This is a genomic window from Flavobacterium sp., assembly GCF_049240005.1.
In the GTDB taxonomy this organism is placed as follows: domain Bacteria; phylum Bacteroidota; class Bacteroidia; order Flavobacteriales; family Flavobacteriaceae; genus Flavobacterium.
Map to the genome: position 1 here is coordinate 1 of NZ_JBMLTK010000103.1, position 57,671 is coordinate 57,671.

Genomic DNA, 57,671 nt, shown 5'->3' on the forward strand with positions numbered 1-57,671 from the left:
AAGATTAAAAGATTAAAAGATTAAAAGATTAAAAGATTAAAAGATTAAAAGATTTTGAGATTTAAAGATTTAAAAAAGCGAAAAAACCGAAAAAATTGAAATAAATGTAAATAGAGAAAATCAGTGCTTTTTTGACATCGTGTAAAACTTTGTGAACTCTGTGCCTATGTGGTCAACCGAAGTGATGTAGTAAAAATTGAAAAGATTTAAAAAACCGAAAAAATTGAGATGCATGTAAATAGAGAAAATCAGTCCTTTTTTGACATCGTGTAAAACTTTGTGAACTCTGTGCCTATGTGGTCAACCGAAGTGATTAAAAGATTAAAAGATTAAAAGATTAAAAGATTGAAAGATTGAAAGTTAAAAGATTAAAAGATTAAAAGATTAAAAAAGCGAAAAAATTGAAATGCAAGTAATTAGAGAAAAACAGTGCTTTTTTGACATCGTGTAAAAACTTTGTGAACTCTGTGCTTATGTGGTCAACCGAAGTGATTTAGTAAAAATTGAAAAGATTAGCCTTCGACAAGCTCAGGCACCGACGAATCGTGGGTTAAGTTACCAAAACGAAACCTTAAGTGGTGAACGTCACGAAGTCTAGTTTCTCGTGTCTAGCTTCTAGCTTCTCAAAAAACGAAACCTTAAGTGATGAACGTCACGAAGTCTAGTTTCTCGTGTCTAGCTTCTAGCCTCTCAAAAAACGAAACTTTAAGTGGTGAATTCATCGAAGTCTTAATACTTAATACTTCAACCTTAATACTTTAATCTTAATACTCCAATCTTAATACTTATTACTTCAATCTACTACTCATTGTCTAAAAACCAACTTATCGTCGAAACAGTCGAGTAGGAGGGCTTGATCTGCTTTAATGTTGCCTGAAAGCAGCTCTTTACTCAAGGCGTTTAGAACTTCTTTCTGGATGACGCGCTTTACCGGACGTGCGCCAAACTGCGGATCGTAACCGCGTTTCACCAAATACGCCTTGGCCTCATTCGTGGCATCTAAGCTTATATGCTGATTAGCCAACATTTTCGATACCTGACGCAGTTGAATTCCTACAATCTCTCCAATTTCTTCGCGCGTTAACGGCTTAAAGAGCACCACTTCGTCAATCCGATTTAAAAACTCGGGTCGTACCGTACGTTTTAGTAACTGCATTACTTCTTCCTCTGCTAAAACCGCGGCTGCCTCTGCTGTGAGTGTCGGTTCTTCAAAGGTCCGCTGTATGGCTTCGCTTCCCAAATTGGAGGTCATAATGATAATCGCATTTTTGAAATCGGCTAATCGACCTTTGCTGTCGGTTAAGCGCCCTTCGTCGAGCATTTGCAATAAAATATTGAAGGTGTCGGGATGCGCTTTCTCGATCTCGTCGAGCAATATAACCGAATAGGGTTTTCTGCGTACCGCTTCCGTTAACTGTCCGCCTTCTTCGTAGCCCACGTAACCTGGAGGCGCACCAACTAAGCGACTCACCGCGTGCTTTTCTTGGTACTCCGACATGTCGATTCGCGTTAAGGCATTTTCGTCGTCGAACAAATATCCGGCAAGCGATTTAGCCAATTCGGTTTTTCCAACGCCCGTACTTCCTAGAAATAGAAACGTTCCCACAGGTTTGCGTGCGTCTTGTAAACCCGATCTACTTCGGCGAATCGCATCGGCAACCGCTGCTACAGCTTCTTCCTGACCCACAACTGTTTTGTGTAATTCGGTTTCAATATGCAGCAATTTTTCGCGGTCGCTTTGCATCATTTTTGCTACTGGAATGCCGGTCCATTTCGCAACCACTTCGGCAATGTCTTCTCGGGTAACTTCTTCTTTTATAAGAGCTTGGCTTCCTTGCTTTTGTTGTAATTCGGCAGTGTACTCTTCTAACTTTGTTTGTGCATCCTTAATTTTCCCGTAGCGAATTTCGGCTACCAAACCGTAATTACCATCGCGTTCAGCACGTTCGGCTTCGAGCTTTAACGACTCAATGTGCGCCTTTATTTGCTGCATGTTATCTACAATGTCGCGCTCCGATTTCCAACGCGAGTAAATTTCCTGGCGTTCTTCTTTTAGATTTGATAAATCTAATCCCAAGACTTTTAGCTTTACGTCGTCGTTTTCGCGTTTAATCGCTTCGATTTCAATTTCCAACTGCATGATTTTTCGATCCAAGACGTCGAGCTCTTCCGGTTTGGAATTGATTTCCATACGCAGTTTCGAAGCTGCTTCGTCCATTAAATCGATAGCTTTATCAGGCAAGAAGCGTGAGGTAATGTAGCGTTGAGAAAGTTCGACAGCGGCTATAATGGCATCGTCCTTAATTTGTACTTGGTGATGCGTTTCGTATTTGTCTTTGATCCCGCGAAGTATCGAAATGGCACTTTCGGTATCGGGTTCTTCGACCAGTACTTTTTGAAATCGGCGTTCCAGTGCTTTGTCTTTTTCGAAATATTTTTGGTATTCGTCGAGTGTTGTTGCTCCAATAGCGCGAAGTTCCCCACGAGCCAAAGCAGGTTTAAGGATGTTTGCTGCATCCATCGCTCCTTCGCCAGCACCAGCGCCAACCAGAGTATGAATTTCGTCGATAAACAAAACAATATCGCCATCGGTTGCCGTAACTTCTTTCACTACTGCTTTTAAGCGTTCTTCGAATTCGCCTTTGTATTTGGCGCCGGCAATCAGCGCACCCATGTCGAGTGAAAAAACGATTTTATCTTTAAGGTTTTCGGGAACGTCGCCAGCTACAATTCGGTGCGCTAAACCTTCTGCAATTGCGGTTTTACCCACTCCGGGTTCGCCCACTAACATCGGATTGTTTTTGGTGCGGCGTGTTAGAATTTGCAACACACGTCTGATTTCCTCATCGCGACCAATAACCGGATCGAGTTTCCCGCTTTTGGCTAAGTCGTTTAAGTTTTTAGCGAATTTAGAGAGTGCATTAAAAGTTTCCTCGGCACTTTGCGACGTCACTTTTTCGCCTTTTCGCAATTCGGAAATCGCCGCTACGAGTTCTTTTTCGGTAACGCCTTGATCGCGCAGAATTTGTCCGGCTTGCGATTTGGACTTAACGATAGCTAGCAATACATGATCGGTGGCCACAAACTCGTCGCCCATGGCGGTTGCCGTTTTTTCAGCTTCGTTTAAGGTCGCAATTGCGGTGCGTCCAAGCGTAATATCGGTTCCTCTAACCTTCGGATAGGTGTTTAGCTGACTGTCGATGAGTCGCGTAAGCAAGTCAACATTTACGCTCATTTTCTTTAATAGAAAACCAATTACGTTTTGATCGACATCCAATAAACTTCTCAGTAAATGTTCGTTTTCAATGAATTGCTGCCCTTTATTGAATACCAACTGCTGTGCATTTTGTAGCACTTCGGTTGCTTTTGTAGTTAATTTATTCAGGTTCATAATAATTGCAAAATTTTAATCATCTTTGAACAACTAATGCGCCAAGTTAGAATTGCTGCCAAAATGGCGTTAATTTAACTTTGTAAAGCGACAAAACGTCTTAAAATCAGTCAAAAATGGGATTTTTTTCTAATTCAGTTTCGGAAGATACGACTTCTTGGGTGGCTTTAACCGATGCTTCGCAGCTTGACGACCACGGTCTTTTGGTGGTTATAAAACACAGCACGCGGTGTATCGTGAGTAAAACGGTTTTGAAAGAATTGAATCGTTCGCTAGAGTTCAACAACGCCACATTTTTGTATTTGGATTTGTTGCAGTATCGCAGCATCAGTAATTATATTGCCGAGAAATACGGTATTCAGCACGAGAGTCCGCAGTTATTAGTTATTTCGGAAGGAAAAGTTCTCTATGCCGCTTCGCACTCGTCGATTGATTCGGAGGTCGTTAACCGAATCCTGAATCAATAAGGCGCTGTCGGAAATCGGTTGTTTAAGATCACCGCTCGTAGTTTCTGTTTGATGTCTGCCGAGCAATTCAAAACCATCTGTTCGTTTGTTGGGAACGGTAGTACACGGCGGTCGAAAAACGGCCAATAATCGTTTTCCACTGCGCGTCGGTCGCCGTTGTAGGTAGCATAGCCGTTTTCAAAAATCCATTCGCTTCCAAGCGGAAAGCTATTTATCAATTGGTTGGTTGTGAAATTGATGAAATCTACTTTCGCGACAACTTGAACGTTTTTAAATTGTACGAACTCGTACACGGAGCAGGTCACTTTTCGGATATCGTCAACGGTAATGTTCTTTCCAAGCGAGTCTTTTACCGCTCTTCCGCGGTCGTCGTACACATTTTTCTTACCGAAATTCACATCTTTTTCTTTCACAAATTGGCGTTCACGTACTTGTTCTGGCGAAATATTTATTTCTCTAAACGTGAGTACTATGCCGTAATCGTAGTTCACTTTCGGCTGTCTAATCGAATGATATACCGTAAACTTATCGTTTAATCCGCCGGTGCTAAAATCTAAAATATCAGCTTCCAAACGCTGTGGAATGATTTTCCCACTTTCATTTTTGGTGTAAATACTCACATAATCGGTTCCGAGCAAAATGGCGTCGGCGAGTAGTTTTTCGGCATCTTTATAAGCAGGCGATAACTGTAAAAGGTATTCCAAATCTTCTGCCGCACGTCGGCCACCAACTTTTGATTTACTGGCAAGTAACGCTTTGGCATTCGTGTACAGATATTTAACCAAAGCATTTTTGCTGTTTACAATTTCTTCGCTGTAATCGTCGAACGGAAAAATAGCATCACGCTTTTCTTTAAGGAGCGGCAAGGGTAGGAGCGGACGAATTTTTTCTTGCCGCGCGTTAAGACGTTGATACGTAGCAAAAATGCGTTCTAAATTCGCAGGACTGTTGTCTTTCACCAACAAATCAACATCTCGTAAATCGCGTTCTTTCGCTTTAGCAAAGGCTTCTTCCAGCATATAAATGTAGTCTTGCTTCCCTTTCCGAGTCTTATTGTTTGAAAGTCGGTCGATTGCTACATCAATTGCTACATCGTAATCGCCAGAACTCAGGTAATTTCGGGTTTCGGTTTTTCCGCAAGAAGCTAAAAATAAAACAGTTAGAAGAAGAGTAAATGAAGAACGCATACAAACAAATTAGGATTCAAATATATCATTTTGGAAATTGCTGAAGCCCGCTCGCTTATTTTTTTGGCGGTTGTTGTGATTTTCGCTTTCGCGGAAGGAAAAAATACGTTCTCAAATGAATAAAAATCGGCAGCAAAAAACTATTTTAGCGACATGATCTCTTCGCAAATGTCCGATTCTTCAAATAAACTCAAAATATTCAACGATCCGATTTACGGATTTATTTCCATACCAAATCCACTTATTTTCGACGTTATTGCGCACAAGTATTTTCAGCGTTTACGGCGTATTTCACAAATGGGACTCTCGTATTTGGTGTATCCAGGCGCTCATCATACGCGCTTTCATCACGCGTTGGGTGCCATGCATTTAATGCAAAAGGCGGTTCGAGTATTGCGTTTTAAAGGTGTTGAGATCAGTCCGGAAGAAGAACAAGCCTTGTATTTAGCGATTTTATTGCACGACATTGGTCACGGGCCGTTTTCTCACGCCATGGAACAAAGCATCGTTAAAGGCGTACATCACGAAAGTTTGTCGCTTAAATTCATGCATGCACTAAACGGTGTTTTTGATGGGAAGCTTGATTTAGCTATTCGCATTTTTACGGGAAATTACGAACGCAAATTTATGTCTCAACTCATTTCGGGTCAGTTAGATATGGATCGAATGGATTATTTGCGACGCGACAGTTTTTATACCGGTGTAGCCGAAGGAAGTATCAATGCCGATCGTTTGATTCAAATGATGGATGTGGTCGACGATCGTTTGGTTGTGGAAGAAAAGGGAATTTATTCTGTTGAAAAGTTTTTAGTTGCCCGACGTTTGATGTACTGGCAAGCGTATTTACACAAAACAAGTTATGTGGCCGAGTTGATGTTGCAGCAAATATTTAAACGTGCTGTGCAGCTAATTGGCGAAGGTTTTAGCTTACAGGCTTCAGATCCTTTATTGCATTTTCTAAAAAATGGCGCAGCAGTCGCATTTGATGAAGCCGATTTAGAATTGTTTTCCAAACTCGATGACACTGATGTATTGATGGCATTAAAACAGTGGCAAAGTTGTGGCGATTTTGTTTTGGAACAGCTTTGCGAGCGCATTTTGAACAGGAATTTACTTAAGATTAGTTTGGGCGATGAGAAGTTTACAGCTGCAGATAAGGAGCAAGCTATTGCAGAAGTTGCTGAGAAATACCAAATCAGCAAAGCTGAGGCTTCGTATTTTGTGTACAAAGGAAAAATCAAGAATCAGGCGTATTCGATGGATAAAGAGCCTATATGTATCTTGAAGAAAGACAAGACAATAGCCGATGTTGTTTTTGTATCCGATCAGCTCAATTTGAAGGCCTTGTCGAAGCCAGTAGTAAAATACTACTTGTGTAAACCGAAGCTCTTGTAGAAATTTAACAATAGACACCAAAATTTTCTATTTTTGTCGCAATGAAATTTACAGCAGCTCAAATAGCAGGAATACTCGAAGGAGAGGTCGTTGGCAACCCGTTAGCCGAGGTTTCGCGACTTTCTAAGATCGAGGAAGGTACCGAAGGTTCGCTTACGTTTTTGTCGAATCCTAAATATGTAAATTACATTTACTCCACACAAGCGTCGATTTGCATTGTGAATTCGACCTTTGTTCCCGAAAATCCGATCACAACTACTTTAATAAAAGTGGATGATGCCTACGGTGCGTTTACCAAAATTTTGTCGTTTTACGATCAGGTGAAACACAACAAATCTGGAATTGAAAATCCGAGTTTTATCGCCGCTTCAGCGAAGTATGGTGCTCATTTTTATCTTGGTGCCTTTGCATACGTAGGTGAAAATGTAGTAATTGGCGAAAATGTAAAGATTTATCCAGGAGTTTTTATTGGAGATAATGTTCGAATTGGCGACAATACGCTTATTTTCAGTGGTTCTAGAATATGTTCAGAAACCGTGATTGGTAATTTTTGTACGATTCATGCCAATGTAGTTATTGGTGCCGACGGGTTTGGCTTTGCTCCGCAAGAAGACGGTAGTTACAAGAAAATCCCACAAATTGGTAACGTGGTTTTAGAGGATTACGTTGATGTGGGAGCGGCAACAACTATTGATCGCGCCACTATGGGAAGCACGATTATCCGAAAAGGAGTGAAGCTCGATAACCAAATTCAGATTGCACACAATGTTGAAATTGGTGAAAATACAGTAATCGCTGCGCAAACCGGAATTGCAGGTTCTACAAAAATTGGAAAGAACAGCATGATTGGCGGACAGGTAGGTATTGCGGGCCACTTAATGGTAGGCAATAACGTGCGCGTTCAGGCACAATCGGGTATTGGCAGAAATCTTAAAGACGGCGAAACAGTTCAAGGAAGTCCAGCACTTCCGTATACCGATTACAGCAAATCATATATTCATTTTAAAAACCTTCCTAAAATTCTTCAAGAAATAGAAGACTTGAAAAAGCAAATACTTCATGCAAACAGCTCACAATTGTCCGGCGATGGTCAAGCAGAAAACAATTAAAGAAGAAATATCTCTTACGGGTGTTGGATTACACACCGGTAAGGAAGTCAAAATGACATTTAAACCTGCGCCAATCAACAACGGCTTCACTTTCGTTCGCGTTGATTTGGAGGGAAGTCCGATTATTGAAGCCGACGCTAACTACGTAGTGAATACGCAGCGCGGAACCAATTTGGAGAAATTAGGTGTAAAAATTCAAACCTCAGAACACGTACTTGCCGCCTGTGTAGGTTGTGATTTGGATAACGTAATTATCGAATTAAATGCTTCAGAACCACCTATTATGGACGGTTCATCGAAATATTTTGTTGAAGCTATTGAGAAAGTAGGAACCGTTGAACAAGACGCTGAACGCAAATACTATGTGGTAAAAGAAGTAATTTCTTTCAGCGACGAAGCAACAGGTAGTGAAATTTTGGTGATGCCAGGCGATGATTATCAAGTTACCGCAATGGTCGATTTCGGAACCAAGGTTTTAGGTACACAGAATGCGACCTTAAAATCGATGAGCGATTTCAAAAAAGAAATTGCTGATGCCCGAACTTTTAGCTTCCTTCACGAATTGGAGTCGCTTTTAGAACACGGATTGATAAAAGGAGGCGACTTAAACAATGCAATCGTTTATGTGGATAAGGAAATCTCGCCTGCCACGATGGAAAGTTTGAAAGTAGCTTTTGGAAAAGATAGCATTTCGGTTAAACCAAACGGAATACTAGATAATCTTACACTTCATTATCCAAACGAAGCCGCAAGACACAAGCTTCTAGACGTAATTGGAGATTTAGCTTTGGTAGGCGTTCGTTTGAAAGGAAAGGTAATTGCAAACAAACCGGGTCATTACATCAATACACAATTTGCTAAGAAATTGGCAAAAATGATCAAGATTGAGCAACGTAACCAAGTGCCAACGGTCGATGTTAATCAGGAACCGCTCATGGATGTGAATAAAATCATGAGTATGTTGCCGCACCGTCCGCCGTTTTTATTGGTCGATAAAATTTTCGAGTTGTCGGAGCAGCACGTTTTAGGATTGAAGAATGTAACGATGAACGAGCCGTTTTTCGTAGGTCATTTTCCGGATGCTCCCGTCATGCCAGGTGTTCTGATTGTAGAAGCGATGGCACAGTGCGGTGGAATTTTGGTTTTAAGTACCGTTCCAGATCCAGAAAATTATCTGACGTTCTTCATGAAAATCGATAATGTAAAGTTCAAACAAAAAGTATTGCCTGGCGATACATTAATCTTTAAATGCGACTTATTGGCGCCGATTCGTCGCGGTATTTGTCACATGCAAGCCAATGCATACGCCAACGGACGTTTAGTTGCCGAAGCCGAATTAATGGCACAAATTGCACGTAAAGACAAGGCGTAACATCCAAAACAAACAGCATGAATCAACCTTTAGCATACGTACATCCCGGAGCCAAAATCGCTAAAAACGTAGTGATTGAGCCTTTTACGACCATTCATAATAATGTAGTTATTGGCGATGGTACTTGGATTGGTTCGAACGTAACCATTATGGAAGGCGCTCGAATCGGTAAGAATTGTAATATTTTCCCCGGAGCCGTTATTGCCGCAGTTCCACAAGATTTGAAATTTGGCGGCGAAGATTCGTTGGCGATAATTGGTGATAACTGTACTATACGCGAATGTGTAACCATAAACCGCGGAACGGTAGCATCTGGACAAACTGTCTTGGGAAATAATTGTTTAGTAATGGCCACAGCGCATATTGCACACGATTGCCATATTGGCGACAATGCAATTATCGTTAATGGCGTTGCATTAGCCGGACACGTAGTGGTTGGTAATTATGCGATTATTGGTGGTTTAGCAGCCGTGCATCAGTTCATACACATTGGCGATCATGCGATGATTTCTGGTGGTTCGTTGGTTAGAAAAGATGTTCCACCGTTCACCAAAGCCGCAAAAGAACCTTTGTCGTATGTGGGAATAAATTCGGTAGGTTTACGCCGTCGCGGTTTTTCAACAGATAAAATTCGCGAAATTCAAAATATTTACAGAATTCTTTATCAAAAAAACTACAATACCTCTCAGGCAGTCAGTATTATAGAAGCGGAAATGGAGGCAACTCCGGAACGCGACGAGATTCTGGATTTTATTAAAAATTCATCTCGCGGAATCATGAAAGGTTACAGCGGAAATTATTAAAAACTCTTATAAATCAACTAATGGCATCTACATCAGATATCAAAAACGGATTGTGTATTAAATACAACCACGACATTTACAAAATTATCGAGTTCTTACACGTAAAACCTGGGAAAGGTCCGGCTTTCGTGAGAACAAAATTAAAGAGCTTAACCACTGGAAAAGTAATTGATAACACCTTTTCTGCAGGACATAAAATTGAAGATATTCGTGTGGAAACGCATAAGTTTCAGTTTTTGTATGCCGAAGGCGATTCGTTTCACTTCATGAATGCTGAAAGCTTCGAACAAATAACGCTCGACAAGAAAATTCTCGATGCACCTGATTTATTGAAAGAAGGTGAGAATGTTATGGTAGCCATAAATACAGAAACCGATTTGCCTTTATCTGTTGATATGCCTGCTTCGGTTGTTTTAGAAGTTACCTATTCTGAACCTGGAGTTAAAGGAAATACATCTACAAATGCTACAAAACCAGCAACTTTAGAAACTGGAGCCGTGGTAAACGTGCCGTTGTTCATCAACGAAGGAGATAAAATAAAAGTAGATACCGCATCAGGTTCATACATCGAACGCGTAAAAGAATAACATGAAATTTCCAAAAGTACATACCCTTGAAGAGATTGCTCAGATCATCGGAACTACGTTTGTAGGTCGGCCGGATTTTCCGGTTTTGGGTATGAACGAAATTCATGTTGTTGAACCGGGCGACATCGTTTTTGTGGATCATCCGAAATATTACGACAAAGCGCTACAATCGGCTGCAACGATCGTTTTAATTAACAAAGAAGTTGAATGTCCGGAAGGTAAAGCACTTTTAATCAGTGACGATCCGTTTCGCGACTTCAATAAGCTAACCAATTATTTCCGACCGTTTCAGGCATTGCATGCATCGATTTCGGAAACGGCTCAAATAGGTTCGGGTACGGTTATACAACCGCAAGCAGTGATTGGAAATCATGTGACAATCGGTAAAAATTGTATTATTTACTCGAATGTGGTGATTTACGATCATTGTGTTATTGGCGATAACGTAGTCATTAACGCGGGAACGATTATCGGAGCTGATGCCTTTTATTACAAAAAGCGACCTGAAGGTTTCGATCAGCTTAAAAGCGGCGGACGCGTAGTTATTGAAGACGATGTGCATATTGGTGCGCTTTGCACAATAGATCGTGGCGTTACCGGCGATACAACTATTGGTGCGGGCTCAAAGTTAGATAATCACATACAGATTGGTCACGATACCGTTGTGGGTAAAAAGTGCTTATTTGCTTCGCAAGTTGGAATTGCAGGTTGCGTGGTTATCGAAGATGAAGTAACGATTTGGGGACAAGTTGGAACTACGAGCGGTATCACCATCGGTAAGAAAGCAGTAATTATGGGGCAGACTGGTGTTACGAAATCCATCGCAGGTGGAAAGAGTTACTTCGGAACTCCGATCGAAGAGAGCAGAGAAAAGCTTAAACAACTTGCTTATTTAAAGAGACTTCCTGAAATTGTCGAAAAATTGAAATAGTTATGTCGGTCAAAAAATTCATAAAGGATTTCTATAAATCGGATGCGTTGATTAACGGTCAGTTATTAGCGACCTATTTACACGACGATATTGAGTTTGTTTGGACAAGTTCTACAGGTAAAAAAACATATACCAAAAGCGACCTGGTTGCTCTGGCGACTGAGATGAGTAGGGCGTATGTGCGATCAAAAGTTCGCATTAAAAGTCTGGTTAAAGAAAAGAACCACGTTGCTGTTTTTTATGCTCATTATGTGAAAACTATTGAGAATCCGCGTGAGGATATTCTTTTGGCTGATTTTGCTGTGGTTTGGGAAGTGAAAGATGCGAAATTGGTAAGTGGTACTCAAATTAGCCAACTCGTCTAATATGTCATTTTTTCAAAATCAAGATAAAGTAGTAGCGTTAATCTTTCGGTTAACGCTATTTTTTTGGCTGGTAACCAAGTTAATGAGTTACTCGCTGTGGTTGGGAACGCATGTGTTTCCAATGGCGCCTTACTTTAGTTTTATACCTGCCTTTCCCGCGTTTTTGCACTACGTGTTATTTGGTGGTTCGTTGTTGGGTTTGCTTTTTTTAATGCTAAAGCCCACAAATCGAATTGTGCTTATTTCTTTGATAATCATAGAAATAATTCAATTAATTCCTGATCAAAACCGCTGGCAGCCGTATATTTTACAATTTATTTTTACAGGAATTTTATTTGATTTATACAGAAAGAAGCCAGCGCTTTTTACAGCGAACATGGCGTTTTACTCGGCTTGTTTGTATCTGCATTCGGGTTTGCATAAATTGAACGGAGGCTTTTTATTCCACGTGTGGGAACGAATGATTTTGCATCAATTTTTAGGTTTCGATTTATCGATAGCCGAACAACCCATTGTGCATTACAGCGGTTTGGCTCTAGGTGTGTTCGAAGTAATTGGCGCTATAGGAGTTTTATTTGCTCGAAACAAGTTCTTTTATGCCTGGATTTTAGTAGGTATGCATATTTTCATTTTGCTGTTTATTTCACCTTCCGGAATAGATTACAACAGTATTGTTTGGCCTTGGAATATATTAATGATGGCTATTTTGCCTGTCATATTTTATCATAAAACAGAACGAGCAGCACTGCATTTCAATTTAAAACACCCGAAAACACTGCTGTTAGGCCTATTTTTACTAATACTCCCTTTTTTAAGTTTCTTTGATTACTACGATAACTTTTTAGCGTTTAATCTCTACTCTGGCAGGTTAAAGCAATTTGATATTTGTGTGGGGAAACCTGATGAAGCGCCCGACTTGCAGGTTTTTGAAACGAAAAAGCGCACGTACTGCGATACGAAAACGGTTCTTCAAACTAATGTGTGGCACATCCGCGAAACCAATACCGTGGTATATCCAGAGATTCGTGTTTATAGACAAATAGCCGATTCGCTCAAAATGCGTTATCCAAAAGCCGAACTGAGTTTTTGCATTTATCAGTATCCATACAAAGCAGCGAACATCATTTATTTTGACTAATTTTTAAAAACAAGCTGTAATAATTTAACCAATAGTTACAGCATTTACCTTATTTTTGCGCTACAATTTTATAAACTAAATAATTCAACCATAATGAGCGTCTTAGTAAATAAAGATTCAAAAATTATTGTACAAGGTTTTACAGGAAGCGAAGGTACTTTCCACGCTTCGCAAATGATTGAATACGGAACAAACGTCGTAGGCGGTGTAACTCCAGGAAAAGGCGGAACAACGCATTTAGATCGTCCGGTTTTCAATACCGTAAAAGACGCTGTTGAACAAGCTGGCGCAGATACCAGTATCATTTTTGTACCGCCTGCATTTGCCGCTGATGCTATTATGGAAGCTGCCGATGCCGGAATCAAAGTTATTATCGCCATCACGGAAGGTATTCCAGTTGCTGATATGATTAAAGCATACGATTATATCAAAGGAAAGAATTGCCGTTTAATCGGCCCAAACTGTCCAGGTGTAATAACACCAGAAGAAGCAAAAGTAGGAATCATGCCTGGTTTCGTTTTCAAAAAAGGAACTGTGGGAATTGTTTCAAAGTCGGGAACATTAACGTACGAAGCTGCCGATCAAGTAGTGAAGCAAGGTTTGGGAATTACAACGGCTATTGGAATTGGTGGCGACCCAATCATTGGAACTACAACTAAAGAAGCTGTTGAGTTGTTGATGAACGACCCGGAAACAAAATGTATTGTTATGATTGGCGAAATTGGAGGTCAGCTTGAAGCTGATGCTGCAAAATGGATTCAAGCCGATGGTAACCGCAAGCCAGTTGTTGGTTTTATTGCTGGTGAAACTGCACCAAAAGGTAGAACGATGGGGCACGCTGGAGCAATTGTTGGCGGTGCCGACGATACAGCTGCTGCTAAAAAAGCAATTATGCGCGCCTGCGGAATCCACGTGGTAGATTCTCCTGCTGAAATAGGTAAAAAAGTTAAAGAAGTTCTTGGTTAACCGTAAGAACTCCATTTTTAAAGCCGTTTGATTTTTCGAACGGCTTTTTTTATTGGAATTAAGGTTAATACTTCGCGGCTTTTTTTCGACTGGAAATGATAAGATTGCTATTTTCTTGCGCCCAATCTATTAGCGGAACGAGTTTGTTAAGCAATTCCATACCCAAGCTTGTTAACTGGTATTCAACTCGTGGCGGTACTTCGGGATAAATCGTACGTTTTACCAGTCCGTCTTGTTCTAGTTTACGAACCGTAACGGTAAGCATGCGCTGCGAAACATCGCCGATTTTTGATTTTAGTTCGTTAAAGCGAAGGGTGCCGTCGCCTGCTAATGCATATACCACCAAAAGCGACCATTTATCGCTCACGTGCGCAACAACATCGCGTACCGGACAAGAGAAGTTCCGACTGCTGTTTGCCAAATTGAAATATTCTTTAAATTTTTTTTCGGACTTAAGGTCTTGATTTTCCATATTAGTTACTGCTGTGTGCGTGAGTTATAGCGCTGTACCTTCTTGTTTGACGCAAAGTTACTATTTACTTTTGAGTTATTAAAAGTAACTATTGTATCATTTTTCAAACAAGTATTATGTCGAAAATTCTTATTACAGGAGCAAGTGGGACCAACGGAAAAGCCTTAGCAGAAGTGCTCACCAATCGCCGTGTTGCAGTAAAGTTAGCAAGTAGAAATCCGTTACCTACAAACGAGTATTCAGAGTATGTGCCTTTTGATTTTGCAGACGTGTCAACTTTTGAAGCTGCTGTGGCCGATGTGGATCGGGTGTTTTTATTGGGACCGCCTTTGCAATTTGGTATTGAAGCCTTGCTTACGCCTTTCATTGATTTTTTAAAGGAAAAGGGAATTAATCGTGTAGTTTACTTTTCGGCTTTTGCCTCGGAAAAGATGGGCGACAATTTCGAGTTTCATTTGAATTTGGAAAAGAAGTTAGCTGCCGACGGATTTGCATATACCATTTTACGGCCTTCGTTTTTTGCGCAGAATTTTAAAAATTACGAATTCGAGAACATTACCCAACGCAACATCATTTTTATGCCGGCAGGTTTGGGCAAAGCAGCTTTTGTGGATGTTTACGACATTGCTGAAGTTGCCGCAAAAGCACTAACTGAAGATGGGCACGAACATAAAACATACGAACTCACCGGTCCTGAGTTGCTAACGTATGAAGATCTTGCTGCCTATTTAACTGAAATTTTGGGTAAGAAAATTACATATCCGAATCCGACGCCGGAGGTTTTCAGACAGGTTTTAGTGGATAGTGGTGCGCCTGAATTTGTTGCTAATTACCTGATTTCGGTGTACGGCGTTATTGCTAAGAAAGAAGCGGAGGTTATTGCCGATGGTGTGGAGCTCGTTTTGGGAAGAAAAGCCACAGATGTGAAAACGGTTTTAAAACGCGATTTTAAAGGGTAACGTATTTCCGCAACAGGGAATGTAGCGAAAAGCTTTGCAAAACTGCGGGCCTATAAAACGAAAAGCACAGTGCGACTAACAGAAGCGTCTGTGCTTTTTTAGTTTTATAGCCCGCAGTGCGCAAACTTGCAGCGAAATGCCCGACGGCGGCGCGACTTTTAGTTGAAGAACGGTTGCCGCCGGGTTGCCCTGAAAAAATACAATACTATTTTATCTTAACTAGTTAATTTAGTAACTTTGAAGAATGCCTACGGTTTTTTACAGTAACGGATTTCGGTTCTTCTTTTACAGTAATGAGAACGATGAACCTGTTCATGTGCATGTTGAAAAAGGCGACGGTTATGGGAAAATATGGTTGGATCCGATTGAATCAGATTATTTTAATGGATTTAATGCACAGGAACAGAGGCTAATAAAAAAGATAGTTTCAGAAAACGCAGATTTGCTTAAACGAAAATGGTATGAATACTTTAGATAAAAAATACGATCCCATTCTAGAATTTATTGCCGCAAAGCAGTTGAAAATCACTGCTGTAGCTTTTGAGAACGATTTAATTAATATCACGCTAAATACCAATCAGTTACTAATTGATTCGTTACTTAAATATCCTCGTTTGTCAACTGCGAAGTCGGTTGATCGCGATAATTTCTTACTCATCGCACAAGGAACCGGTATTCATTGGCCCACTTTAGACGAAGATTTAAGTCTTTACGGTTTTATGAAAGACTATTTACATACATCGTTTGCTAATAATACGACCATCAAAATTCTTTGATTTAAACAAGGAACAACTCGGCTGCTGTCCTCGAAATGTAAGTGTTTCGCCGCCGGGTTGCCCAAATATTAAGCAAAACTCTTTTCGAGCACGCCCACTTCCTCCATACATTTCTTCATTTCGCAGTAGGTACGCGCAATGTCGTTGTCTAAACCAATCGAGAAACGAATAAGTCCGTCGGATAATCCCATTTCTTGCTGTTCTTCTAACGGAATTTCACTCGAAGTCGAGGTTCCTGGAGCCGAAAACAACGTTTTGTAAAAGCCTAAACTCACAGCCAAATACCCCAAATTGCGGAGCTGCATCAGTTCCATCAACTCATTGGCTTTATCGAGTGAACCCGCATCAATAGTCATCATACCGCCAAAACCGTATTCCGGATTGATCATCGAAGCGTACAATTTATGACTCGGATGACTCGCCAAACCGGGGTACACCACCTTGAGTCCGTCGGCTTCAAACTTTGTAGCTAAATATAAAGCGTTATGACTGTGTTGTTTCATTCGAATATGTAACGTTCTTAAATTTTTCATTACACTAGCCGATCGCAAACTGTCCATAGTCGGGCCAAGTAACATCGAAGCTCCTGTATTTACACTTTTCATGCTGTCGATAAAAGCGCGAGATGCACAGGTAACTCCGCCAACGGTATCCGAACTTCCGTTGATGTATTTGGTTAAACTGTGGCAAACGATATCGGCTCCCAAAACAGCAGGAGCAACAGATAATGGCGAAAACGTGTTATCAACAACCAATAAAAGTCCGTGTTTTTTTGCGATTTTTGATAAGCCAGCAATGTTGGCTACTTCCAACAGCGGATTGCTCACCGTTTCACAGTAAAGTACCTTGGTTTGAGGCGTTATGGCAGCTTCCACTAAATCGAGTTTTGTAATGTCCACAAAACTAGTTGTGATGCCCATTTTTGGAGCGAAGTTTTTCAGAAAAGCGTAAGTGCCTCCGTATATGGTTCGGCTCGAAACAATATGATCGTTTTGTCCGCAAATTTGCAGTAAGGTGCACGTGATGGCGCCCATTCCCGAAGCCGCAACATTCGCAGCCTCAGTGCCTTCCATCGCTGCCAATGCCTGATCGAGATACAAATTGCTAGGCGAGGAGTGACGCGAATACAGATAACAGCCTTCAGCATTACCTTCAAAAGTGTCGAACATCGTTTTAGCCGACAAAAAAGTGTAGGTCGACGAGTCGCTTATCGACGGGTTTACGCCGCCAAATTCACCGAAATATTGCAAGTCTTGTATGCGATCGGCAGGTTTAAAATTCTCCATAATTTGTTGTTTTTGGGCAGCTATCCGGCTTTTCGCGTCAAGCTTCGTTACATCAGCTGCGTTTGGCTACACTGCGGCAGTAGCTTCTTGGGTCGCTCTGCCGCAGTAAGCCGCACTGCAACTGCTGTAGCAAAGGCTTTTGCTGCAATCCGGGCTGCGCGTGAACGTCAAATTAAAATCGTTTCCAAATAAAAAACTACATTTACATCATAAATTAGAATGCAATAGTGTTTTTTATAATTTTTATAGAATAATTTTCTGTAAATTCGTTTAGTATCACACTTACATAGAATGGAAACAGTAAAACTCGACATCCTCGATCAAAAATTGCTTACGGCTTTGCAAACCGATTGTCGGCAAACCACCAAAATGCTGAGCTTGAAACTTAATCTAAGCACAACGGCCGTTCACGAACGCATCAAAAAGCTAGAAAAGTCGGGCGTAATTGCAGGCTATGTTGCTATAGTCGACCAAGTGCGTGTCGATAAGAATTTTGTCGTTTTTTGCCACATCAAATTACAGCAGCATAAACAAGCGTTGTTAACCGGTTTTGAGCAAGCCGTTTCGTTGCTGCCCGAGGTTTTAGAATGTTATCACGTGAGCGGCGACTACGATTATATTCTTAAAATTGCCGTTCGGGATATGGAAGCCTATCGGAAATTCTTGGTCGAGAAGCTCACAACTATTGATTATATCGCGAGTACGCACAGTATTTTTAAAATCAACGAAGTGAAGCGCTCGCATGTTTTGGCGTTTTAATGTGAAAGTAAATCCGGCTCCTGAATTTCGCAAACATTGCTCTACGTGAAATTCACGTTTTTTTAGCACCTAAAAACGACTTGTGTTCAAAAACAAATCGTTCAAAACCCTAAATTTGCAACGCTTAATCTAAAAAAACACTTATGAACACTTTCGACGTCGTAGTCATTGGATCGGGTCCGGGCGGATACGTTTCTGCAATCAGATGCGCACAATTGGGTTACTCAACTGCTATCATTGAGAAATACAGCACTTTAGGCGGAACTTGCTTAAACGTAGGATGTATTCCTTCGAAAGCTTTGCTCGACTCGTCGCACCATTATTACGATGCGATTCACCATCTGGAAGACCACGGTATTTCGGTAGGCGGACAAGTTTCTTTCGATCTTGCAAAAATGATTTCGCGCAAAGCATCGGTTGTAGACCAAAACGTAAGTGGAATTAAGTATTTGATGGACAAAAACAAAATCACTGTTTTTGAAGGCGTAGGTTCGTTTGTAGATGCACACCAAGTTTCGGTTACCAAAGCCGACGGTTCTTCGGAGGTTTTATCCGCAAAAAACATCATTATTGCTACCGGAAGTAAACCTGCAAGTTTACCATTCATAAGTATTGATAAAGAACGTATTATAACATCTACCGAAGCCTTGAAACTGAAAGAAGTTCCCAAACATCTGGTGATTATCGGAGGTGGCGTTATCGGTTTAGAATTAGGTCAGGTTTATCGTCGTTTAGGCGCTGAAGTTTCGGTTGTTGAATTCATGGATCGAATTATTCCAACCATGGATGCGGCGCTTTCAAAAGAGCTTACCAAAGTTTTCAAGAAGCAAGGCATGAAATTCTACACGTCGCATAAAGTGCAAGAAGTTTCGCGCAATGGTAACGAAGTAAAAGTAGTGGCTCTCGACGCCAAAGGACAAACAGTAGAGCTTGTGGGCGATTACGCTCTGGTTTCTGTGGGTCGCCGTGCCTACACCGACGGTTTGAATCTAGAAAAAGTAGGAATTACTGTAAACGCAAGAGGACAAGTAGAAACCAACGATAAATTGCAAACGGCACAACCACACATTTACGCAATTGGCGATGTAGTAGCTGGAGCTATGTTGGCGCACAAAGCGGAAGAAGAAGGCGTTTTTGTAGCTGAAACGATTGCCGGACAGCATCCGCACATCAATTATAATTTGATTCCTGGCGTAGTTTACACTTGGCCAGAAGTAGCTGCAGTAGGTTACACCGAAGAGCAATTAAAAGAAAAGGGTGTGGCGTATAAATCGGGTTCGTTCCCGTTTAAAGCATTAGGACGCTCACGTGCTAGCGGCGACACCGACGGATTTGTAAAAATTCTTTCCGACGAAAAAACCGACGAAGTTTTGGGTGTACACATGATAGGTGCTCGTGTAGCCGATTTAATTGCCGAAGCCGTTACTGCGATGGAATTCCGTGCATCGGCCGAGGATATTGCGCGAATGAGTCATGCGCATCCAACCTACGCCGAAGCGGTAAAAGAAGCGGCTTTAGCAAGTTCGGCAAACCGACCGATTCACATGTAAAATAATAGCACATTTGCAGGAAAGTCTCTCGTTTCGGGAGACTTTTTTTGTTGGCAATAACTACATAAAAATGTGCGAGAAACTTGTTTAGTATTTCGAAATTAATTGTAGTTTAGGCACGTATAATCTTATTTGTAGCGACATAGTTCGTCGTTGTAAAATAGTAAACGACGGTACTATGATGGTTTGTTTTTTCAAAAAGCATTTTCGAAGTTTTCTTTTGATGTTCCTTTTCATTTTTGCTGCTAATGCGGTTTCGGCGCAAATCAATAAAGCTGATTCGACAGTACAGGTGGTTGCCTACTGGAGTAAAGGAGAAAAGCAAATTTATGATCTCGAAAAGATAAAGTATAAAATAAAGGGAACAGATACTACAAAAACGAATGTGATAAACTGTCGTGTAGCTGTTACAGTACTAGATTCTACTGCAAATAGTTATACGATAGAATGGAAGTATTTGTACTGTAAATCAAGTGAGAACAATGAACTGTATCAAAAACTTAACGATTTATCTAAAGATGTAAAGTTCATATATAAAATCTCAGAACTAGGTGATTTCGCTGAGTTGCTCAACTGGGAAGAAATAAGCGCATTTTACCGTGAAGTTTTTAAAAAGATTTCTAAAGATATTTCGACGGAAAAGCCGGAGGTAAAGCAGTTAATAAAAAATCTCGAAAATTCATTTTGTTCACGCGAGTATATCGAATCAGCTGCGATAAAAGATATACAGCAATTTCACTTTTTTCATGGTATAAAAGTCAAATTGGGAGAAGAGATAACCAACAAAATTCCAATCCCTTTTCCTTTGACAGGCTCAGAAATTGAGACAGATTTGACGCTATTTTTAGATGAAATTATTGAAGAGGACGACAATTATATTATTCGATGCAGGCAAATTTTTGATAGTGAAGCATTGAAAAAAGTGATGGGTGATTATATTGACTCGCTAACAAAATCGATGGGTGCCAAAAAGGATTTTGAATTTTCTAAGGACATGAAAGTATCAGGAGATATTTACACCTCGGCCTTGATTCACGATTCGGGTTGGTTGGTTTACGGTATTCACACAACAACAATGGATTTTGAATCGTCAGTAACCATTGAAGAAAATACTATTGAAATTGTTGCTAATGAGTAAGTTATAACTAAATTCTGCGATGAAAAAGAGTCATTATTGGTATTTTTTAGGCGCTGCATTTTTTGGAATAATTTTGATCGCTTGCTCGGATCGAAAACAAGAATCAAAAACTCAGAATCGCCCGGTTTTCGGCTGGTTAATAGGTAATTGGGAACGCACGAACGAGCAAGCCGGTCGGCGAACTTTTGAAGAGTGGCACAAAATAAACGATTCGCTTTTTCATGGTATGGGGTACACCTTACAAGGAACCGACACGGTTTTTAAAGAGTTGCTGCAGCTGGTAAAAGACAAAAACAACTGGGAGTACGTTGTTCGAATGCCTAGCGAGAAAAAAGAAACACGTTTTGCCTTTACGCAACAAACCGACACCTCATTTACGTGCCGAAATAATAAGAATGAATTCCCAAAACAAATCCGATATTTTAAAACAGGTAACGACATCAAAGCCGATATTTCCGACGACTCGACAACGATTGCATTTCAATTCAAGCGAATCGGAAACTAGCTAAAAAGAGCAATCTTTAAGTACAGATTTGCCTCATAAAAAAAGGCCACAATTTCTTGCAGCCTCGGGGATATTTGAAATTTAAAACGAGCTATTCAGCTTCTTCCATTGTGTGATATACGTTTTGTACATCATCGTCTTCTTCAATTTTTTCCAATAGTTTTTCTACATCGGCAACTTGTTCCGGCGTTAATGCTTTGGTAACCTGAGGAATGCGTTCGAAACCAGAACTTAAAATTTCTAAATTGCGATTTTCAAGTTCTTTCTGAATGGCACCAAAACTGCCAAAAGGCGCATAGATTAAAATCCCGTCTTCGTCTTCGAAAACTTCTTCTGCACCAAAATCGATCAGTTCTAATTCAAGTTCCTCTGGATCAATGTTGTTTTTAGGAATACGGAAGTTACAGGTATGATCGAACATGAATTCTACCGAACCTTGTGTACCTAATGTTCCATTACATTTATTGAAATAGCTGCGAATATTCGCTACCGTACGATTATTGTTGTCGGTTGCTGTTTCAATTAAAATAGCAATTCCGTGCGGTGCGTAGCCTTCAAAAAGTACCTCTTTGTAATTGGCAGTATCTTTTTCAGTTGCTTTTTTGATCGCGCGCTCTACGTTTTCCTTCGGCATATTCGCCGCTTTCGCGTTCTGAATTACCGCACGTAAACGCGAATTGGCGTCGGGATTAGGTCCGCCTTCCTTTACAGCCATAACGATATCCTTACCGATACGTGTAAATGCTTTGGCCATCGCCGACCATCTTTTCATTTTTCTTCCCTTGCGAAACTCAAATGCTCTTCCCATAGTTGTATTTTCAAAAAACGGTCAAAAATAAGATTTGCTAGATTATGCTGCAAATACCATTGCCGTCAATTCTTTATTTTCCGATATAATCTTTCAGAATTCGATATACCTCCGCTAATCTAAAATTTCGACTTACTTCATCTAAAGCCATTTTATTCAATTCTATACTAAACGGATCGGATTCAATCTTCTGATTATCAATACTTAAATTTTTAAATTTTACGTCGGTTTCCAGCTTGTCCAATGCAACAACTTCCGCGTAAAGCTGATCGATGCTGTGAACTTGCTCGTAAATAGCCTGAAACTTTAATGGAATTTCTTTGTTTTCACCATTCGCTAATTTTTCAATAAGCGGATTCACTCGTTGCACTTCATTAAAATAGGGTGAAGCGGCAATACGTGCTAAACTTTTCTTTCTGAGCGACTTTAGTTTTCGAAACTTACGCAAACCATCGGGTTTTGGCACTTGTATTTTTGGAATACTCAAAGCCGTTTCAAAGTTTGCTTCTCTGCTGATTACATTGTTATAGAGCGCAGGCAACTCGATATCGGGAACGATTCCTTTCTTTTGAATCGTTTCGCCGGTTGGTCTAAAAAAACTTCTAGCAGTTACCTTGCACAAATCGCTGTTGCTTCGTTTGTCTATTGGCGTTATAAATTGCATCGTTGCTTTTCCGCAGGAAGCGGTTCCACAAACAATTGCCTTCCCGTAATCTTGCATGGCAGAGGCAAAGAATTCACTAGCAGATGCCGAAGTTCCGTCGGTGATGATCGCAATGGGATAGTCTGGTTTATAGAACGGTATTAAGTCTTGATAATAGTTAATTTGGCTGTTTTTGTCGGAACTATACGCCACCGGACCTTCAATAAAAAGCGATGATAGTCGATGCGCTTCGTCGACACTACCGCCGCCGTTGCCCGATAAATCAATGATTAATCCTTTTATTTTTTCGTTTTCACATTTTAAAAGCGCTTCGAGAAAATCGGCTGTGAGTCCACGATTGCTGCCGTCAAAATCGCTGTAAAAACTCGACACTTTAATATAAGCTACTTTCGGTGAAGTTTCAGAAACAAAAACAGTAAGTGTGTTTTCTACCGACGGAACCAAATTCTTAGTCAACGTAACTTTTTCACGTCGCTGATCTTGTTTTTCAATTTCAAAAGTAACTTCTTCTTCTTCCTCTCCATAGATGATAATTGCCAACTGTTCCATATTGCTACAAGCAGTATCGTATTCGAAACCCGTTTTCGGCAAACGAACTTTCCGAATGATATCGCCTGGCTGAATTCCCGGAACTTTAGCTGCCGAACTGCCCGGCAAAATTCCAACAACAATTAGTTGTTCTTTTTCATCGAGCTCAAGCATGAGTCCGAAACTCTTGTTTGCAGTGGCCAATCCCGACATAAAACTCTTAGCCTCGCTGGCATTGAAGTAATTGGTGTGCGGATCAAAATACGAACCGATTAAATTGAGGAGCGTTTCGGCAATTTCCTCATTCAATTCTCCTTGTTTATTGAGGATGTTCTCTATACGACAAACTTCGCGCGCTACAATTTCTGAACGTTTTGCTGCCGCTAGTTCTTCTACAAAAGGAGTAAGCGAATCTTTATTTTTGCTCAAGCGGGCAACTTCATCTAGGGCAATGTATTTAATACGTTTGTTCCACAGCTTTGGAAGATCTTCTACCGTGACATCAAATTCAAAAGGCTCGGTCGAAAATCGAAGCGTTTCGCTGCCTTCGGTTCGCAATAATGATGCATCAATATTTTTAAAATACAGCAACTTCCTGTTCAAAGCAGAAACGTAAATGTTCCAAACCAATTCGGTAAAGTAGCAATCTTTTTTTAAGAGCGAAGTATGTAATTGCGTTCGGTATCCAGCGAGCTCTTCGTAATCGGTTTTCGAAAGCAAGCTCCGGTTGGGATCTAAGTTGTTTAATAAACCGTCGAACAGGTATTTACTTAGGTTTTCATCAATGGGTTTTGGTTGCAAGTGATTGACTTTTAAAAAGTTAACCATGGCTTCAAAACGCTCGCAATAAACCAATTGCTGCGACCACGCGAAGTTTACAAGCACACATAGCGCGACAACCCAGAAATTTCTCCCCATCTTATTTGCTGTAGAAAGGCAATTTTACGACCTGTGCTGCTACATCATTTTTACGAATGCGAATGCGAATTTCGGTACCTACTTTTGCGTAGGCAGTTTCTACATAACCAAGACCAATTCCTTTGTTTAATGAAGGCGACATTGTTCCGGAAGTTACTTTACCAATTACGGCACCGGTTTCATTCACAATTTCGTAGTCTTGTCTCGGAACACCGCGTTCGGTTAATTCAAAACCAACTAATTTTCTCGTAACTCCCGCCGATTTCTGTGCTTCTAAGCGCTCTTTATCGATGAAATCTTTAGAAAACTTCGTGATCCAACCCAAACCAGCTTCGATGGGAGAGGTGCTGTCGTTGATGTCATTTCCGTATAAACAATACCCCATTTCCAAACGCAGGGTGTCGCGTGCGGCAAGTCCTATTGGTTTGATACCGTATGCTGCACCAGCTTCAAACACTCGGTTCCAAAGTTGTTCGACTTCTTCGTTCTTGCAGTAAATCTCAAAACCTCCCGATCCGGTGTAACCAGTAGCCGAAATAATAACGTGTTCGATACCCGCAAACGGACCGACAACAAAATGGTAATACGGAATTTCAGCTAGGTTTACCGATGTTAATGCTTGCATCGCTTCAACCGCTTTAGGTCCTTGGATCGCCAGTAGCGAATAGTTATCGGATAAGTTTTTAAGCTCGGCACCAAAAGTATTGTGCTGGTTGATCCACGCCCAATCTTTATCGATGTTCGAGGCATTAACAACAAGTAAATATTGTTCTTCTTTGATGCGATAAACAATCAAATCGTCGACAATACCGCCGTTACCGTTAGGGAAGCAAGAATATTGCGCACGACCAATTTCCAGAGTTGCCGCATCGTTGCTACAAACGTATTGTATTAAAGGTAAGGCACCTGGACCCGATACGAGAAATTCGCCCATATGCGAAACATCAAACACGCCGACGCCATTTCGAACGGTTTCGTGTTCAGCATTTACGCCTTCGTAAGTTATGGGCATATTATATCCGGCAAAAGGCAAAATTTTGGCGCCTAATTGCTCGTGTAGCGCGTGCAAAGCAACGTTTTTCATGGGTGTTAGTTTCTTGCAAAAGTAGCTGATTTCCGCTTTGTAAACCCACTTCCGACAAAAACTGACACATGTTTTTTCAGTCGATTTTTCAACAATTTTCAACGTAACGATGGGCGCAAAACGAGTGCACTAATACAGTTTGAGTTTTTATTTTTTAGGTGTAATTAACTGTAATCACCGCAAAATAGCTGATTATCACTTTCTATTTTAACAACTGTTTGCAAAGTGTAAACACCATAGTGCGAATTGTTTGGTTCGAAAAAATTATCGTTAAATAATTGAAAAAAAGCACATTAAATGTTTTTTCGAACTAATTAATGCGTACCTTAGAAAAAGATTTCGACCTAGTTAAAGACTTTTAACCCATAACGTACTGTCAACGTAGAATTTGGAACGAAATCTTACAAAGCGCTCTTCCGGGCGCTTTTTTATTGCATTTTATTTGGGCGCGCCGGCAAACGTGTCGTCGCTGCGCAAAAGAAGTTCACGCCGTCACGTGTTCCGCTTTATCTTTTTTGCCAAAATAGTAATGGAAGTACCGAAGCGCAAAAAAGGATATCGCTGCACCCGTTCGCGCGGAAAAGCTGCGCAGGGAAAAAATAGAAAAAATAGAAAAAATAGAAAGAATAGAAAAAGCTAAAAAAGCGAAAAAGAAACAACGGTAAGAAATAAAATCTGCCTATTGGATATCTTGTCAATCATTTGTGAACTCTGTGCCTATGTGGTCCACCCGAATAACAACGAAGAAACGCGGAAAGCTAAAAAAGTGAATTCCCAAAGCTATCGGAATCGAAAAATTTCCTCTTTGCGAACTTTGCGTAAGTCTTTGCGTTCTTTGCGGTTAAGCCTTCAACAAGCTTTGGAGCCGATGGAGCACAATGTTTCACAAAGTTTATCACAATGAACACCAAGTTTGCCATCGACCTGCTCACGTACCAGAATTTTAAGCGCACAGAAAACACTGAACCTCACAGAATATTGCGCAATAGGGTTACCGTTGAGGAAAACACAGAACGTGTCAAGCCACCAAAAAAGCGTACCATCCTTCGACAAGCTCAGGCTGCGACGATACGCGGATAATGTTGGAAAGATGATACGTAAATTGGTCAACGTCGCGAAGTCTTAATACTCAAATCTTAATACTTGATACTTATCTTAAAAAATGCGGAAAACCCGTAATCGTATGTCGATTTTTTTTCAAAACTTCGCTTCGATGGGGGCGGGAGGGATGGGGAGCGATTCCCACGTACGAAAATCCCGGAAATAAATTTTACGGAAAAACCACATTTTTGATAGAATTTTGAGATTTCGAAATTTCGAGATGAAAAGATTTTAGGAGCACAATGTTCCACGAAGTTTTTCACAATGTACACCAAGTTTGCCATCGACCTGCTCACGTACCAGAATTTTAAGCGCACAGAAAACACTGAACCTCACAGAATATTGCGCAATAGGGTTACCGTTGAGGAAAACACAGAACGTGTCAAGCCACCAAAAAATCGCACCAGCCTTCGACAAGCTCAGGCTGCGACGATACGCGGGTTCGGGAGGTAAAATGAAACGTAAAGTGGTGAATTCATCAATTCCGATAGCTATCGGAACTAGCTTCTATCCCGATTGCCATCGGGACTATTTTCTATCTTCTAAAAATCAGCCTTCGACAGGCTCAAGCTCCGACGATACGCGGGTTCGGGCGGGCAAAATAATACGTCAAGTGGTGAATGTCGCAATCCCGATAGCTATCGGGACTTCCTTCCCAAAAAAGATACGTGAAGTGGCGATCTAGTCAAAATCGGTATTGCAGTTGAAGGTAACGATTTTCGCAGCCCGGATAGAGGTGGCATCCTTTTGATGGAGCGAAGCGGAATTAAAAGATACAGCCGAAAGCCGGAAATGCTGCCCAAATAAAAAGTACCAGAACACACATTTTAATACAATCGTACACCCACCGATAAAGCGCTGCAAGCAATGGTAATATTTTTACTTCCGATCGTACAAAAAACTTGCTTTCCAGGAAAAAATACTACTTATTTAAAATCAGAGAAAAAGTGGTTCCTTCGCCTAAGGTGCTCGATACTTCGATGCTGCCATTTAGGCGCTCCGCCAGTTGTTTTACGATCGCTAGACCTAAACCTGTCGACGCTTCGCCGTTGGTTGGGCGGGCAGTTAGTTTCTGAAATTTGCGAAATAACTTCGTTTGATCGGTATCACTAATTCCCGGTCCTTCATCGCGAACTGAGAAAATCCATGCATCGTCGCTTTCTGAAAAGCGAATCCAGACGCGCTTTTCCTTTGGTGAGAACTTTAAAGCATTGGAAATCAGATTATCTAAAATGCGTTGTAGCTTGTCGGTGTCTGTATAAAAAGTGGTTTCAATCGCTTCGCAAAGCAATGTGATTCCCTTTTCCTGCGCCGACATTTGATAAGTTTTGGCTAAATTTTCCAAAAATGGTCGAGCAGAAACTTCAGTTTTTTCCACAACGAAATCGGTCGATTCGGCCTTACTCAGACATAACAGATCGTCGATAAGACGGCGTCCTTGGTCGGTTACAACAGTAATTAAATCCAAGCACTGTTGCTGTGTTTCCGGATCGGTGTCTGCATCTCGCAGCAAATCGCTCAATCCTTTTACCTTATCGAGAGGCGCTCGCAAATCGTGCGCAACGATATTCATCAGATTATTTTTCTCGAAAACAGCTTCTTCCAGCAACGAATTTTTAGTTTCGATCTCCTTTTTCTGTTGTACGAGTAAGGCATTCAGTTTCCCTTTTTTGCGCGATTGGAGATACACCGACAAAAGGACGACCAGCACCAAGGCAATAACTAGGGAAAATGTTACGATGGTTAGATTTTTTTTGTGGAGCGTAGCCGTGGCTAAGGCGGCTTTTTGCTTCAGTAATTTGTTTTCTTGGGCTTTGTTTTCCGACTCGTACTTTTCAATCATTTCGGTGCGCTTTTCAAGCTTTTCTTCATTGTACAAATCGTCCATTAAATCCGGAACTTGTTTTTCGTACGAAAGTGCTTTTTTGTAATCGCCCACAGCTTCGTACGCTTCGGAAAGTGCCATTAACGAACTGATTTCCAAATCGGCCGATTCAGCTTTTCGTGCCATGACAAGCGATTCTTCTGCGTAGGCGACTGCTTTGGTGTAATCTCCGGTTTGCCGGCATGAAACGCTTAACTTTGCTAAGGTTGATGCTAAATCAAACGGATCGTTAAACAAGCGTTTTAATTCGAGTGATTTCAAAAAATAGAAGGTGGCTTCTTTATGGCGACGCTCGGATTTATACGTGTTGGCCACATTGAAGTAAATCCGTGAATACTCGCGTTTGTTCTTTTCTTTATCAATGAAGGCCGCTCCTTTCCAATAGTATTTTCGCGATTCTTCGTATTGTCCTTTTCGGTCGAGCACGATAGCAATATTGCTGTAGTTCCAAGCTTCGCCCTTTTTGTACTTGGCTTTTATGCTGCTGGCGAGCGACTTTTTAAACCAATTGTACGCTTCGTCGATTTCATCCTGACTCAAGTACACAAATCCGATGTTAAGTTGCGCATTTGCTGCTCCGATTAAATCGTTTTGCTTTTCGCTGAGTCGTAAGGCTTTTAGGTATAAATCGAGTGCTTCGGTGTACTGACTCCGATTTTCGAGCATGATGCCGTAATCGTTTAGTACGGCAATTTCTTGAGGAACATCTTTGGCTATTTTCGCCTGCTCGATGGCGCGTTTGAAGTAGTTCTCTGAGCTAGTATAATCGGCAGAAATACGCTTTATGCTTGCCAATAGTTGGTAAATCTTACTGCGCTTTTTGGGATTTTTCCCCGCCAATTTTTCAGCCAGAAGTGCGTAATGTGTTGCACTATCGGCGTTTATGTAACGGTAGTCTTCGGCCAAAATATACGCGAGCCGGTCGTTTTTGGAATTCTTTGCTTGTCGCAACACCGCTTTTAAACTGTCGATTTTCTTTAAAGACGGTGTACTGCTTTCAATTTCTTGAGAAAAGCTTATTTGTGTTAGCGCAATTAACGTGAGATAGAGAAGACGCATGACTATGTACTTCAATTTGAAGCAATAGTAAACAATTTTAAGAAGAAATTTCTTAGAAAATACAATAAACCGACTTCTCGCTCACAACCTGAAATGAAATTATAGATCTGACTGATCCATCAATTCGAAATACATGTCGTTTGGATCGTAGTCGAAGTCGAAATCAAATAAATTATCATCGTAATCGTCGCTGTTGTTTATGGCGATGATGTTTTCTAAATCAGAATTTACTTCGGCGTAAGACAATGGATTCATAGCAGCTAATCTTTTTAGTAAAGTTCGGCAGCTCTTATGAAATGTGCTTTACGCGAATGTTATTCTATTGCGAATAAATTCAATGTGAGTTTTAGTACTTACCGGAAAGAAGTTCGCCTCCTAAAGTTGATTTTCGTTCAATACCGAGTGCTTTCATCATTTCATAGGTAGTTGAAACCGCTGCGCTGGTAACGGGCAATCCGATTTTTTGCTGTAGCGGATCGATAGCAGCTAGAGAAGGCATTTGCACACAGGCAGATGCTACCACCACATCGGCTCCAGCGATATTTAAACGTTCGGATATTTCCAATAAATTCATGGGATTTTGCGCGGCAACTTCCAAATTATCGGGAATCTCCAAAGCAATGGAATCGATTACGGTAAATCCTTGATGTTCTAAATAACCAACTACTAAATCGGTTAACGGACGCATGTACGGCGTGATGATACTGATTTTTTTTGCTTTCAAGGTTTGTAAGCCGCTAACTAATGCGCCTGCGCTCGTAATTATTGGCGTTGGCGCACCGTTGGCCACAGTTTCGGCATGAAGATTTTTCTCGGAAACGCAATGATACCCATTTCCCATACTCATAATGGCCACTAAACAGGCATAGCCCATTACGTCTACTCGTGCATCTGACAATTCGACCGCGCATTTCAAGCTCATGGCATCCATGGCTTCTAGTTCCTCTTTGGTAACTTTTTTCATACGCATTCTACTCGAATGAAACGTAAAGCGTTCGGGTAAAATGCTTTCTCTAGCTCTGAAGATAGCTGGGATTTCGGTTTCCATCGTCACATTCGACGAAGGTACGATCTGGCCAATACGGTATGTTTTTTTTGAACTCATTAAATTTCTTTTACGTGATTTACAAGCGTTCCCAATCGTTCCACGCTGGCTTCAATAAGGTCGCCGTCTTTCAGCCATTCCTGCGGATTTCGTCCGGCACCAACGCCAGCAGGAGTTCCTGTTGCAATAATGTCGCCAGGCTCCAAAGTAAAAACGGTACTTAAATCTGAAATTAAATCGGCAATACTGAAAAGCATAAACTTGGTATTGCTATTCTGTTTTTCAATGCCGTTTACGGTAAGTCGTAAGTCTAAATCCTGCGGATCTGAAATTTCATCGGCAGTAAGTAGAGCAGGCCCCATAGGCGCAAAAGTGTCTTGACCTTTTGAAACAATCCATTGTCCGGCACGTCGACAATCGCGTGCTGAGATATCGTTAATAATAGTGTAACCAAAAATGTGATTATGTGCAGTTTCTTTAGGGATATTCTTTCCGCCAGTTCCAATTACAACCGCTAATTCGACTTCCCAATCCAGCTGATTCGTAATTTTTCGATTTAATAGAACCTCGGTTTGATGTGCGGTAACTGTAGTTGGTGGCTTAGAAAAAATGACGGGCTGTTGCGGCAATTCGTTTGAAGTATCGAGTGTTCGCGCACTTTCGGCTACGTGTTCGGTGTAATTTAATCCGATACCAAAAATATTCTTCCTTGGTTTTGGAATCGGAGCCAGCAACTGGATTTCAGAAAGCTTATGACTTACTTGAACAAATTCTCCTTCTTTCAAACGATTAATACGCAATTGTAGCTGATCTTTCGCTGCTTGTCCGCGATTGATTAGTTCAAGCATCGTTACAGGAATTTCTGGATAATGTGCGTTCAACAGGCGTGTATTAACCACAAAATCGCCCAAAACAACGCCCAAGGTTTCACGTTCGTGAAAAAGGAAACTATTTAATTTCATAATGTAATTTTTAATCGGCTTGTTCTTGGTACAAACCTAGTGATTCGATAACTGGTAAATCGTTGAAGGAGAATAAACAGGCATCTTCAGTATCCGATGCATTGTGATGTTCGTGCCACGCCCAAGACGGCACGCAAAATATATCGCGGGTTTTCCAATCAAAACGCTTTCCCGCGATAATCGAATATCCGGAGCCTTTCGCCACTTGATAAACAAACGAACCCGTGTGTCGGTGACGCTTGCCAGAAAATCCAGCAGGAAGTAATTGCATGGAAGCTCCCATGGTTTGCATAACGTGTCCACCTGTAATCGGGTTGCTGTAACGCATTTTTACACCGTCGTACGCATCAATCGGATTAACTTTTGCTGCCTCTACTAAAGCCGGATAAACTTTTTTCCATTCAAATTTAAACAACGGCGAATACGGCTTATTCCAATTTTCATGAGTAGGGTAAAATCCTGAATTTCCGTAATTTAAAACGGAATAATTAACAGGATACTTTAATTCTTGTTTTCCGTCGTAAACCGCATAATCATTCGCTTCCAAAGCATTTACTAGCGGAATATCTAAGCCGTCTTGCCAAACACAGGTTTCACCATCTTCGGCAACGCCGTGTTCGTGCCAGGTGCTGTTTGGAGTGATTACAAAATCGTTTACTTCAAAGGTTATTTTATGTCCGTCGACAACCGTGTAGCCGCCTTTTCCTTCCATAATAAAACGCAGTGCCGAAGCTTTGTGACGGTGTGCCGAAGTACTTTCGCCGGGTTTTGTAACTTGAATACCTGTGTACAACCAACCAACAGCTGCACTTACCGCTTTTCGATTGTCGTTAACGAGATAAACTACGCGTCGACCTGCTTGTTCGGGTGTAACCAATTCGGCACTTTTTAAAGCTAGATCGCGCAGTTCTTCGTACTTCCATAACATAGGAACGGAGTAGGAGCGGGGTTCCCAAGGTTCAATGTCGTTGGCAACGGTCCATAAAGCACCAGCACCCAAGCCTTCTAGTTCTTTGTAATAGGCTTCGAGTTCAGGCGAAGATTTAACTCGCGCTCTTCCTAGTTGGTCGTCTGAGTGATTATTATTCATTTGGTGGTATTCAAAAGTATTAAATTATTAAACTCAAAGTAGCTCGAAAATTATTCTAAAATTGATTCGTTTATGGCATTCCAATTTTGCTGTTGCATGTGATACACAAGAAAATGTTCTTTTCCACTGAATAGCACCATCATTTAGCTATTTGTAATTGAAAGTAAAGGTGTGGTAGAATTGTCAATCATACGAGCTTCTTTTAAACTAATTAAAAGTCGGCCGAACTATCAGGTTAAAGAAACGTTATTCTCTTAGTTTTCGCTGTATTCACACGGAGTTCAAAAATATCGAAACGATTGTAATGTCCTAAAATATCGTGCATTTGCTTGGGTTGGATACATTTACTTAAGTCGATATCTCCGTAAACAATTCCTTCCTGGTCGATTAACGGTTCGGAAATCGGAACTCCCGTCGGACCGATAATTCCAGAAAAAGCAGCGTGCTCGCGACTTAACAATTCGGCAGCATTCGGACAATCGGCTTCCAACATCTTAACTGCGTCGGCACCGATGGTTGAACACGAAACTAACGTAAATAGCTTCCCTTCAAACGAATGTGCAGCCGCTCGAATCTTAATAGCATCGGCCATATCATAATCAGGAGGCGCCACAGGCAAAGAAATGTAATTAGCAATGTGTACGTTTTCGTCTTGTGCCAACAAAGTAAATCGCGCCAAAGTATTGGTATTTTCTCCACAAGCTAAAGTTCCAATATTTCCCGTTTTTGTTGGATATACGCGCAATGAAGAACCATCGCCAGAAGTCCATGTAAGTTTTTCCGCCCAGGTGGGAACTAACTTTCGGTGCTTTCCAACGATCTCGCCGGTGTTGTCGATTATCAAATTCGTATTGTACAGTTCGCCAAAGCTTGTTCCGCGTTCGTTCATGCCAATAACAACCGTCAAATCAAGTTCCTTTGCTGTTTTTTGGATTTTCTGTATAAGAACATCATCAGCCGTTAATGACGATTTATACAAGAGTTCAAACCATTTGCTTCCTTGAACGGGTGTGAGTATCCAATTCCAATACGGATATGCACAGATAAAAACTTCGGGGAATGCCACCAGTTGAGCACCGTTCCGCGCCACTTCACGCATGATGTCGAGCACTTTATCAACCGTTTTTTCGGCATTTAGGAAAACAGGCGATGCTTGTACAACTGCTGCTTTAAATTTCGGAAGTTCTAAACTCATATGTATTGATTTAAAAGTTCAATGGTTTTTGTATCAAAGGGTTCCGATTTCATAGCTTCGGTTGCTGTTGCTAAACGCACATTCACTAGTGTTGCTTCGCCGGACAAAATTTCTTGATCATGCGCTCCTGTAAAGGAAAATTTAAATACAACCGAAGAAGAACCTATTTTTTGTACGTTCAGTTTTTTGGTTATCCTATCGCCAATACGCGCGGGCGCCGAAAAACGCGTTTGCAGTTGTACTGTTGGAATACCGTTGGTTTCGTGTATTTTGGAAAACGGACGTTCTAAAACTTCGGCAAAGAAATCTTCTACTAAATCATTGAGCATTTCAAAATAGCGTGGATAGAACACAATTCCGGCGTAATCGCAATGCCTGAAACGAATTTCCTCTGTTTTTATAAAAGATTTCATGACGTTCGAAGTTTAAATCGTTGAATTTTTCCTGTTTCCGTTTTTGGAAGTGTCGCTACAAATTCAATATATCTCGGATATTTGTACGGAGCAGCATGTTCTTTAAACCAATTTTGTATTTGTATTTTGAGTTCGTCGTTTCCAGAAACCGATTCGTGCAAAACAACATAAGCAGCAACGAGCATACCTCTGTTTTCGTCGGGTTTTCCTACCACAGCACATTCTTTAACTAACTCGTGTTCCAAAAGTACTTGTTCTACCTCGATTGCTGCGATGTTATAGCCCGATGAAATGATCATATCGTCGCCACGTGCCACAAATTGAAAGAAGCCATCAGCGTCTTTTTGGTAAATATCGCCTGTAAAATTCCAGCCGTTTTGTACGTAGGCGTCTTGTTTTTCGGCGTTAAAAAGATATTTGCAACCCGTAATTCCACGAACGGCTAGTCGACCTGCTTTATTAATCTCCTGTATTTCATTGCCAAAGTCGTCGAATAATGTCGCTTCGTAACCCGGTACCGGTACTCCCGTGAAACCGATTTTCCGTTTTTCATGTGAAGATCCGATGAAAATATGCAGCATTTCCGTAGCGCCAATACCATCCAAAATCGGAATTCCCGTAGCTTCTTCCCAATCTTTTGCCACTTTAGCGGGCAATGCTTCACCTGCCGAAACGCAATATTTTAAGGTGTCGATGTTGTAATCGGCTGCCTTTTCACACATGACACGCCAAGCGGTGGGCGCAGTAAAACAAGTTGTAATACCTTGTTTTTCAATAGCTTGTAGCAAAACTTCTGGAGCAGGTTTTGGAATGAGTAGGGAAGTAGCTCCATAATACAAAGGAAACAGCAACAAGCCGCCTAATCCGAAGGTAAAACCTAGCGGCGGACTCCCAGCGAAAATCTCTCCTTTCTTTGGTTTCAACGAATATTTCGGAAACCCTTCGCAAATAGCAGCTACATCACTGTGATAATGGGCAGTCATTTTTGGTTTTCCCGTAGTTCCTGAAGTAAAACCTATCAAGACCAGCAGTTCCTCATGGGCAATAAAAGTCTGGAAATCGGTGCTGAAATTGTTTTTCTTTAAAGAAAGATGGAAGTCAGTACGATTAAATAAAAGGAGTTTTGTCTTTTCAATTTTTGAAATCGAATCGAGTTCTGAGGCTAACTCATCTTCGCAAATCATTAAGTTCACAGCTGCCATTTCTGCGATCACTTCTAATTCCTTCTTCCGCAAAAGTGGCATAGTTGCAACAGCTATAGCGCCAATTCGCGCAATCGCTAACCAATACACAGCAAAAGCTGCGCTGTTGTATCCGCGAAGCAATACGCGATTTCCGGCTTGAATTCCGTATCGTTTAGTTAATTCGTGAGCTGCCTGATTAACTAATTCAAGTAATTCAAAATAAGTAATTGAATGATTTTCAGAAATTAAAGCAATGTTATCTCCATAACCTGTTTCAATATTCTTTTCCAAAAACAAAGTTGTGCAATTTCCTTTAAAACGGGGAAATTCCACAAACGGATTATTTGCTAAGCGATTCGCTTCCGGTAATCCATCGTATGCAAAACGGTCGGCAATCATCATTGTGGTTTATGTGATTTTGGTTTTAAAGCTTGTTTCATACGTTCGAGTTGCATGCGTTCAAACTGCGTTGTTTTGAGTAGAGAATCCCACGATCTTTGATAAGCTTTTGGAATCTTATTCAAAGTAACACCTTCATAGGCAGCAGCTTTCATTACAAATCCGGGATTCAATAAAAGTGGCTTTCCTAAGGCAATCAAATCGGCTTTCTCGGCAAGTAAAATGGTATTAATCTGATCGATATCCGTTATTTCACCTGCTGTTATTGTCTTTACATTAGAAGCATTTCGAATTTCATCGCTGTAAGGAACTTGCCACATGGGCGTAACTTTTACTTGCTGTTGCGCATGCGTATTGCCTGTCGAAACATTGATGATATCCGCACCATTTTCTTTCAAAGTTGAAACAAAAGTTTGAATATCAGATTTTGAAACGCCTTTGGAATGCCAATCGGTTGCCGAAATTCGCACAGAAATAGGAAAGTCTCTTGCCACAACTGTTCGAATTGCTTTCAAAACATGAATCGGAAATCGCATACGGTTTTCTATGTTTCCTCCGTAATCGTCGTTTCGAAGATTTGTCAAAGGTGAAATAAAACTGCCGAGCAAAAATCCGTGATGCATCTGAATTTCGATACCGTCAAAACCAGCGGAAACAGCTCGTTCTGCGGCAGCAACAAAATCGTTTGTGATGCGTTCTAGATCGCTTTCATATAAAATTTCCGGTGTTTTTCCATTTTCATGGAAGGGAATCGCGGAAGGTCCAACGGGTTCAATGACCGATTTCCGACCCGCATGCGCCAACTGAATCCAGATTTTAGTGTCCGAATTTTCGTGTATGAAACTATTGATTTTTTGCCACGATTCTTGCTGTTCGGAATTGTAAATACCCGTGCAAGTCTCAGCAATTCTCGAACCTGCACTGACCGCAGTTGCCTCGGTAATGATTAAACCAAGTCCTTGAAGTGCGCGCGAGGTATAGTGCTGAAAATGCCAATCGTTTGGTAATCCGTTTTCTGAGCAATATTGCCCCATAGCGCTCATGGCAATACGATTTGACAACGTACAGCCGTTTATTTTCAAGGGTTGAAAAGCCGGACTGTCAATCGACGCGACATTTTTCTCCGCAAACGCCTGCGCTACAAAATCAGTGAATTTACGATCGCGAATGCGCAAGTTTTCGTAGGTTACTTTTTTAGCACGTGTCATTACCGCCATAGCAAATGCTTCAAACGGCTTTTTCACTTGTAAATCCATCGATTCAAACCACTTCAATGAAACTACTGCTGCATGTTGAATAGCTTCTACACGCTTACGCCGATTTTGTTCGTATTGTGCGTAAACTTCAGGCAAATTTGTTTGATGTGTCTGAACCGCTTCTGCCAAAGCAATAGCCGATTCCATGGCTAATTTGGTACCCGAACCAATGGAAAAATGTGCGGTAGCTTTCGAATCGCCGAGCAAAACGATGTTGTTGTGATGCCAATTTTGATTGTGAACTTCGGGAAACTGACGCCAAATAGATTTATTTGTGAGTAAGCCGTGTCCGTCGAGTTCTTCAGAAAATAAATCCTGTAAAACCGCTACCGTTTGCGCTTCGTCGAGATTTTCGAATCCGGCGTTTTTCCATGTTGTTTCCGAACATTCGAAAATCCACGTACTTTTTCCGGCTTCGTACTGGTAAGCGTGTGCTACTATAGCACCGTGTACGGTAGTTCTAAAAAAATAGGCAAATGCATCTAAAGGTTTTGTAGAACCCATCCAAACAAATCGGTTCGAATGCAAAGTAACCTCAGTTTTGAATGTCTCGGAGAATTGCGTTCTAAACTTACTGCCAATTCCGTCGGCTGCAACAATCAAATCGTATGCTAAAACGGCGGTGTCGGGTTCTATACTAGTTTCGAAATGTAACGTAACACCTTCTTCTAAAGCTCGTTGTTGTAAAAGTTTCAGTAGAGTTTTTCGCGAACAGCCGCAAAATCCGTTTCCAGAAATTCGAACCGATTTCCCGTTGAGAACCACGTCGAGATCGTCCCAATAAGCAAACGAATTCTTTATTAAATCGTATGATTTTTGATCTTTTTGAAGAAATTCACTTAGTGTTTCATCTGAAAAAACAACACCAAAACCAAAGCTATCATCGGCTTTATTTTGTTCAAAAACCGAAATTTCGAACGTAGGTTGTTGTTTTTTGAGTAAAATCGAGAAGTATAATCCGCCTGGACCACCGCCAATTACTGCTATTTTCATTGTGCGCGTTTTAAAACAAATTGATCGCCTAAGCGTGCATAAAAAGCTCCCGCTAAACGCGAAATTGGCTGGTAAACTTCTAAATCGGTGTGATAGTTCTCATCCACAATTTGATCGTTTATATGAATCATCACGATTTCTCCGAGAATCATCATACTTCCACCGCGTTGTCCGTCGATGTGATGATGATGAATAACCTTACATTCAAACGAAATCGGTGCATTTGCCACACGACGCGGTTTCACTACGGTACTTTCTGCATACGCGATCTTCGCATAATCAAACTCACTTTCGTGGGAAGGAATCGGTGCTGCTGTATCGTTCATCTGTTCAACTAAATTTTCGGTGACCATATTAACGACAAACTCGCCGGTTTGAAGGGCATTTCGAGAAGTATCTTTATTGGCATTCGGACTGTTAGATGCCGAAAACATAAGCGTAGGAGGATCGGCACTCACGGCATTGAAAAATGAAAAAGGAGCTAAATTGTGCACGCCGTCTTCGCTTACAGTGGCTACCCAACCAATAGGTCTGGGAATTACAAGTCCGGTGAGCAACTTATAAACCGATTTGAAATCGAGTTCTTCCGGTTTGATTATCATTTTGGATTGTTTTTCCACAAATTAAATAAAAAATAGCTTTTGCAAACGATTTCGTGAACACTCGTTTGTGATTTTTTACTTGTTAACGAATAAAAGTTATTAGATTTGAACTACACGAATTTTAAGCCATGAGTTACTACAAGATTGAAAACCTAGAACAATACTTTAAACATTATAATAAGTCGATCCGCGAACCGCGAAAATTTTGGGGGAAAATTGCTGAAGAGCACTTTGTTTGGTACCAAAATTGGGAAAAGGTGGTTGATTTTAATATGGCTGAAGCCGATGTAAAATGGTTTGTTGACGGCAAATTAAATATTGTAAAAAATTGTATCGACCGTCATTTAGCGAAGCGTGGTACAAAAACGGCTATTCTCTTTGAACCGAATAATCCCGACGAGGAAGCACAGCACATTTCTTACAACGAATTGCATTCGCGGGTTTGTAAAATGGCAAATATCTACAAAGATTTAGGTGTGAAAAAAGGCGATCGTGTTTGCATATACATGCCTATGATTCCGGAATTGGCGGTAGCTACTTTAGCTTGCGCGCGAATCGGTGCCATCCACTCGGTAGTTTTCGCCGGATTTTCCTCGGCTGCACTCGCCGCCCGAATAAACGATGCGGGTTGTAAACTAGTTGTTACCAGCGACGGCGGTTTCCGTGGAAACAAAACCATTAATCTGAAAGAAATTGTCGACGAAGCTTTGAAATCAAACGATACCGTAGAACGCGTAATCGTGGCAAAGCGCACAGATACTTCGGTAAACATGACCGACGGTCGCGATATTTGGCTAGACGATTTGTGGGTTCATGCATCCGACAATCACGTGGCAGAAATCATGGACAGTGAAGATCCGCTTTTCATTCTCTACACCAGTGGAAGCACCGGAAAACCTAAAGGAATGGTACATACCACCGCAGGTTACATGGTTTACACGGCTTATACTTTTAAGAACATTTTTAATTATGAAGAGAACGATATCTTCTGGTGTACGGCAGATTTAGGTTGGATAACCGGACATTCTTACATTTTGTACGGACCGTTATTAAATGGTGCAACTACGGTGATGTTTGAAGGAATTCCGACGTTTCCAGATCCGAGTAGATTTTGGCAAGTAATTGAAAAACATAAAATTACGCAGTTTTATACAGCACCAACAGCGATTCGATCGCTTGCTAAAGAGAGCTTGGATTATGTGCAAAAGTTCCCGCTTTCGTCATTGAAAGTGATTGGTTCGGTTGGTGAACCTATTAATGAAGAAGCTTGGCACTGGTTTAACGATCATGTAGGAGGTAAACGCTGTCCGCTTGTCGATACCTGGTGGCAAACGGAAACGGGTGGCATCATGATTTCGCCTATTGCCTTCGTTACGCCTACAAAACCAACTTATGCGACTTTGCCGTTGCCGGGAATCCAGCCGGTATTGATGGACGAAAAGCGTAATGAAATCGATGGAAATCAGGTTGTGGGAAGCTTATGCATAAAATTCCCTTGGCCTGCCATTGCACGAACCATTTGGGGCGATCACGAACGATATAAGAAAACATATTTCTCTACATTTCCTGGAAAATACTTCACCGGTGACGGTGCACTGCGCGACGAAGTAGGTTATTACCGAATTACCGGACGCGTTGACGATGTCGTAATTGTTTCCGGACATAATTTAGGAACTGCGCCAATTGAAGACGCCATAAACGAACATCCAGCTGTTGCAGAAAGTGCCATTGTTGGCTTCCCACACGACATCAAAGGAAACGCGCTTTACGGCTTTGTTATTTTGAAAGAAGAAGGAATGACCCGTAATCACGACAACTTGCGCAATGAAATCAATCAAGTAGTTGCAAGTCAGATCGGACCGATTGCGAAATTGGATAAAATTCAGTTTGTAAGTGGATTACCCAAAACGCGATCTGGAAAGATAATGCGACGAATTCTTAGAAAAATCGCCGAAAATAACGACGCTGATTTTGGAGATATCACAACCTTACTCAATCCAGAAGTTGTCGACGAAATTAAAAAAGGAAAGTTGTAAACCTTACATGCTGTAACATAATCCCACGTAATGCAGTAGGGAAGACCCTCAAACGAAATGAAACCAAAAATTGTGATCGCGGGAGGCGGATTAGCCGGTTTAACTGTCGCGATTCACCTGCGTATGAATGGTTTTAATGTTACGGTCATCGAAAAAAATAAGTATCCGCATCACAAAATGTGTGGCGAATATTTGTCTAATGAAGTAGTTTCCTACTTGCGGCAAATAGGTGTAGATGTTTTGTCTTTGCAACCGAAAAATCTTGACACACTGCGATTTGTGTTGGAAAATGGTAAGCAATTGGAGTGTACATTGCCACTTGGAGGTCTGGGAATCAGTCGATTTGCCCTCGATTCACTGCTGTACCAACGCGCGAAAGCTATTGGCGTCGACTTTATCTTTGAAAAAGTAGACAACATCAGCTTCCATGAAAATGTATTCAATGTCAGAATTCGCGGTGATCAGACACTAACAGCCGATTACGTATTAAACGCTTTGGGAAAGAAAAGTGTTGTCGATGTTCAATTTCAGCGAAAGCACACTTATAAAAATGCAGATTGGATTGCGGTCAAAGCACACTACAAAGGCGATTTCCCCGAAAACATCGTTGGATTATACCACTTTACCGGCGGTTACTGCGGCGTTTCTAAAATCGAAAACAACGAAATAAATATTTGCTTTCTTGCCAAACAAGAGTTGCTCGAGCAAAACAAAACCATATCCGAATTAATTAAGAACGTCCTTTTTAAGAATGCACTGCTTCGAGAAATCTTCGAAAAAAGCACTTCCACTTTTGAAAAACCAATTGCCATCAGCGGAATTTCTTTTGAAAAGAAAACCAAATCAGAAAAACATATCTTAATGATTGGCGATTCTGCCGGTTTGATACATCCGCTATGTGGAAACGGAATGGCAATGGCCATAAATAGTGCGCGTTTGATTTCGGAAATACTGACAAAATATCCCGAACCCACAAAAATAAATCGAATACGTGTCGAGAAAATGTATAAAAAAGCTTGGAACAAGGCGTTTTCAGGTCGATTGTGGATGGGCCGACAAATCTCTAAAGTTTTGCAAAATCAAGTCATTGCCGACAAATTGTTCCCTATCTTCGTGAGATACCCGCAGTTGTTGAAATTCGTTATCAAACAAACGCACGGCAAACAAGAATCCACATGATAAGTACTCGAACGCGCTCTACAGAACCGGAAATCATGGACGATATGAATTTGAAAGGTTCGGAGCTGACAGACGCACTCGATAATATTGCTTGGATCAATCGAATTTTAGGAGGGAATCGGGTTACAATTAACGGAATTGAACAACTTCTTCGGGATAAAAATCGAAAGGAAGTACATATTGTTGATTTAGGTTGCGGAAACGGCGACATGCTCAGAACCATAAAAATCTGGGCTGAGAAACGTAACTTAAATGTTCGTCTAACGGGAATCGACGGGAATCAGGCCACCATAAATCATGCAATAAAACTATCTGATAGTTCGATTCGCTATAGCTGTTCCGATTTTCTACAGGTAGTCCCCGATGAACCCATCGATATTGTAATTTGCACATTAACCTTGCATCATTTTGAAGACGAATTGTTGCTTGAGGTGCTTCGAAAATATTACGAGAAAGCAAATATTGGACTGGTAATCAATGATTTACATCGGTCTAAACAAGCTTATTATCTGTTTACAGCTTTGGCGATAGCTTTTCGGTTAAAATGTATGTCGAGGTACGATGGTTTAGTTTCGATTTTACGGGGGTTTAAAAAAGCTGATTTTTTGCGTTATGCTATGCAACTAAATTTCACTAAATTCAGCATTTGTTGGAAATGGGCGTACCGCTACCAATGGATTATCTATAAGACATGAGTGTACAAATAAATGCCGTTGCTACCGCAGTTCCCGAATCTACGAGGAAAACCGCCGAAATCATTCCTTTTTTGGAAGAGTGGCTGCACGGCCAAGACGACCGCTTTATTCGTAAAGTGGTAAAAATATTTGAAAGCGCTCTGGTCGATCAACGCTATGCCATTATGGATCCGGTTTCAGTATTTACTGCCGGTACTTTCGCCCAAAAGAACCGTATCTACAAAGAAGCTGCAATAACACTCGGAACACGCGTCCTTGAAGAAGCTTTACAACAAGCAAATTGGAATCCCGAGGAACTCGATTACATTATTACTGTAAGCTGCACTGGAATTATGATTCCATCTTTGGATGCGTATTTAATTAATAAAGTTGGACTAAAGCAAGATGTTGTGCGGCTTCCCGTAACCGAAATGGGTTGTGTAGCAGGCGTGAGTGCATTGATTTATGCAACTCATTTTCTCAAAGCAAACCCAGGTAAAAAGGCAGCAATTGTGGCATTCGAAAGTCCTTCGGCAACGTTTCAACTCGACGATTTTAGCATGGCAAATATGGTTAGCGCGGCCATTTTTGGCGATGGTGCTGCCTGTGTTTTACTTTCTGAAAGTGAAGAAGTTACACATCCTAAAATACTGAGCCACGAAATGTATCACTTCTTTGACAAAGAACACATGATGGGATTTGATTTGGTTGAAGGCGGTCTGAAAATGGTTTTAGATGTGGAAGTCCCAGATACGATTGCCGAGCATTTTCCGAACATCATACACCCATTTTTAGAAAAGAACAAACGCACTATCGATCAGATTGATCACCTTATTTTTCATCCAGGTGGGAAGAAAATCATTCAAACGGTCGAAGCGCTTTTTGGTGATTTAGGAAAGAATCTAAACGCAACAAAGTCGGTGTTATCGCGCTATGGAAACATGTCGAGCGCAACGGTTCTATTTGTTTTGGAAGAAGTTTTAAAATCGAAACCAAAGTCGGGCGAACTTGGTTTGATGCTGAGTTTTGGTCCAGGTTTTACCGCGCAACGCCTACTAATCGAATTTTAAAATGATGAATGCAAACACCTATATTCTGGCCCAGCTGCCGTACCGACAACCGTTTTTGTTTGTTGATGAAATAACGTCGGTAACCGAAAATGAAATCACCGGAAATTACCGATTGCCCGAAGATGCCTATTTCTATCAAGGACATTTTAAAGATTTTCCGATTACGCCCGGTGTTATTCATACCGAAATCATGGCACAAATAGGAGTAGTTTGTCTAGGAATTTATATAAATCATAATGCATTATATAACAACAAGATATGCGTACTTACTTCAACTGAAATTAACTTTTTAAAGCCCAGTTTCCCAGGAGATAAACTCACCGTAAAATCAAAGAAAGTATATTTTAGATTTGATAAATTAAAGTGCGATGTTTCTTTGTTCAATGAAAGTGGCGATGTTTTAGCGAGAGGAAGTATTTCCGGTATGTTAACCGATTTTAATCCAAATGAATAGGAGAGTAGTTATAACCGGATTAGGCGTTGTTGCTCCAAATGCTGTTGGAATACAGAATTTTAGCGATGCCTTACGAACGGGTGTCTGCGGAATTTCGTTCGATCCGGAGCTGGAAGCTCTTCAATTTTCATGTCGCATTTCAGGTACGCCAAAAATCGAAATAGCTTTACTCGAATCTGTTTTTTCTGAAGTTGAACGCAGAAATCTGCAATCAACGGGCTTTGTTTACGGTGTTTTGGCATCGTTAGAAGCTTGGAAAGACGCCGGTTTGTCATTAGAAACGGCGCATCCGCGTTGGGAAAGCGGAATTATTTTCGGAAACGGAAGTTTGGGTGTCGGTAAATTCCGCGAAAGCATTCTTCAAATCGATGCACTTCAAACGCGAAGATTGGGAAGCTCGGCGGTAATTCAAACCATGAGTAGCGCCGTAAGTGCGTACGTAGGAGGGAAGCTTGGCTTGGGAAATTGTAACACCTCGAATTCAAGTGCTTGTGCTACGGGAACTGAAAGTATTCTCGCTGCCGCGGAACGGATTGCCACTGGAAAAGCCGATCGTATTTTGGCAGGAAGCAGCAGTGATAGCGGCCCGTACATTTGGGGAGGCTTTGATGCGATGCGTGTTTGTACGTTTAAACATAACGATGAGCCGGAAAAAGGTTCGCGACCGCTTTCGGGTACAGCTTCCGGTTTTGTTCCAGCAGCGGGAGCCGGCGCCTTGGTTTTAGAAGCCTTAGACGTGGCTTTGGAAAGAAACGCGCCGATTTATGGAGAGATTTTAGGCGGACACGTAAACAGTGGCGGTCAACGAAACGGCGGAAGCATGACTGCGCCAAATTCGGTTGCTGTGATTCGATGCATTCAGCAAGCGCTTATTCACGCCGGTGTTTCGGCATCTGAAATTGACTTGATAAACGGACATCTAACAGCCACCATAAAAGACAGCACCGAAATTGAAAACTGGTCGCAGGCTTTACAAAGGTCTGGAGCAGATTTTCCTCAAATCCAAGCCACAAAAGGACTTATCGGACATACATTGGCCGCAAGTGGTGCCATAGAAACAGTAGCTGCAGTGTTGCAATTGAAAGAGCAGTTTTTACATCCAAACGTAAATTCAGAAGATATTCATCCCGAAATTAGCAATCGAATTGCAGTGGAATGCATTCATCCGACCAAAAAACTGCACAAATTAGATGTTATTGCCAAGGCAAGTTTTGGTTTTGGAGATGTAAATGCTTGTTTGATTCTCAAAAAATATTTAAATGACGCAAACTGAAATTTTAGCAAAACTCACCGAAATTATTCGACCGTATTCTCAGGAAAGTGCTGCAATGGAGCACGTTTCGATGGAAACCGATTTCATAAAAGATTTAAAAATTGATTCAGCCACTTTGGTAGATGTGGTTTTGGATGTAGAAGATGCTTTTGGCATTACAATCGATAATTCGGCCATGGAGAAAATGACGAATGTAGCCAATACGATCGCGGTAATTGAAGACGCAATTTCTCGTAAATGATTGGAAATGATATCATTGATTTGCAATTCGCGCTAAGCGAAAGTATCGTCCTTCAACAACGACGCTTGGATAAAATTTGTACGGTGGCCGAGCAACGATACATTCGAGAATCCGAAAATCCGTGGCAAACATTTTGGTTGATATGGACCAGAAAAGAGGCCTGCTATAAAGCTTTTCAGCGATTGCATTACATTCACAGTTTTTGTCCGCATCAAATTGAAAACCAAATTGATACGTCGGGAATGTTATTGCCTTTGATTTTGTTTCGCAACAAGAAATTCTTTGCAAGGACAACGATGAATCAAGTGAAGATTGATACCGTTTGTGCCAGTTCACAAGCTCTTTTAACGGATATCACAACTGTATCCGATTTAAAGGAAATATTACAGCTTACTGATTTTAAGAAAGATAACAATGGGATACCTTATCTTCAAGCGAGAAATATCAAACAACAATTTCCAGTTTCAAAAAGTTCGCATGGTGCATATAAGGCGTATGCACTTTTCAAAGCAGATATCGCAAACCTGGACGCTACAGCTTTAATTTATGCTTGAGTTTTTGGTAAATCAGCGCCAAGGCAAAAGCTTTGTCGGTAGTCGATTCTTTGTCTGAATCGGGAAGTTTTAATTGTTTTTCGATTTCCTCGATGGCAAAGGTCTTGTCTGATGAAATGTCCTTGTACTTTTTGTACATAATATCTACGTCGAGCGCTTCATTACGCAAACGTCCGCAATTTAGTTTTTCAAGAACCGTGTTAATGATTTCGATGTCAAAATTCACCTGATGCCCAACAATAACCGCATTTCCGAGATAATTAATGAATTGTTCGATGGCTTGCGGTTCCAGCATTTTCTCGACTTTACTTTCAATGATAAATTCGTTCGACAATCCGTTGTCGTGGTTAAAAACGTATTGTAAAAGAACGACTTCAAAAACATCGCCGGCATTTATGTGATTCTGTTGCATACCTACTGCACTAATCGCTAAAATGACATCTTTATGAGGATCGTTTCCGGTAGTTTGTAGTCGTAACGCAACTGCACGTTCCGGTTTTTGTTCGATACGCGAAAGGTAGACTTTCCAGAAGTCGGGATAATTTTTGTTTGCTATTTTAATCCAGTCCAGCATAATTACGAGAAAAAGGTCAGTTGAAACTTACTTTTTACGATTTCTTCTAGTTCTTTTAAAGGAAGAATGGCACTTTTCAGCCGTTCGCGATCCGATTTAGAAAGCTCATCGGTGGCAATGTACGCGGCGTCGGAACCCGATTTGTAACCTTCGTTAGTTCTAATTTTCAACAACATCAAAAATGCTTCCGAAGCCACTTGATATACGTCGGCATGCTTCGGCTCAAGCATCGCCAATTGCTTAAAACGACTGTACGTATTTGTACTTCCTTTGATTTCGCGACTTAAAGCGATAACTCGTGCAATTTCCACGTAAGTGAGAATCGCTCTGTTTTTAATGTCAAACAAATCTTTGTATTCTCCGTCTTCTTCTAAATTAAATTTAGAGAAAAATCCAAGTGCTGGCGGACGTTTGATCGCTTCGTTAGCCAAATAAGCCAAGAATTTTTTGTTTTTCGGAACAACCGACATGACATGTTCCCACAAGCTTTCTTCAATTTTTGCTTCACCAGCAGCAAGTTCAAAATCAAAGAAAATTCCTGGATTCTCCTGATTTTTCAAACCAGGCTTCGAAGTCCAGTCGCTGTATTGCTGTATCCAATCGGAAAACGATTTGCACCAATTGAGATTGTTGGCCATGTGCTTATTCGGACATTCGCTGTAGCCGATATCTGAAAGAAACTGTGTTGTTCGTTTTGACAAACGTAAAAAGTACTCACGCACGGCAGTAACTCGATCTATTGCCACATCTTCATAAACCAAAAAATGATCTTGATCGGTCTTCAACAACTGTTCTTTACGTCCTTGACTGCCTGTTGATAAGAATGCGAATCGGCAAGGAGGGGAGCCGTAATCCAAAATCGCTAGATCGATGCAACGCTTTATCAACGCCATATTTACTTCGCCCGTAATAGCGCAAATGTGCGAAAGCGGAACCTTTTTCTCGATTGCTAGTTGAATGAAATCGGTCATTTTTTCGCGTAAATCTTTCAATTCTGAAACGCTCAGTGCTTTTTTGATCTCTTTAATTAATAATCCCGGGTTATTCGCTTGCGCGGAAATGAGATCCGAAAGATGAATAACTCCTGTAATTGCTGTCGTTTCCGTACCATCGGCAGAAACTAATAGGAGTGGTGCATTATGGCGAATGATAGACAACTGTGCTTCGGCTAGCGACGTATTTTCAGGGACAAAAACGTAATTTTTTGAGGCAATTAACTGACAAGCAGCCGTTAGCGGCAAGCGTCCGGTAGCAATTTTTGAACTTAAATCGTGTTCAGTAACTACACCTAAGAGCATATTATTATGTAAAATAACAGCGCTTTGTTTCAGATTGTCAGTCATTTGCTGCGCAACCACTTGTACGGTATCCGAAGCTTGAACGAACAGCGGTTTTTTGTCGTACGAAAGTGATTGGAAATACTGTAATTCCGTAGAACCCTCCGGACCACGAACCGTGTCGTTAACAAGTCCGCTTTTGCCCATAGTGCTCAGCGAATTTCGCGGAGCGGTAGAGGCAAAACTCTGAAGTAGAAAATCTAGAACCTTACTATTGGTTAGTAACAGCGGACGAAAGGTGTCGATCGGAATGCCGTAAACTATGCTTTCTTCACGGGCTTTAGCCGTCATCATATAGTTATTCTTCGCAAAAAACGGTCGTAATCCCAGAATTTCTCCGGTTTCGCAGCGATTTAATAGGGTTTCTTCAGCGTCGGCAACAACAGAAAGATTTATGGCGCCGCTGGCAACGATGTAAAAGAACGGATGCAGCGGATCGTCGACTTTAAATAAAATCTGATTTTTCTCTAGTGTACGAATTTGCAAGGTCGCGGCCACGGGAACCAATTCTTCGAACGGAATTTCGCTGAAGGGTTGATAGGCGGCAAGAAACGTGGCTAATCTTTCGGCTAAAGTATTTTTCATAACACTCGTAAATATAAGCGAAAAAGATCTGAATATGGGTGATAGAAAGCTTTCTTTACAATTTTTCTATTTTACATAATATAAATTATAGTTCAATTTGATTTATAATAAAATCAATCGTCTATAGATTCTAATATCTTCAACCTAAATAATTTACTAATCTCTAATTCAAGCTTTTCTTTATAATTTTCTGTAAGCCATTCGCGATAATTCTTACTGACATTGCTCAAGCACATCGTATATTTCTTTACCCGATAACCAATTTCTTCGCGCAGTAATTTCGAGAGCTTTTTAGCTTCATAAGCTGTGTCGGCATTTTCAACGCACATCTTTGCGTGTTGCGCCATCGACAAGTCGAGAACTGTTTTTGCTTTCCGATTAAAGCGTACAGTTTCAGCAAATTCTTTTTCGACATCAAAAGGTTCAATTTTCGACTTTGAAAAATGTTTCGCTACTTCTGGCGGCATTTCGTAAACAAAATTCGACTCAATTTCAGCGTCTTCACGTAAATTTTCCAAATAGTATTCGGGCGATTTAAAAATGTGTTGCCAGTTTACAGGCGCGCTCCAGAGTCCGAATCGTGCAGCATTATTTCCCAAATCGATAACCGTAAACGAATCTTTCCCTGGCAATCGTCGCGATCCGCGGCCAATCATTTGAAAATAAAGCGTTAACGATTTCGTCGCGCGATTTAAAATTACCGTTTCAACCGTTGGCTCGTCGAAACCTGTCGTTAAAATTCCAACAGAAGTTAAAATAGCATCCGGTGTATTCTTAAACCATTTTAAAATTGCTTTCCGATCTGCTGTATTTGTGGTATTATCCAGGTGTTTAATAGGTAATTTCGCATTCTTAAACGTCTCTAATACATACAACGACGTACTAATACCGTTGTTAAAAATGAGCGTTTTCTTCCCCAAAGATTTTTCCATATAAGCATGCAACAATTTTTCTTGCATGGCTAGATTCGTGTAGAGATCATCGCTCGATTTTACGGTATAATCGCCGTTAATTCCAACCTTCAAACTCGTTAAACCCACATCGTATGAGTATGTTATTGCTTTGGCCAGATAGCCTTTATCAATCAAATTCGCAATGGTATCACCTACGATTAGTTCGTCGTAGTTCTGATTCATCGGTAACTTAATGTTCGAACTCAATGGAGTTGCTGTAACACCGAGAATAAACGACTGTGGAAAAGAACTTAACAATTTGCGAAACGAGTTGTAATGCGCTTCATCGATAATAACGAGACCAATGTTATCTAATTGAAGAACAGCGTCGTTGATACGATTTTTCAAGGTTTCGACCATAGCAACAAAACATTTGTAGTCTTTTTGATCCGGAAGTTCCTTTATTTTACTGTTAATGACCTTATTGCTTACGCCGAAATCGCGCAACATTTTTGAGGTTTGTTTACACAATTCGATTCGGTGCGTAAGAACCACAACTTTTTTGTCGACTTTCTCGATATACCTGCGTACGATTTCAGAAAAAATCACAGTTTTTCCACCGCCTGTAGGAAGTTGATACAGCAAATGATAGTTGGGCTTTGTTTGCTCCATCCGCTCAAAAATGCGATCAATATCCTCACGCTGATAGCCGTACAACGTTCTCCGCTCCTCTGCCTCTACTTCTATTATGGGTTGTTCTATCAAACTGCGAAAATTGAAATTTTGCAAATTTACTTCCTTTTTTTGGGCTGTAGATTAACTTTATGATAATAATCTAAAACATCTTAAACAATTTGTAAAATGCCCTTGAGGAATAGCCGATTTGCCCAAGTAAATACTGGCCTTAATCAAGAATTGCCGACTTTAGTTCTAAAGCTCTAAAAGTCGTTACTGATCTAATAATTTTTGAAATTCGCTTTTTGAAAGTAATTCTGTGTGAATGTCGGCGAAATTTGCAGCATTCGGCCAATTTTGTATTTCAACATCTTGGATGATTTGTGCAATTTCCCGTTGATTGTCGGCATAAAATCCGTGTTGTATTGAGAACTTAATCAATTGCACAAAATTGGCGTAGGTTCCTTTGTAGAAGTTTTCGTGGCGGATGTAGCGTTTTCGGCTGTATTTGAGCTGTAGCTGAATATTAAAAAACATCAATTCAATGATTTTTTCCGGCGCCATTTCCAGCGAAATAAAGTGTTTGATGAAGTTATTGGCAACCGTTCGGCGGAGCTTCGCACGCTTTAAAGTCTTTGGAAAATACTCGGCTTCGATTTTAACTTTCGCGGCATCGACCATTTTTTGTGTTTGAGGAGCAAATACAAAATCGAAATACACTTTTACCGGTTTGAACTTGTCGTACAACAAAGTTACCAAGTCCTCCAACGGTTCCCTTGGCATTTCGGAAATGTACTTTTTCAAAGCTCTTTTACTCATAGCAACGTTTCTAAATTCCAAATATATCGTGAAAATTGAAGGATTGCTGATACCTATTCTATATTTTTGAGGAAAATTTAGCTAGTGGAAAAATTAAAGCAAAAAGTACAACGCAAATTCCTTAAACCTGTCGCCAATTTTGTGAGTAAATCGACAGCGGGAAGTTTGTTTTTACTTGTAGCTACGCTAGCCGCCGTTTTTATAGCCAATAGCAATTATGCCGATTGGTACCATCACTTCTGGAAGCAAAAGTTTGGATTTTCGTTCGACGGACAATTATATTTGGAAAAAGACTTGCATCATTGGATAAATGATGGTTTGATGGCCATTTTTTTCTTTGTCGTTGGATTGGAACTTAAGAGAGAAATCGTTGCCGGCGAGCTATCCGAAATAAAAAAAGCGGCACTCCCGATTTTTGCAGCTATTGGCGGCATGTTGGTTCCAGCGGCTATTTTCTTAGTTTTCAATCATGATAATCCGCAAGCTGTTTCGGGCTGGGGAATTCCCATGGCAACCGACATTGCTTTTGCTTTGGGTATTATCTACTTCTTAGGCGATCGTATTCCCGATTCGTTAAAGGTGTTTCTTGCCGCATTAGCCATTGCCGACGATCTTGGAGCTGTACTCGTAATTGCGTTTTTCTACACTTCTGAAATCGAATTGACTAATTTGGGCGTGGGTGCACTTTTTCTGTTAGTCTTGCTTTTAGCAAACCGTTTAGGCGTTCGAAATACCGCTTTTTACGGCATTATAGGAGTTTCAGGAGTGTGGCTATCCTTTTTGTTGTCGGGTGTTCACGCTACGATTGCCGCGGTTTTAATTGCCTTTACTATTCCGTCGCGAACTAAAATTGAAGAAACCGAGTTTGCTTCGAAAATGAAAGACGACCTGAGTGATTTTGAGACAGCAGAAGGTAATGAATTTCCAACGCTTACCGCGGAGCAACTACATTTATTGGAACGCATGAATCGAAATATTGATGCGGCATTAACACCTTCGCAAAAATTAGAACATCAACTGCATCCAGTTGTTGCTTTTGTCATTTTACCCATCTTCGCTTTTGCGAATGCAGGTGTTACTTTTTCGGGAAATATAGTTGAACAATTGCTTTCAAATGTGGCGTTAGGCGTGGCATTGGGCTTAGTTCTAGGAAAGGTCATCGGTGTGTTTTTAACCTCTTACCTCCTACTCCGTTTGAAATGGGTTCAACTGCCTGTTGGTGTCTCATTATTTCAGCTTTTTGGCGTTTCTTTTTTAGCCGCCATTGGTTTTACGATGTCGCTTTTCGTAACCGAACTGGCCTTCACAGATGCACAACTGATCACAGAAGCCAAAGTCGGCATTTTTGCAGCTTCTTTACTTGGTGGAAGTTTAGGCTACCTGCTTCTCTCTAAAAATAAGTCTAATTTAATTGTTGAATAAATCGTGTTTAAATTATTTAAATTCACAGCTTTACTGGAAGGAGTTTCGTTATTAATTTTGCTTTTTATTGCGATGCCATTAAAGTACATTTGGGGCGATCCGCTGGCTGTAAAATATGTGGGAATGGCTCACGGCTTGCTTTTTATCGCTTACGTTATTTTCGCAATCATGCTTAAAGACGAAAGAAATTGGGATTTGAAGCGAACTGCGTTAATATTGCTAGCATCTGTGGTTCCGTTTGGAACTTTTTACGCTGAAAAGAAATTATTTTGATTCAAAATTATCTCAAATACTTGTACAAGCTGGTTCCTCAATTTTTGAAGGAATTAGAATTTTCGTACACACTAAACGCCTATACTTCGGTGCTGATAAACACGGCTATCATGATTGTTTTAGCTGTTGTTTTGTATCGCGTTGCCAAGTATTGTTTGGTTTATTTGATGATCGTAACGGCACGTAAAACGAAAACAAAATTCGATGATTTACTCGTGTCTAATAAAACGGCAAAGTATGCTGCACAGTTGCTGCCACTCTGGTTTATAAAGCATTCAGTACCTGTTATTTTAGTTCGTTTCGACTACTGGGAAGGAATATTTGCCACCGTTGTTCGGGTATATATCATCATTTTAGTGCTGTATATCATCCGAACAATACTAAGCGCTTTACGCGATTATTTAAAGTCGCTTCGCAGATTTAGCGACAAACCAATAGACAGCTACTTACAAGTTATCATGATTACCCTAACAACGTACGGCGTAATCATGATAATCATGCTCATTTTCAATACAAAACCAGCAACTTTATTAACAACTTTCGGAGCTATTTCTGCGATTATTTTATTGATCTTCAAAGACACCATCTTGGGTTTTGTAGCCAGTATTCAAGTTTCAGTTAATGATATGGTTCGTATCGGAGATTGGATAACGATGACCAAATTTGGTGCCGATGGCGATGTTATTGAAATCAACCTCGCAACGGTTAAAGTGCGTAACTTCGACAATACTACAACTACAATCCCCACCTACTCGCTTATTTCAGATTCTTTTCAAAACTGGCGTGGCATGCTCGATTCGCCCGGTCGCAGAATCAAGCGGCATATTCTGATAAAATCACACAGCATACGATTTTTAGAAGATTCAGATATCGAACGCTTGAAGTCGATTCAATTGATTAAGGAATATTTAGAGACGCGATCAGCAGATATTAATAAATTTAATGCACAACGAAATATCGATAAATCTGTTTTGATCAACGGACGCAATCTGACAAATTTTGGTGTTTTTCGTAAATATATCACACAGTATTTAAGCCATTATCCGGGGATTCAAAAAGATATGATTTTGTTGTGCCGACAGTTACAACCTACTCCTAACGGAATTCCTTTGGAGATTTACTGTTTTTCTGCCGACAAGCGTTTTGAAAATTACGAATACATTATGGCTGATATTTTCGACCATATCTTTGCCGCTGTTCCATATTTCGATTTGGAACTTTTTGAATTTCAACAAGCTGTTGAACCAACCAATACCTAATTTACGTATCTATACTTTAAATCGAGATTAAAACACAAATATGAAACGAATTCTACTCTTTTTATTGATGTCTGCCGGCGTCTTTGCACAGAACAAAGGACGAGTCGAAAGGAAAGTCGACCAACTTCTTGCGGCAGGAACCGTTTTTCAAACGCAAAATCTTATTGCAAATCATGCTAACGATACGCGAAATACCGCACAAGTTTCGGATGCAACGGTTCTAAATGTAAATTTCGGAACGGTACAAAGTCTGCTTACTGCGCAGCCCGAGTTTATACGAATATCGCTGCCATACCAAAATCAGATTTTGAATATCAATCTTTATAAAGTTGCTATTAAATCTGCAGATTTCGAGGTGCTAACTCCTCAAGGATCGTTCGCAAACTTTTTGCAGTCGGCACATTATCGAGGAACTGTATCCGGATTAAACCGTTCATTAGTTTCTTTGAATATTTACCCAAATCAAATTAATGGAATCATTGCTACTGAAACATTTGGTAATTTAAACCTCGGTAAGTTAAAGAACAACACTTCTGCATTTTCGCACATACTATACTCAGATGTAAACTTAAAGAAGTCGAATGAGTTTAATTGCGCTGTAAAAGAAAAGCCAACGGAACTAACAGCTGAAACAAGTGCAGTTGCCACCACCAGCCGTTGTGTAACGAATTATTACGAAATAGATCATGCTATTTACCTAGAAAACAACAGTAGCGAAGCAGAAACCACCGCATGGATGGAATCGCTTTTTAATAATGTACAAACCATTTTTGATAACGACGAAGTAAATACCGCTTTAAAAAGTATTTTCATTTGGACAACTCCCGATTCGTACAGCGGAGAAACATCGGTCGATTATTTGTTTGGTTTCAATACTTTTCGACCTACATTTAATGGAGATGTTGGCATGCTACTAGGAATCGATGAAGGTGCGCTTGGAGGTGTTGCAGCAACTATTAATGGTTTGTGTAACGAGCAGAATTTTTCATACAGCGACGTTGATTTGTTTTTTGAAGACCTTCCCTTGTATTCGTGGCCTGTAAACGTAGTTACGCATGAATTAGGCCATTTGTTTGGTTCTCAACATACACACGGTTGTTACTGGAACGGAAACGACACACCTATCGACGGTTGTGGGACTACTTTTAGTGAATTTTTTGCAGAAGGCGACTGCGAATTTGGTTCGCTTCCTGAGTCAGGAGTTGGCGGAACCATCATGAGTTACTGCCATATTTTACCAGAAATCGGAGTGAATTTGATTAATGGTTTCGGGCCACAACCCGCTGCGCGTATGCAAACGGCCATCAATAATTCTTCCTGTTTAAGCACCGATTGTATCAATACGTGTATCACATTGGTATCGAATTTAGTAGTAAATAACGTCACAGATACCTCAGCCAGTTTTACATGGAACGACGAAATTCCAGAAACGAGTTATGAAATCTCTGCCGGAATTTATCCGTTTCCAGTAGATCAAATGAATTTTATACCACTTACAGGTCAGCAAGCAGCAATCGGATCTTTAATTCCAAATACCTTTTACCGCTTTTTTGTGCGTCCCGATTGTCCAGAGAATGTAACGGGTTCGGCAGCTTCGGTACTTTTTGCGACCGCCGCAAACTGGTGCGAATCTCCCATTGTTATTACCGATACTGGTGGCTCTATCGGCGAATATCAAGATAACGAACGTTGGGTGCGCCAAATCATACCAATCATATTCGATTCGGCAATTAAGATCAATTTTACCGAATTTTTCTTGGAACAGGATTACGATTTCTTGACTATTTATAACGGCATTTACCCAGGTCCAGACGCAACACTTGTTGGCCAATTCACTGGTATCGAAGTTCCCGAAATGATAACCAGTACCGCAGCAAATGGAGCTTTAACTTTAGAGTTTTTCTCAGATGGCTTTATCTCTGATTTAGGATTTACCGCAGAAGTTTCTTGCCTAACACTAGGAGTTTCCGAGAATCAATATATTGACTTACAATACTATCCAAATCCAACGACTGATATTTTAACAGTTCGCGCTTCAATCGACATTCAAAAAATTGAAATTTATAGCATGGATGGTAGAAAAGTAATTGACCAACAAAATAGTGGCAGCATGCTTCAAGTGAACACCGCAGCTTTAGCTCAAGGTTCCTACATCGCAAAAATTATCGGAACCGATGTTCAAACGAATTTTAAGTTTGTGAAACGCTAAGGATAGATTGATTCCAATAAAAACAAAAAGAGGTGACCTAAATCACCTCTTTTTTTACGACTCTAACTGAGCCTGCTTTTTTTGTTCGCGGCGTTCCTTAATCATATTCATGCTCGCACCTCCAACCCAATAGAATACAAAACTTACGAGAAAAAACATAAGCCAGAATCCAATAGTCAAGATCGTCAAGAATACTAAGAACCCGAGATACTGCTGAAATTCAAACATAGTACCGGTATTAAGTGAATTCCCTACAAAAGTAATTTATTTTAGACTGTAATCAGAGAAAATATCACTTTTTTTAAAGACTTCTAATAATTACTTTTGAACAGCTTTTTAAAAGCCAAAATAAACAGCACGTCAATAACCTAATAATCGAAAAAAATCCTAGAAAAAATGGAATATCGTATTGAAAAAGACACCATGGGCGAAGTGAAAGTTCCTGCAAACCAATACTGGGGCGCACAAACCGAACGCTCTCGCAATAATTTCAAAATTGGTGAACCTGGCTCTATGCCAAAAGAAATCATCGAAGGTTTTGCCTATCTGAAAAAAGCCGCATCCTATGCAAATTGCGACTTAAGTGTACTTTCAACTGAAAAAAGAGATGCCATTGCACAAGTTTGCGACGAAATTCTTGCCGGAAAACTCGATACCGAATTCCCACTCGTTATTTGGCAAACTGGTTCTGGAACGCAAAGCAACATGAACGTAAATGAGGTGATCGCAAACCGCGCTCAAGTGCTTATGGGTGGAAAAATTGGTGAAGGCGAAGCTTTCGTAAAAGCAAACGACGATGTGAATAAATCGCAATCCAGTAACGACACCTTCCCAACAGGAATGCACATTGCTGCGTATAAATCTGTTGTAAGTCGGACGCTTCCTGCCGTGAAAAAGCTTCGCGATACCTTACACGAAAAAGCTGTTGCTTACAAAAATGTCGTAAAAATTGGTCGAACGCACTTGATGGATGCTACTCCGCTTACACTCGGACAAGAACTGAGCGGCTACGTCGCGCAGCTCGACTACGGAATGAAAGCGCTAGAAAATACCTTATCGCACCTATGTGAATTGGCGCTCGGCGGAACTGCCGTAGGAACCGGACTCAATACGCCAGAGGGTTACGACGTTTTAGTTGCCGAATATATTGCAAAATTCACCGGACTTCCGTTCGTGACTGCACCTAATAAATTTGAAGCTTTAGCCTCGCACGACGCCATTGTTGAATCGCACGGTGCGCTTAAGCAACTGGCCGTTTCACTAAATAAAATTGCAAACGATATTCGTATGCTTGCTTCGGGCCCACGTTCAGGAATTGGCGAGATTTTCATTCCCGAAAACGAACCAGGATCTTCAATTATGCCAGGAAAAGTAAACCCTACACAATGCGAAGCTATGACAATGGTTTGTGCGCAAGTGATGGGCAACGACGTAGCTATTAGCGTTGGAGGTATGCAAGGTCATTACGAGCTTAACGTTTTTAAACCAGTAATGGCAGCAAACTTCTTACAATCTGCGAGATTAATTGCCGATGCGTGTCTGTCTTTCGACGAACATTGCGCCCAAGGAATAGAGCCTAATTACAAGCGAATCAAAGAATTGGTAGACAATTCGTTAATGCTTGTTACAGCGTTAAACACGAAAATTGGTTATTATAAAGCAGCTGAAATTGCGCAAACTGCACACAAAAACGGAACGACACTCAAAGAAGAAGCCGTTCGTTTAGGTTATGTCTCCGAAGCTGATTTCGATGCTTGGGTAAAACCAGAAGATATGGTTGGAAAAATCAACTAAACTTGAAA

The 57,671-nt window shown here is 40.8% G+C and carries 52 protein-coding genes; 31 read left to right on the forward strand and 21 right to left on the reverse strand.

Annotated elements, in window-relative coordinates; all coding sequences use genetic code 11:
* Positions 1-805: 805 nt before the first annotated feature.
* Entirely contained in the window at positions 806-3,391 is a 2,586-nt protein-coding gene (gene clpB, locus ACOVQQ_RS10605; RefSeq protein ID WP_421818173.1) for an ATP-dependent chaperone ClpB, read from the reverse strand.
* A gap of 116 nt (positions 3,392-3,507) precedes the next feature.
* On the opposite strand from clpB, the gene ytxJ reads away from it, so the two are divergent.
* Entirely contained in the window at positions 3,508-3,858 is a 351-nt protein-coding gene (ytxJ, locus tag ACOVQQ_RS10610; RefSeq protein ID WP_421818174.1) for a bacillithiol system redox-active protein YtxJ, read from the forward strand.
* Here the strand turns inward: ytxJ and ACOVQQ_RS10615 are convergent.
* A complete protein-coding gene (locus ACOVQQ_RS10615) occupies positions 3,852-5,045 on the reverse strand; it encodes a hypothetical protein (protein WP_421818175.1) in 1,194 nt (397 codons plus the stop codon). The genes ytxJ and ACOVQQ_RS10615 overlap by 7 nt on opposite strands.
* A gap of 168 nt (positions 5,046-5,213) precedes the next feature.
* On the opposite strand from ACOVQQ_RS10615, the gene ACOVQQ_RS10620 reads away from it, so the two are divergent.
* From ACOVQQ_RS10620 to sucD, 9 genes are all read left to right on the forward strand, one after another.
* Positions 5,214-6,440 (forward strand): HD domain-containing protein, encoded by a 1,227-nt coding sequence (locus ACOVQQ_RS10620; protein ID WP_421818176.1) that lies wholly within the window; start codon positions 5,214-5,216, stop codon positions 6,438-6,440.
* A gap of 41 nt (positions 6,441-6,481) precedes the next feature.
* On the forward strand, positions 6,482-7,549 hold the full coding sequence (gene lpxD / locus ACOVQQ_RS10625) for a UDP-3-O-(3-hydroxymyristoyl)glucosamine N-acyltransferase (protein WP_094486829.1): 1,068 nt from the start codon (positions 6,482-6,484) through the stop codon (positions 7,547-7,549).
* On the forward strand, positions 7,527-8,921 hold the full coding sequence (locus ACOVQQ_RS10630; protein WP_094486830.1) for a bifunctional UDP-3-O-[3-hydroxymyristoyl] N-acetylglucosamine deacetylase/3-hydroxyacyl-ACP dehydratase: 1,395 nt from the start codon (positions 7,527-7,529) through the stop codon (positions 8,919-8,921). The genes lpxD and ACOVQQ_RS10630 overlap by 23 nt, the downstream gene beginning before the upstream one ends.
* Positions 8,922-8,938: 17 nt before the next feature.
* Positions 8,939-9,724: an acyl-ACP--UDP-N-acetylglucosamine O-acyltransferase gene (lpxA, locus tag ACOVQQ_RS10635; RefSeq protein WP_421818177.1), complete on the forward strand. Its 786-nt coding sequence runs from the start codon at positions 8,939-8,941 to the stop codon at positions 9,722-9,724.
* Positions 9,725-9,744: 20 nt separating this feature from the next.
* Positions 9,745-10,311, forward strand: a complete 567-nt coding sequence (gene efp, locus ACOVQQ_RS10640) for an elongation factor P (RefSeq protein ID WP_094486832.1) — start codon at positions 9,745-9,747, stop codon at positions 10,309-10,311.
* A gap of 1 nt (position 10,312) precedes the next feature.
* Positions 10,313-11,242 (forward strand): UDP-3-O-(3-hydroxymyristoyl)glucosamine N-acyltransferase, encoded by a 930-nt coding sequence (locus ACOVQQ_RS10645; RefSeq protein WP_421818178.1) that lies wholly within the window; start codon positions 10,313-10,315, stop codon positions 11,240-11,242.
* Between the two features lie 2 nt (positions 11,243-11,244).
* On the forward strand, positions 11,245-11,607 hold the full coding sequence (locus ACOVQQ_RS10650; RefSeq protein ID WP_421818179.1) for a nuclear transport factor 2 family protein: 363 nt from the start codon (positions 11,245-11,247) through the stop codon (positions 11,605-11,607).
* Position 11,608: 1 nt separating this feature from the next.
* On the forward strand, positions 11,609-12,745 hold the full coding sequence (locus tag ACOVQQ_RS10655; RefSeq protein ID WP_421818180.1) for a hypothetical protein: 1,137 nt from the start codon (positions 11,609-11,611) through the stop codon (positions 12,743-12,745).
* 93 nt (positions 12,746-12,838) lie between these two features.
* Positions 12,839-13,711 carry a succinate--CoA ligase subunit alpha gene (gene sucD / locus ACOVQQ_RS10660; protein ID WP_094486836.1) on the forward strand — a complete coding sequence of 291 codons (873 nt, stop codon included), beginning with the start codon at positions 12,839-12,841 and terminating at the stop codon, positions 13,709-13,711.
* A gap of 64 nt (positions 13,712-13,775) precedes the next feature.
* On the opposite strand, the gene ACOVQQ_RS10665 is transcribed toward sucD, so the two are convergent.
* On the reverse strand, positions 13,776-14,183 hold the full coding sequence (locus ACOVQQ_RS10665) for a winged helix-turn-helix transcriptional regulator (protein WP_421818181.1): 408 nt from the start codon (positions 14,181-14,183) through the stop codon (positions 13,776-13,778).
* A gap of 116 nt (positions 14,184-14,299) precedes the next feature.
* Here ACOVQQ_RS10665 and ACOVQQ_RS10670 point away from each other — a divergent pair, with 116 nt between their 5' ends.
* The 3 genes from ACOVQQ_RS10670 (at position 14,300) to ACOVQQ_RS10680 (ending at position 15,918) form a co-directional block, all read left to right on the forward strand.
* Positions 14,300-15,142, forward strand: coding sequence for an SDR family oxidoreductase (locus ACOVQQ_RS10670; RefSeq protein WP_421818182.1), 843 nt, complete (start codon positions 14,300-14,302; stop codon positions 15,140-15,142).
* A gap of 244 nt (positions 15,143-15,386) precedes the next feature.
* Positions 15,387-15,620 carry a DUF4160 domain-containing protein gene (locus tag ACOVQQ_RS10675; RefSeq protein WP_421818183.1) on the forward strand — a complete coding sequence of 78 codons (234 nt, stop codon included), beginning with the start codon at positions 15,387-15,389 and terminating at the stop codon, positions 15,618-15,620.
* Positions 15,604-15,918: a DUF2442 domain-containing protein gene (locus tag ACOVQQ_RS10680; RefSeq protein WP_421818184.1), complete on the forward strand. Its 315-nt coding sequence runs from the start codon at positions 15,604-15,606 to the stop codon at positions 15,916-15,918. The genes ACOVQQ_RS10675 and ACOVQQ_RS10680 overlap by 17 nt, the downstream gene beginning before the upstream one ends.
* A 68-nt stretch (positions 15,919-15,986) precedes the next feature.
* Here ACOVQQ_RS10680 and ACOVQQ_RS10685 read toward each other — a convergent pair whose 3' ends face one another.
* A complete protein-coding gene (locus ACOVQQ_RS10685; protein ID WP_421818185.1) occupies positions 15,987-17,204 on the reverse strand; it encodes an aminotransferase class I/II-fold pyridoxal phosphate-dependent enzyme in 1,218 nt (405 codons plus the stop codon).
* A gap of 291 nt (positions 17,205-17,495) precedes the next feature.
* Between ACOVQQ_RS10685 and ACOVQQ_RS10690 the strand changes: the two genes are divergently transcribed.
* The 4 genes from ACOVQQ_RS10690 to ACOVQQ_RS10705 all read left to right on the forward strand — a co-directional run bounded on the left by ACOVQQ_RS10690 (position 17,496) and on the right by ACOVQQ_RS10705 (position 21,156).
* A complete protein-coding gene (locus ACOVQQ_RS10690) occupies positions 17,496-17,963 on the forward strand; it encodes an Lrp/AsnC family transcriptional regulator (protein WP_298143450.1) in 468 nt (155 codons plus the stop codon).
* Positions 17,964-18,106: 143 nt separating this feature from the next.
* The gene (gene lpdA, locus ACOVQQ_RS10695; protein ID WP_421818186.1) at positions 18,107-19,513 is read left to right on the forward strand and encodes a dihydrolipoyl dehydrogenase; all 1,407 of its coding nucleotides are present in this window, start codon (positions 18,107-18,109) and stop codon (positions 19,511-19,513) included.
* A gap of 223 nt (positions 19,514-19,736) precedes the next feature.
* Positions 19,737-20,651 carry a hypothetical protein gene (locus ACOVQQ_RS10700; protein ID WP_421818187.1) on the forward strand — a complete coding sequence of 305 codons (915 nt, stop codon included), beginning with the start codon at positions 19,737-19,739 and terminating at the stop codon, positions 20,649-20,651.
* Between the two features lie 19 nt (positions 20,652-20,670).
* Positions 20,671-21,156 (forward strand): DUF6265 family protein, encoded by a 486-nt coding sequence (locus tag ACOVQQ_RS10705; protein WP_421818188.1) that lies wholly within the window; start codon positions 20,671-20,673, stop codon positions 21,154-21,156.
* Between the two features lie 91 nt (positions 21,157-21,247).
* Here the strand turns inward: ACOVQQ_RS10705 and ACOVQQ_RS10710 are convergent, their stop codons facing one another.
* The 3 genes from ACOVQQ_RS10710 to gcvT form a co-directional block, all read right to left on the reverse strand.
* Complete coding sequence (locus ACOVQQ_RS10710; protein ID WP_094486847.1) at positions 21,248-21,964, reverse strand: YebC/PmpR family DNA-binding transcriptional regulator; 717 nt, start codon at positions 21,962-21,964, stop codon at positions 21,248-21,250.
* Positions 21,965-22,037: 73 nt separating this feature from the next.
* Positions 22,038-24,074 carry a S41 family peptidase gene (locus ACOVQQ_RS10715; protein ID WP_421818189.1) on the reverse strand — a complete coding sequence of 679 codons (2,037 nt, stop codon included), beginning with the start codon at positions 24,072-24,074 and terminating at the stop codon, positions 22,038-22,040.
* Between the two features lies 1 nt (position 24,075).
* Positions 24,076-25,158 carry a glycine cleavage system aminomethyltransferase GcvT gene (gene gcvT, locus ACOVQQ_RS10720; protein ID WP_421818190.1) on the reverse strand — a complete coding sequence of 361 codons (1,083 nt, stop codon included), beginning with the start codon at positions 25,156-25,158 and terminating at the stop codon, positions 24,076-24,078.
* Positions 25,159-26,058: 900 nt separating this feature from the next.
* On the opposite strand from gcvT, the gene ACOVQQ_RS10725 reads away from it, so the two are divergent.
* A complete protein-coding gene (locus tag ACOVQQ_RS10725; RefSeq protein ID WP_421818191.1) occupies positions 26,059-26,238 on the forward strand; it encodes a hypothetical protein in 180 nt (59 codons plus the stop codon).
* 943 nt (positions 26,239-27,181) lie between these two features.
* Here ACOVQQ_RS10725 and ACOVQQ_RS10730 read toward each other — a convergent pair.
* The 10 genes from ACOVQQ_RS10730 to ACOVQQ_RS10775 form a co-directional block, all read right to left on the reverse strand.
* Positions 27,182-29,203, reverse strand: coding sequence for a tetratricopeptide repeat protein (locus ACOVQQ_RS10730; RefSeq protein WP_421818192.1), 2,022 nt, complete (start codon positions 29,201-29,203; stop codon positions 27,182-27,184).
* Between the two features lie 99 nt (positions 29,204-29,302).
* Positions 29,303-29,458, reverse strand: a complete 156-nt coding sequence (locus tag ACOVQQ_RS10735) for a hypothetical protein (RefSeq protein ID WP_165764487.1) — start codon at positions 29,456-29,458, stop codon at positions 29,303-29,305.
* A 91-nt stretch (positions 29,459-29,549) separates the two neighbouring features.
* The gene (locus ACOVQQ_RS10740) at positions 29,550-30,308 is read right to left on the reverse strand and encodes a maleate cis-trans isomerase family protein (RefSeq protein ID WP_421818193.1); all 759 of its coding nucleotides are present in this window, start codon (positions 30,306-30,308) and stop codon (positions 29,550-29,552) included.
* Positions 30,308-31,210 carry a fumarylacetoacetate hydrolase family protein gene (locus tag ACOVQQ_RS10745; protein ID WP_421818194.1) on the reverse strand — a complete coding sequence of 301 codons (903 nt, stop codon included), beginning with the start codon at positions 31,208-31,210 and terminating at the stop codon, positions 30,308-30,310. Before ACOVQQ_RS10745 ends, ACOVQQ_RS10740 begins: the two co-directional genes overlap by 1 nt.
* 10 nt (positions 31,211-31,220) lie before the next feature.
* The gene (locus ACOVQQ_RS10750; RefSeq protein WP_421818195.1) at positions 31,221-32,300 is read right to left on the reverse strand and encodes a cupin domain-containing protein; all 1,080 of its coding nucleotides are present in this window, start codon (positions 32,298-32,300) and stop codon (positions 31,221-31,223) included.
* 235 nt (positions 32,301-32,535) lie between these two features.
* Complete coding sequence (locus ACOVQQ_RS10755; RefSeq protein ID WP_421818196.1) at positions 32,536-33,495, reverse strand: carbon-nitrogen hydrolase family protein; 960 nt, start codon at positions 33,493-33,495, stop codon at positions 32,536-32,538.
* Positions 33,492-33,908: an acyl-CoA thioesterase gene (locus ACOVQQ_RS10760; protein WP_421818197.1), complete on the reverse strand. Its 417-nt coding sequence runs from the start codon at positions 33,906-33,908 to the stop codon at positions 33,492-33,494. The genes ACOVQQ_RS10755 and ACOVQQ_RS10760 overlap by 4 nt, the downstream gene beginning before the upstream one ends.
* Entirely contained in the window at positions 33,905-35,494 is a 1,590-nt protein-coding gene (locus ACOVQQ_RS10765) for an AMP-binding protein (protein WP_421818198.1), read from the reverse strand. Before ACOVQQ_RS10765 ends, ACOVQQ_RS10760 begins: the two co-directional genes overlap by 4 nt.
* Positions 35,491-37,740 (reverse strand): FAD-dependent monooxygenase, encoded by a 2,250-nt coding sequence (locus ACOVQQ_RS10770; RefSeq protein WP_421818199.1) that lies wholly within the window; start codon positions 37,738-37,740, stop codon positions 35,491-35,493. The genes ACOVQQ_RS10765 and ACOVQQ_RS10770 overlap by 4 nt, the downstream gene beginning before the upstream one ends.
* Entirely contained in the window at positions 37,737-38,342 is a 606-nt protein-coding gene (locus tag ACOVQQ_RS10775; protein ID WP_094486565.1) for a flavin reductase family protein, read from the reverse strand. The genes ACOVQQ_RS10770 and ACOVQQ_RS10775 overlap by 4 nt, the downstream gene beginning before the upstream one ends.
* Positions 38,343-38,470: 128 nt before the next feature.
* Between ACOVQQ_RS10775 and acs the strand changes: the two genes are divergently transcribed.
* Genes acs through ACOVQQ_RS10815 form a run of 8 tightly spaced genes read left to right on the forward strand, consistent with a single transcriptional unit; the run spans position 38,471 to position 45,823 of the window.
* Positions 38,471-40,378: an acetate--CoA ligase gene (gene acs / locus ACOVQQ_RS10780; protein WP_421818200.1), complete on the forward strand. Its 1,908-nt coding sequence runs from the start codon at positions 38,471-38,473 to the stop codon at positions 40,376-40,378.
* Positions 40,379-40,435: 57 nt separating this feature from the next.
* On the forward strand, positions 40,436-41,557 hold the full coding sequence (locus ACOVQQ_RS10785; protein ID WP_421818201.1) for an NAD(P)/FAD-dependent oxidoreductase: 1,122 nt from the start codon (positions 40,436-40,438) through the stop codon (positions 41,555-41,557).
* Positions 41,554-42,252 (forward strand): methyltransferase domain-containing protein, encoded by a 699-nt coding sequence (locus tag ACOVQQ_RS10790; protein WP_421818202.1) that lies wholly within the window; start codon positions 41,554-41,556, stop codon positions 42,250-42,252. The genes ACOVQQ_RS10785 and ACOVQQ_RS10790 overlap by 4 nt, the downstream gene beginning before the upstream one ends.
* A complete protein-coding gene (locus ACOVQQ_RS10795) occupies positions 42,249-43,301 on the forward strand; it encodes a type III polyketide synthase (protein ID WP_421818203.1) in 1,053 nt (350 codons plus the stop codon). The genes ACOVQQ_RS10790 and ACOVQQ_RS10795 overlap by 4 nt, the downstream gene beginning before the upstream one ends.
* A 1-nt stretch (position 43,302) precedes the next feature.
* Positions 43,303-43,755, forward strand: coding sequence for a 3-hydroxyacyl-ACP dehydratase FabZ family protein (locus ACOVQQ_RS10800; protein WP_421818204.1), 453 nt, complete (start codon positions 43,303-43,305; stop codon positions 43,753-43,755).
* Positions 43,748-45,028 (forward strand): beta-ketoacyl-[acyl-carrier-protein] synthase family protein, encoded by a 1,281-nt coding sequence (locus ACOVQQ_RS10805; RefSeq protein ID WP_421818205.1) that lies wholly within the window; start codon positions 43,748-43,750, stop codon positions 45,026-45,028. Before ACOVQQ_RS10800 ends, ACOVQQ_RS10805 begins: the two co-directional genes overlap by 8 nt.
* The gene (locus ACOVQQ_RS10810) at positions 45,015-45,269 is read left to right on the forward strand and encodes an acyl carrier protein (RefSeq protein WP_421818206.1); all 255 of its coding nucleotides are present in this window, start codon (positions 45,015-45,017) and stop codon (positions 45,267-45,269) included. Before ACOVQQ_RS10805 ends, ACOVQQ_RS10810 begins: the two co-directional genes overlap by 14 nt.
* Positions 45,266-45,823 carry a 4'-phosphopantetheinyl transferase family protein gene (locus ACOVQQ_RS10815; RefSeq protein WP_421818207.1) on the forward strand — a complete coding sequence of 186 codons (558 nt, stop codon included), beginning with the start codon at positions 45,266-45,268 and terminating at the stop codon, positions 45,821-45,823. The genes ACOVQQ_RS10810 and ACOVQQ_RS10815 overlap by 4 nt, the downstream gene beginning before the upstream one ends.
* On the opposite strand, the gene ACOVQQ_RS10820 is transcribed toward ACOVQQ_RS10815, so the two are convergent.
* The 4 genes from ACOVQQ_RS10820 to ACOVQQ_RS10835 form a co-directional block, all read right to left on the reverse strand.
* Positions 45,801-46,397, reverse strand: coding sequence for a 3'-5' exonuclease (locus ACOVQQ_RS10820; RefSeq protein WP_421818208.1), 597 nt, complete (start codon positions 46,395-46,397; stop codon positions 45,801-45,803). The two genes, ACOVQQ_RS10815 and ACOVQQ_RS10820, sit on opposite strands and share 23 nt — an antisense overlap.
* Before the next feature lie 2 nt (positions 46,398-46,399).
* A complete protein-coding gene (locus ACOVQQ_RS10825) occupies positions 46,400-48,319 on the reverse strand; it encodes a DUF294 nucleotidyltransferase-like domain-containing protein (protein ID WP_421818209.1) in 1,920 nt (639 codons plus the stop codon).
* 113 nt (positions 48,320-48,432) lie between these two features.
* The gene (locus tag ACOVQQ_RS10830; RefSeq protein ID WP_421818218.1) at positions 48,433-49,974 is read right to left on the reverse strand and encodes a DEAD/DEAH box helicase; all 1,542 of its coding nucleotides are present in this window, start codon (positions 49,972-49,974) and stop codon (positions 48,433-48,435) included.
* A gap of 186 nt (positions 49,975-50,160) precedes the next feature.
* Positions 50,161-50,706, reverse strand: a complete 546-nt coding sequence (locus ACOVQQ_RS10835) for a DUF6155 family protein (protein ID WP_421818210.1) — start codon at positions 50,704-50,706, stop codon at positions 50,161-50,163.
* Positions 50,707-50,790: 84 nt separating this feature from the next.
* Here ACOVQQ_RS10835 and nhaA point away from each other — a divergent pair, with 84 nt between their 5' ends.
* The 5 genes from nhaA (at position 50,791) to fumC (ending at position 57,663) form a co-directional block, all read left to right on the forward strand.
* Positions 50,791-52,128: a Na+/H+ antiporter NhaA gene (gene nhaA, locus ACOVQQ_RS10840; RefSeq protein WP_421818211.1), complete on the forward strand. Its 1,338-nt coding sequence runs from the start codon at positions 50,791-50,793 to the stop codon at positions 52,126-52,128.
* A gap of 3 nt (positions 52,129-52,131) precedes the next feature.
* On the forward strand, positions 52,132-52,401 hold the full coding sequence (locus ACOVQQ_RS10845) for a DUF3817 domain-containing protein (RefSeq protein ID WP_094486554.1): 270 nt from the start codon (positions 52,132-52,134) through the stop codon (positions 52,399-52,401).
* A 44-nt stretch (positions 52,402-52,445) separates the two neighbouring features.
* Complete coding sequence (locus ACOVQQ_RS10850; RefSeq protein ID WP_421818212.1) at positions 52,446-53,660, forward strand: mechanosensitive ion channel family protein; 1,215 nt, start codon at positions 52,446-52,448, stop codon at positions 53,658-53,660.
* Positions 53,661-53,700: 40 nt separating this feature from the next.
* A complete protein-coding gene (locus ACOVQQ_RS10855; protein WP_421818213.1) occupies positions 53,701-55,869 on the forward strand; it encodes a M12 family metallo-peptidase in 2,169 nt (722 codons plus the stop codon).
* A 396-nt stretch (positions 55,870-56,265) separates the two neighbouring features.
* Complete coding sequence (gene fumC / locus ACOVQQ_RS10860) at positions 56,266-57,663, forward strand: class II fumarate hydratase (protein ID WP_421818214.1); 1,398 nt, start codon at positions 56,266-56,268, stop codon at positions 57,661-57,663.
* Positions 57,664-57,671: the final 8 nt, after the last annotated feature.

Bases quoted from the DNA above. Each gene is read 5' to 3' on its own strand.
- ACOVQQ_RS10800 (WP_421818204.1), top strand. From the start codon at position 43,303: ATGATGAATGCAAACACCTATATTCTGGCCCAGCTGCCGTACCGACAA.
- acs (WP_421818200.1), top strand. From the start codon at position 38,471: ATGAGTTACTACAAGATTGAAAACCTAGAACAATACTTTAAACATTAT.
- lpxD (WP_094486829.1), top strand. From the start codon at position 6,482: ATGAAATTTACAGCAGCTCAAATAGCAGGAATACTCGAAGGAGAGGTC.
- sucD (WP_094486836.1), top strand. From the start codon at position 12,839: ATGAGCGTCTTAGTAAATAAAGATTCAAAAATTATTGTACAAGGTTTT.
- ACOVQQ_RS10685 (WP_421818185.1), bottom strand. From the start codon at position 17,204: ATGGAGAATTTTAAACCTGCCGATCGCATACAAGACTTGCAATATTTC.
- ACOVQQ_RS10620 (WP_421818176.1), top strand. From the start codon at position 5,214: ATGTCCGATTCTTCAAATAAACTCAAAATATTCAACGATCCGATTTAC.
- ACOVQQ_RS10725 (WP_421818191.1), top strand. From the start codon at position 26,059: ATGAACACCAAGTTTGCCATCGACCTGCTCACGTACCAGAATTTTAAG.
- ACOVQQ_RS10750 (WP_421818195.1), bottom strand. From the start codon at position 32,300: ATGAATAATAATCACTCAGACGACCAACTAGGAAGAGCGCGAGTTAAA.
- ACOVQQ_RS10740 (WP_421818193.1), bottom strand. From the start codon at position 30,308: ATGAGTTCAAAAAAAACATACCGTATTGGCCAGATCGTACCTTCGTCG.
- ACOVQQ_RS10730 (WP_421818192.1), bottom strand. From the start codon at position 29,203: ATGCGTCTTCTCTATCTCACGTTAATTGCGCTAACACAAATAAGCTTT.
- ACOVQQ_RS10835 (WP_421818210.1), bottom strand. From the start codon at position 50,706: ATGAGTAAAAGAGCTTTGAAAAAGTACATTTCCGAAATGCCAAGGGAA.
- ACOVQQ_RS10760 (WP_421818197.1), bottom strand. From the start codon at position 33,908: ATGAAATCTTTTATAAAAACAGAGGAAATTCGTTTCAGGCATTGCGAT.
- ACOVQQ_RS10645 (WP_421818178.1), top strand. From the start codon at position 10,313: ATGAAATTTCCAAAAGTACATACCCTTGAAGAGATTGCTCAGATCATC.
- gcvT (WP_421818190.1), bottom strand. From the start codon at position 25,158: ATGAAAAACGTTGCTTTGCACGCGCTACACGAGCAATTAGGCGCCAAA.
- efp (WP_094486832.1), top strand. From the start codon at position 9,745: ATGGCATCTACATCAGATATCAAAAACGGATTGTGTATTAAATACAAC.
- ACOVQQ_RS10630 (WP_094486830.1), top strand. From the start codon at position 7,527: ATGGTCAAGCAGAAAACAATTAAAGAAGAAATATCTCTTACGGGTGTT.
- ACOVQQ_RS10745 (WP_421818194.1), bottom strand. From the start codon at position 31,210: ATGAAATTAAATAGTTTCCTTTTTCACGAACGTGAAACCTTGGGCGTT.
- ACOVQQ_RS10650 (WP_421818179.1), top strand. From the start codon at position 11,245: ATGTCGGTCAAAAAATTCATAAAGGATTTCTATAAATCGGATGCGTTG.
- ACOVQQ_RS10775 (WP_094486565.1), bottom strand. From the start codon at position 38,342: ATGATAATCAAACCGGAAGAACTCGATTTCAAATCGGTTTATAAGTTG.
- ACOVQQ_RS10700 (WP_421818187.1), top strand. From the start codon at position 19,737: ATGTTCCTTTTCATTTTTGCTGCTAATGCGGTTTCGGCGCAAATCAAT.
- lpdA (WP_421818186.1), top strand. From the start codon at position 18,107: ATGAACACTTTCGACGTCGTAGTCATTGGATCGGGTCCGGGCGGATAC.
- ACOVQQ_RS10815 (WP_421818207.1), top strand. From the start codon at position 45,266: ATGATTGGAAATGATATCATTGATTTGCAATTCGCGCTAAGCGAAAGT.
- ACOVQQ_RS10670 (WP_421818182.1), top strand. From the start codon at position 14,300: ATGTCGAAAATTCTTATTACAGGAGCAAGTGGGACCAACGGAAAAGCC.
- ACOVQQ_RS10785 (WP_421818201.1), top strand. From the start codon at position 40,436: ATGAAACCAAAAATTGTGATCGCGGGAGGCGGATTAGCCGGTTTAACT.
- lpxA (WP_421818177.1), top strand. From the start codon at position 8,939: ATGAATCAACCTTTAGCATACGTACATCCCGGAGCCAAAATCGCTAAA.
- ACOVQQ_RS10755 (WP_421818196.1), bottom strand. From the start codon at position 33,495: ATGAGTTTAGAACTTCCGAAATTTAAAGCAGCAGTTGTACAAGCATCG.
- ACOVQQ_RS10715 (WP_421818189.1), bottom strand. From the start codon at position 24,074: ATGGGGAGAAATTTCTGGGTTGTCGCGCTATGTGTGCTTGTAAACTTC.
- ACOVQQ_RS10705 (WP_421818188.1), top strand. From the start codon at position 20,671: ATGAAAAAGAGTCATTATTGGTATTTTTTAGGCGCTGCATTTTTTGGA.
- fumC (WP_421818214.1), top strand. From the start codon at position 56,266: ATGGAATATCGTATTGAAAAAGACACCATGGGCGAAGTGAAAGTTCCT.
- ACOVQQ_RS10770 (WP_421818199.1), bottom strand. From the start codon at position 37,740: ATGAAAATAGCAGTAATTGGCGGTGGTCCAGGCGGATTATACTTCTCG.
- ACOVQQ_RS10790 (WP_421818202.1), top strand. From the start codon at position 41,554: ATGATAAGTACTCGAACGCGCTCTACAGAACCGGAAATCATGGACGAT.
- ACOVQQ_RS10825 (WP_421818209.1), bottom strand. From the start codon at position 48,319: ATGAAAAATACTTTAGCCGAAAGATTAGCCACGTTTCTTGCCGCCTAT.
- ACOVQQ_RS10765 (WP_421818198.1), bottom strand. From the start codon at position 35,494: ATGATGATTGCCGACCGTTTTGCATACGATGGATTACCGGAAGCGAAT.
- ytxJ (WP_421818174.1), top strand. From the start codon at position 3,508: ATGGGATTTTTTTCTAATTCAGTTTCGGAAGATACGACTTCTTGGGTG.
- ACOVQQ_RS10675 (WP_421818183.1), top strand. From the start codon at position 15,387: ATGCCTACGGTTTTTTACAGTAACGGATTTCGGTTCTTCTTTTACAGT.
- ACOVQQ_RS10655 (WP_421818180.1), top strand. From the start codon at position 11,609: ATGTCATTTTTTCAAAATCAAGATAAAGTAGTAGCGTTAATCTTTCGG.
- ACOVQQ_RS10810 (WP_421818206.1), top strand. From the start codon at position 45,015: ATGACGCAAACTGAAATTTTAGCAAAACTCACCGAAATTATTCGACCG.
- ACOVQQ_RS10855 (WP_421818213.1), top strand. From the start codon at position 53,701: ATGAAACGAATTCTACTCTTTTTATTGATGTCTGCCGGCGTCTTTGCA.
- ACOVQQ_RS10615 (WP_421818175.1), bottom strand. From the start codon at position 5,045: ATGCGTTCTTCATTTACTCTTCTTCTAACTGTTTTATTTTTAGCTTCT.
- ACOVQQ_RS10665 (WP_421818181.1), bottom strand. From the start codon at position 14,183: ATGGAAAATCAAGACCTTAAGTCCGAAAAAAAATTTAAAGAATATTTC.
- ACOVQQ_RS10680 (WP_421818184.1), top strand. From the start codon at position 15,604: ATGAATACTTTAGATAAAAAATACGATCCCATTCTAGAATTTATTGCC.
- clpB (WP_421818173.1), bottom strand. From the start codon at position 3,391: ATGAACCTGAATAAATTAACTACAAAAGCAACCGAAGTGCTACAAAAT.
- ACOVQQ_RS10690 (WP_298143450.1), top strand. From the start codon at position 17,496: ATGGAAACAGTAAAACTCGACATCCTCGATCAAAAATTGCTTACGGCT.
- ACOVQQ_RS10735 (WP_165764487.1), bottom strand. From the start codon at position 29,458: ATGAATCCATTGTCTTACGCCGAAGTAAATTCTGATTTAGAAAACATC.
- ACOVQQ_RS10805 (WP_421818205.1), top strand. From the start codon at position 43,748: ATGAATAGGAGAGTAGTTATAACCGGATTAGGCGTTGTTGCTCCAAAT.
- ACOVQQ_RS10820 (WP_421818208.1), bottom strand. From the start codon at position 46,397: ATGCTGGACTGGATTAAAATAGCAAACAAAAATTATCCCGACTTCTGG.
- ACOVQQ_RS10710 (WP_094486847.1), bottom strand. From the start codon at position 21,964: ATGGGAAGAGCATTTGAGTTTCGCAAGGGAAGAAAAATGAAAAGATGG.
- ACOVQQ_RS10795 (WP_421818203.1), top strand. From the start codon at position 42,249: ATGAGTGTACAAATAAATGCCGTTGCTACCGCAGTTCCCGAATCTACG.